Source organism: Streptomyces sp. NPDC085524 (assembly GCF_044541755.1).
Taxonomy (GTDB): Bacteria; Actinomycetota; Actinomycetes; order Streptomycetales; family Streptomycetaceae; genus Streptomyces.
Genome location: NZ_JBITTH010000011.1, coordinates 227384 through 273943, shown reverse-complemented (window position 1 = coordinate 273943; position 46560 = coordinate 227384). Strand labels below are relative to the sequence as shown.

Annotated in this window: 46 protein-coding genes and 4 pseudogenes (1 of these 50 running past the window's edge); 23 read left to right on the top strand and 27 right to left on the bottom strand. The window is 71.4% G+C overall.

What is annotated here, in order from left to right; genetic code table 11:
- Window positions 1–119 (bottom strand): annotated as a pseudogene (locus ACIGFK_RS19730) (TetR family transcriptional regulator); the annotation flags it as partial.
- 356 nt (window positions 120–475) lie between these two features.
- Between ACIGFK_RS19730 and ACIGFK_RS19725 the strand changes: the two are divergent.
- The 3 genes from ACIGFK_RS19725 to ACIGFK_RS19715 all read left to right on the top strand — a co-directional run bounded on the left by ACIGFK_RS19725 (window position 476) and on the right by ACIGFK_RS19715 (window position 4410).
- Window positions 476–958: a DedA family protein gene (locus tag ACIGFK_RS19725; RefSeq protein ID WP_376658742.1), complete on the top strand. Its 483-nt coding sequence runs from the start codon at window positions 476–478 to the stop codon at window positions 956–958.
- Between the two features lie 1143 nt (window positions 959–2101).
- The gene (locus tag ACIGFK_RS19720; protein WP_400052882.1) at window positions 2102–2914 is read left to right on the top strand and encodes a polyprenol monophosphomannose synthase; all 813 of its coding nucleotides are present in this window, start codon (window positions 2102–2104) and stop codon (window positions 2912–2914) included.
- Window positions 2911–4410, top strand: a complete 1500-nt coding sequence (locus tag ACIGFK_RS19715) for a glycosyltransferase family 39 protein (protein WP_400052870.1) — start codon at window positions 2911–2913, stop codon at window positions 4408–4410. Before ACIGFK_RS19720 ends, ACIGFK_RS19715 begins: the two co-directional genes overlap by 4 nt.
- Window positions 4411–4617: 207 nt before the next feature.
- On the opposite strand, the gene ACIGFK_RS19710 is transcribed toward ACIGFK_RS19715, so the two are convergent.
- The 3 genes from ACIGFK_RS19710 to ACIGFK_RS19700 form a co-directional block, all read right to left on the bottom strand.
- Window positions 4618–5058, bottom strand: coding sequence for a hypothetical protein (locus ACIGFK_RS19710; RefSeq protein WP_386472769.1), 441 nt, complete (start codon window positions 5056–5058; stop codon window positions 4618–4620).
- A 347-nt stretch (window positions 5059–5405) separates the two neighbouring features.
- Window positions 5406–6575, bottom strand: coding sequence for a hypothetical protein (locus tag ACIGFK_RS19705; RefSeq protein ID WP_400052868.1), 1170 nt, complete (start codon window positions 6573–6575; stop codon window positions 5406–5408).
- Between the two features lie 9 nt (window positions 6576–6584).
- The gene (locus ACIGFK_RS19700) at window positions 6585–6920 is read right to left on the bottom strand and encodes a hypothetical protein (RefSeq protein ID WP_400052866.1); all 336 of its coding nucleotides are present in this window, start codon (window positions 6918–6920) and stop codon (window positions 6585–6587) included.
- Between the two features lie 326 nt (window positions 6921–7246).
- On the opposite strand from ACIGFK_RS19700, the gene ACIGFK_RS19695 reads away from it, so the two are divergent.
- Window positions 7247–7720, top strand: coding sequence for a hypothetical protein (locus ACIGFK_RS19695; RefSeq protein WP_386472757.1), 474 nt, complete (start codon window positions 7247–7249; stop codon window positions 7718–7720).
- A 211-nt stretch (window positions 7721–7931) separates the two neighbouring features.
- Entirely contained in the window at window positions 7932–8900 is a 969-nt protein-coding gene (locus tag ACIGFK_RS19690; RefSeq protein WP_400052864.1) for a hypothetical protein, read from the top strand.
- Window positions 8901–9184: 284 nt separating this feature from the next.
- Here the strand turns inward: ACIGFK_RS19690 and ACIGFK_RS19685 are convergent, their stop codons facing one another.
- A complete protein-coding gene (locus ACIGFK_RS19685) occupies window positions 9185–9517 on the bottom strand; it encodes a hypothetical protein (RefSeq protein WP_400052862.1) in 333 nt (110 codons plus the stop codon).
- 461 nt (window positions 9518–9978) lie between these two features.
- Between ACIGFK_RS19685 and ACIGFK_RS19680 the strand changes: the two are divergent.
- Window positions 9979–10914, top strand: a pseudogene (locus ACIGFK_RS19680) (MerR family transcriptional regulator).
- Window positions 10911–11243: a hypothetical protein gene (locus tag ACIGFK_RS19675; RefSeq protein WP_400052860.1), complete on the top strand. Its 333-nt coding sequence runs from the start codon at window positions 10911–10913 to the stop codon at window positions 11241–11243. Before ACIGFK_RS19680 ends, ACIGFK_RS19675 begins: the two are co-directional and overlap by 4 nt.
- 161 nt (window positions 11244–11404) lie before the next feature.
- Here the strand turns inward: ACIGFK_RS19675 and ACIGFK_RS19670 are convergent, their stop codons facing one another.
- Together ACIGFK_RS19670 and ACIGFK_RS19665 are read right to left on the bottom strand one after the other, a co-directional pair.
- Window positions 11405–11941 (bottom strand): S1 RNA-binding domain-containing protein, encoded by a 537-nt coding sequence (locus ACIGFK_RS19670; RefSeq protein ID WP_400052858.1) that lies wholly within the window; start codon window positions 11939–11941, stop codon window positions 11405–11407.
- A gap of 163 nt (window positions 11942–12104) precedes the next feature.
- Complete coding sequence (locus ACIGFK_RS19665) at window positions 12105–12938, bottom strand: PIG-L family deacetylase (RefSeq protein WP_376658733.1); 834 nt, start codon at window positions 12936–12938, stop codon at window positions 12105–12107.
- Window positions 12939–13299: 361 nt separating this feature from the next.
- Between ACIGFK_RS19665 and ACIGFK_RS19660 the strand changes: the two genes are divergently transcribed.
- A complete protein-coding gene (locus ACIGFK_RS19660; protein WP_376658732.1) occupies window positions 13300–14751 on the top strand; it encodes an amidase in 1452 nt (483 codons plus the stop codon).
- Window positions 14752–14843: 92 nt separating this feature from the next.
- Here the strand turns inward: ACIGFK_RS19660 and ACIGFK_RS19655 are convergent, their stop codons facing one another.
- Entirely contained in the window at window positions 14844–15440 is a 597-nt protein-coding gene (locus tag ACIGFK_RS19655) for a DinB family protein (RefSeq protein WP_376658731.1), read from the bottom strand.
- 363 nt (window positions 15441–15803) lie between these two features.
- Between ACIGFK_RS19655 and ACIGFK_RS19650 the strand changes: the two genes are divergently transcribed.
- Window positions 15804–17024: a beta-ketoacyl-[acyl-carrier-protein] synthase family protein gene (locus tag ACIGFK_RS19650; protein WP_400052855.1), complete on the top strand. Its 1221-nt coding sequence runs from the start codon at window positions 15804–15806 to the stop codon at window positions 17022–17024.
- Window positions 17025–17173: 149 nt separating this feature from the next.
- Here the strand turns inward: ACIGFK_RS19650 and ACIGFK_RS19645 are convergent, their stop codons facing one another.
- A complete protein-coding gene (locus ACIGFK_RS19645) occupies window positions 17174–17302 on the bottom strand; it encodes a hypothetical protein (RefSeq protein WP_376658729.1) in 129 nt (42 codons plus the stop codon).
- A 344-nt stretch (window positions 17303–17646) separates the two neighbouring features.
- Between ACIGFK_RS19645 and ACIGFK_RS19640 the strand changes: the two genes are divergently transcribed.
- Window positions 17647–17844, top strand: a complete 198-nt coding sequence (locus ACIGFK_RS19640) for a hypothetical protein (RefSeq protein WP_376658728.1) — start codon at window positions 17647–17649, stop codon at window positions 17842–17844.
- A 189-nt stretch (window positions 17845–18033) separates the two neighbouring features.
- Here ACIGFK_RS19640 and ACIGFK_RS19635 read toward each other — a convergent pair whose 3' ends face one another.
- Together ACIGFK_RS19635 and ACIGFK_RS19630 are read right to left on the bottom strand one after the other, a co-directional pair.
- Window positions 18034–18576 (bottom strand): hypothetical protein, encoded by a 543-nt coding sequence (locus tag ACIGFK_RS19635; protein ID WP_376658745.1) that lies wholly within the window; start codon window positions 18574–18576, stop codon window positions 18034–18036.
- A pseudogene (locus tag ACIGFK_RS19630) lies at window positions 18577–18756 on the bottom strand (helix-turn-helix domain-containing protein); the annotation flags it as partial.
- 196 nt (window positions 18757–18952) lie between these two features.
- Here ACIGFK_RS19630 and ACIGFK_RS19625 point away from each other — a divergent pair.
- The 3 genes from ACIGFK_RS19625 to ACIGFK_RS19615 are packed head-to-tail and all read left to right on the top strand — an operon-like array spanning window position 18953 to window position 21733.
- Window positions 18953–19942: a TauD/TfdA family dioxygenase gene (locus ACIGFK_RS19625; RefSeq protein WP_376658727.1), complete on the top strand. Its 990-nt coding sequence runs from the start codon at window positions 18953–18955 to the stop codon at window positions 19940–19942.
- A gap of 56 nt (window positions 19943–19998) precedes the next feature.
- A complete protein-coding gene (locus ACIGFK_RS19620; RefSeq protein ID WP_386472738.1) occupies window positions 19999–20766 on the top strand; it encodes a TSUP family transporter in 768 nt (255 codons plus the stop codon).
- A gap of 7 nt (window positions 20767–20773) precedes the next feature.
- Window positions 20774–21733, top strand: a complete 960-nt coding sequence (locus tag ACIGFK_RS19615) for an aspartyl/asparaginyl beta-hydroxylase domain-containing protein (protein WP_376658725.1) — start codon at window positions 20774–20776, stop codon at window positions 21731–21733.
- Here the strand turns inward: ACIGFK_RS19615 and ACIGFK_RS19610 are convergent.
- From ACIGFK_RS19610 to ACIGFK_RS19595, 4 genes are all read right to left on the bottom strand, one after another.
- Window positions 21728–24544, bottom strand: a complete 2817-nt coding sequence (locus ACIGFK_RS19610) for a BTAD domain-containing putative transcriptional regulator (RefSeq protein ID WP_400052880.1) — start codon at window positions 24542–24544, stop codon at window positions 21728–21730. The genes ACIGFK_RS19615 and ACIGFK_RS19610 overlap by 6 nt on opposite strands.
- A 636-nt stretch (window positions 24545–25180) precedes the next feature.
- Window positions 25181–25363, bottom strand: a complete 183-nt coding sequence (locus tag ACIGFK_RS19605; protein ID WP_400052851.1) for a hypothetical protein — start codon at window positions 25361–25363, stop codon at window positions 25181–25183.
- 71 nt (window positions 25364–25434) lie between these two features.
- Window positions 25435–26604, bottom strand: a complete 1170-nt coding sequence (locus tag ACIGFK_RS19600; RefSeq protein WP_400052849.1) for a glycosyltransferase family 4 protein — start codon at window positions 26602–26604, stop codon at window positions 25435–25437.
- Window positions 26601–27764, bottom strand: a complete 1164-nt coding sequence (locus ACIGFK_RS19595; RefSeq protein ID WP_400052847.1) for a hypothetical protein — start codon at window positions 27762–27764, stop codon at window positions 26601–26603. Before ACIGFK_RS19595 ends, ACIGFK_RS19600 begins: the two co-directional genes overlap by 4 nt.
- Before the next feature lie 142 nt (window positions 27765–27906).
- Between ACIGFK_RS19595 and ACIGFK_RS19590 the strand changes: the two genes are divergently transcribed.
- The 4 genes from ACIGFK_RS19590 to ACIGFK_RS19575 all read left to right on the top strand — a co-directional run bounded on the left by ACIGFK_RS19590 (window position 27907) and on the right by ACIGFK_RS19575 (window position 30694).
- The gene (locus tag ACIGFK_RS19590; protein ID WP_400052846.1) at window positions 27907–29151 is read left to right on the top strand and encodes a sensor histidine kinase; all 1245 of its coding nucleotides are present in this window, start codon (window positions 27907–27909) and stop codon (window positions 29149–29151) included.
- A gap of 23 nt (window positions 29152–29174) precedes the next feature.
- On the top strand, window positions 29175–29849 hold the full coding sequence (locus ACIGFK_RS19585) for a response regulator (protein WP_376658720.1): 675 nt from the start codon (window positions 29175–29177) through the stop codon (window positions 29847–29849).
- A 117-nt stretch (window positions 29850–29966) separates the two neighbouring features.
- On the top strand, window positions 29967–30281 hold the full coding sequence (locus ACIGFK_RS19580) for an ArsR/SmtB family transcription factor (RefSeq protein WP_376658719.1): 315 nt from the start codon (window positions 29967–29969) through the stop codon (window positions 30279–30281).
- A complete protein-coding gene (locus ACIGFK_RS19575; RefSeq protein ID WP_376658718.1) occupies window positions 30278–30694 on the top strand; it encodes an SRPBCC domain-containing protein in 417 nt (138 codons plus the stop codon). The genes ACIGFK_RS19580 and ACIGFK_RS19575 overlap by 4 nt, the downstream gene beginning before the upstream one ends.
- Window positions 30695–30870: 176 nt before the next feature.
- Here ACIGFK_RS19575 and ACIGFK_RS19570 read toward each other — a convergent pair whose 3' ends face one another.
- The 6 genes from ACIGFK_RS19570 to ACIGFK_RS19545 form a co-directional block, all read right to left on the bottom strand.
- On the bottom strand, window positions 30871–31764 hold the full coding sequence (locus ACIGFK_RS19570; RefSeq protein WP_386472723.1) for a hypothetical protein: 894 nt from the start codon (window positions 31762–31764) through the stop codon (window positions 30871–30873).
- A gap of 87 nt (window positions 31765–31851) precedes the next feature.
- Entirely contained in the window at window positions 31852–32715 is an 864-nt protein-coding gene (locus ACIGFK_RS19565; RefSeq protein WP_376658716.1) for an alpha/beta fold hydrolase, read from the bottom strand.
- A 290-nt stretch (window positions 32716–33005) separates the two neighbouring features.
- Entirely contained in the window at window positions 33006–33533 is a 528-nt protein-coding gene (locus ACIGFK_RS19560) for a hypothetical protein (RefSeq protein WP_400052842.1), read from the bottom strand.
- 155 nt (window positions 33534–33688) lie between these two features.
- The gene (locus tag ACIGFK_RS19555; RefSeq protein ID WP_400052840.1) at window positions 33689–34504 is read right to left on the bottom strand and encodes a DUF4232 domain-containing protein; all 816 of its coding nucleotides are present in this window, start codon (window positions 34502–34504) and stop codon (window positions 33689–33691) included.
- Entirely contained in the window at window positions 34494–35021 is a 528-nt protein-coding gene (locus ACIGFK_RS19550) for a SigE family RNA polymerase sigma factor (protein WP_376662524.1), read from the bottom strand. Before ACIGFK_RS19550 ends, ACIGFK_RS19555 begins: the two co-directional genes overlap by 11 nt.
- Window positions 35022–35067: 46 nt before the next feature.
- Complete coding sequence (locus tag ACIGFK_RS19545; RefSeq protein ID WP_400052838.1) at window positions 35068–35427, bottom strand: hypothetical protein; 360 nt, start codon at window positions 35425–35427, stop codon at window positions 35068–35070.
- On the opposite strand from ACIGFK_RS19545, the gene ACIGFK_RS19540 reads away from it, so the two are divergent.
- The gene (locus tag ACIGFK_RS19540) at window positions 35402–35818 is read left to right on the top strand and encodes a DUF4232 domain-containing protein (RefSeq protein WP_400052836.1); all 417 of its coding nucleotides are present in this window, start codon (window positions 35402–35404) and stop codon (window positions 35816–35818) included. The two genes, ACIGFK_RS19545 and ACIGFK_RS19540, sit on opposite strands and share 26 nt — an antisense overlap.
- 168 nt (window positions 35819–35986) lie before the next feature.
- Here the strand turns inward: ACIGFK_RS19540 and ACIGFK_RS19535 are convergent, their stop codons facing one another.
- The 3 genes from ACIGFK_RS19535 to ACIGFK_RS19525 all read right to left on the bottom strand — a co-directional run bounded on the left by ACIGFK_RS19535 (window position 35987) and on the right by ACIGFK_RS19525 (window position 38862).
- Window positions 35987–36883, bottom strand: a complete 897-nt coding sequence (locus tag ACIGFK_RS19535) for a hypothetical protein (RefSeq protein WP_400052834.1) — start codon at window positions 36881–36883, stop codon at window positions 35987–35989.
- Window positions 36880–37893 (bottom strand): SPFH domain-containing protein, encoded by a 1014-nt coding sequence (locus tag ACIGFK_RS19530; protein ID WP_376657332.1) that lies wholly within the window; start codon window positions 37891–37893, stop codon window positions 36880–36882. Before ACIGFK_RS19530 ends, ACIGFK_RS19535 begins: the two co-directional genes overlap by 4 nt.
- Window positions 37894–38004: 111 nt before the next feature.
- The gene (locus ACIGFK_RS19525) at window positions 38005–38862 is read right to left on the bottom strand and encodes a hypothetical protein (protein WP_376657331.1); all 858 of its coding nucleotides are present in this window, start codon (window positions 38860–38862) and stop codon (window positions 38005–38007) included.
- A gap of 286 nt (window positions 38863–39148) precedes the next feature.
- On the opposite strand from ACIGFK_RS19525, the gene ACIGFK_RS19520 reads away from it, so the two are divergent.
- The 3 genes and pseudogenes from ACIGFK_RS19520 to ACIGFK_RS19510 all read left to right on the top strand — a co-directional run bounded on the left by ACIGFK_RS19520 (window position 39149) and on the right by ACIGFK_RS19510 (window position 40694).
- On the top strand, window positions 39149–39376 hold the full coding sequence (locus ACIGFK_RS19520) for a hypothetical protein (protein ID WP_386465764.1): 228 nt from the start codon (window positions 39149–39151) through the stop codon (window positions 39374–39376).
- Between the two features lie 209 nt (window positions 39377–39585).
- Window positions 39586–39735 (top strand): annotated as a pseudogene (locus ACIGFK_RS19515) (RNA-binding protein); the annotation flags it as partial.
- A gap of 701 nt (window positions 39736–40436) precedes the next feature.
- The gene (locus ACIGFK_RS19510) at window positions 40437–40694 is read left to right on the top strand and encodes a hypothetical protein (RefSeq protein WP_376657329.1); all 258 of its coding nucleotides are present in this window, start codon (window positions 40437–40439) and stop codon (window positions 40692–40694) included.
- A gap of 48 nt (window positions 40695–40742) precedes the next feature.
- Here the strand turns inward: ACIGFK_RS19510 and ACIGFK_RS19505 are convergent, their stop codons facing one another.
- Entirely contained in the window at window positions 40743–41144 is a 402-nt protein-coding gene (locus ACIGFK_RS19505; RefSeq protein ID WP_400052832.1) for a hypothetical protein, read from the bottom strand.
- A 174-nt stretch (window positions 41145–41318) separates the two neighbouring features.
- Between ACIGFK_RS19505 and ACIGFK_RS19500 the strand changes: the two genes are divergently transcribed.
- A complete protein-coding gene (locus tag ACIGFK_RS19500) occupies window positions 41319–42869 on the top strand; it encodes a GMC family oxidoreductase (RefSeq protein WP_400052830.1) in 1551 nt (516 codons plus the stop codon).
- A gap of 475 nt (window positions 42870–43344) precedes the next feature.
- On the opposite strand, the gene ACIGFK_RS19495 is transcribed toward ACIGFK_RS19500, so the two are convergent.
- Window positions 43345–43686 (bottom strand): HopJ type III effector protein, encoded by a 342-nt coding sequence (locus ACIGFK_RS19495; RefSeq protein WP_376657326.1) that lies wholly within the window; start codon window positions 43684–43686, stop codon window positions 43345–43347.
- Between the two features lie 305 nt (window positions 43687–43991).
- On the opposite strand from ACIGFK_RS19495, the gene ligA reads away from it, so the two are divergent.
- Entirely contained in the window at window positions 43992–46061 is a 2070-nt protein-coding gene (gene ligA / locus ACIGFK_RS19490; RefSeq protein WP_400052828.1) for an NAD-dependent DNA ligase LigA, read from the top strand.
- Between the two features lie 63 nt (window positions 46062–46124).
- On the opposite strand, the gene ACIGFK_RS19485 is transcribed toward ligA, so the two are convergent.
- On the bottom strand, window positions 46125–46560 hold the 3' portion of the coding sequence (locus tag ACIGFK_RS19485; protein ID WP_376657324.1) for an MFS transporter. Its footprint extends 884 nt past the window's final position; only the last 436 of its 1320 coding nucleotides appear in the window; its start codon lies off the right edge, out of view; the stop codon is at window positions 46125–46127.

Here is a 46560-nt window from a genome sequence, read left to right as displayed (position 1 = left end):
GCGAGCCGACGGGTGGTGACCGCGTCCCAGCCCTGCTGCTCGGCGAGTTCGCGGGCCGTGGTCACGATGAGGCGCTCGCGCTCCGCCCGCTCGCGCGCCTTGCGTTCCTGTACCGACATGATGTGGATCCTAGCACCGCTAGACAGTCAAGCGGCAGCAATGCTAGCGCTGACTGCATCATCTAGCGTCGCTAGATGATTGGTCGGATCCACCGACCGGCCTGTCGTGTCTCCGGAGGTCCGGCACCCTGTACCCCGCATGCGCGTTCGGTTAGGCTTACCTTGCCTGACGTGCGGGCGGGTAGGTTCGGTTCCGGCGCAGCGGGCGGCGGACCAGAGGACGGGAACGGGCAGGGGGAGGGTGCAGGTGAGAGACGGTGACCGGGCTTGTGCGCGTCATGCGCCCGCTGGGGCGGGACACCCGTGCGGTTGGACCGGCGTCCCGGGTCCCGGTCCGGAGCTCGGGATGAGGCGTCGTGGATAGGATCGCGCTCACGGCCGGAGCCCTGTACGCCATCGTCCTGCTCCGCGCGGGAGGGACGTTCGCCGTCGGGTGGCTCGCCGGTGCCGGTGCCCGCCGCAGCAGGTTCGCCGAGCGGATCTCCTCGGCGAAGTTCCTGCGCGCCGAGCGGGCGATCCAGCGGTGGGGCGCACCGGTGGTGGCCGTCTCCTTCCTGACCGTCGGTCTGCAGACCGCCGCCAACTTCCTCGCGGGCAGCATGCGCATGCCGCTGCCGCGCTACCTTCCCGCGCTGTTCGTGGGCGGAGCCGCCTGGGCGCTGATATACGCGACCGCGGGCCTCGGTGTTCTCGAGGTGCTGGGAAGGCTCTTCGCCGAGCGGACGGCCCTCGGCGTGGCCGCCGTGGCCGTGCTCCTCCTCGCGGTGTGCGGGGTGGTGCTGTACCGCAGAAGACGGGCGGCGCCGTCCTTCGGTGACGCCGTGGCCGAGGAGTCCTGAGCCTGCCCGCGTTCCAGTGCGGGGCCGTTGGCGCGTACGTCGCCGGCCCACTCGCCTGAACCTCGCCCGCGACTACGACGCGCTTCAGACCGCCGCCGACGGCATGTCCGCCGAGCACGGTGCGACGTCGCCGCAGGTGACGCGGGCAGGGAGGGGGCGGGGCCGGAACCCGCCGTGTGCGTGCGATGCGCGGCCGTCGTGCACGCGTCGCACACCGAGGGGCGTACCCCGTGTGATGTAATCGAGCGTCGTCGCGTGAAGAAACGATCTGTCAGCCCCAGGCCCACAAGTCCAGGTGGCTGGGGGAGAGACCCTTGTCGTCGACGGCCGCACCGCGTGTGCTCCTGACACCGCTGCCACCACCGTGAACCCGTCCGGAGGCAGAGGGCCGGCTCGGGCACCCGCACAGGGCGTCGACCGGCCGTACCCGGATCGACCTCGTCATTCGTTCGTGGGGGATCGTCGTGCGTATCGCACGTGTGGGGGGTTTGGCTCATCGCCTTCGTGATGGCGCCACCGGCAGGGGGACCCGTCCGTCAGCCGGGCCGAGAAGCCGTGCAGCGGGCCACCGCTCAGGCGGCACCGGGCCGGCCGGAGCCGGGGCGCACCGGGCCCGGGCGCAGGGAGCCCGTGCGAACCACCGCGCCGGCAACGGAGGTCGCCCGCGCTGCCGACGGGTGCGACGTGCCCGCGACCCGCAGCGCCGGCCCGACCCCCTGACGGGGCGCATCCCTCCGTACCCTCCTCCGCCTGAAGGCGCGGGGTTCCCGGCCCATGCCCGCTGCGGACCAGCGTCCGTCGGCTCGTACATGATCAACACCACCCGGGTCCAAACCAACCCGGGTCCGAACCGCACACGTTGGAGGTAGTCCTCGTGTTTGCTTCTCGCAACGCGCCGTCGCAGGCGCGTGGTTCTCGCGACGCAGGCAGCACACCCCGTCCGGGCATGCGGATGGTCCTCGGCCTTGACGGCGAAGGGCCGCACCCCGCACTGCTGCGCACGAGCCCCGTCCCCCTCCAGCCTGAAGGCCGCGGCCTCCTGGGAGAACACAAGTGATAGTCGAGCACAACCTCCGTGGCGCAACCGATGTCCTGCCCGGATCCCTTCCCGAGGGCTGGGCCCGTACCCCTCTGGTCGTGGTCATGCCCACGTACAACGAGGCCGGCAACGTACCGGGCATGGTCGAGCTTCTGATGAACCTGGACCTGCCCGGCCTGCGCCTGCTCATCGTCGACGACTCGTCCCCGGACGGCACCGGAAAGATCGCGGAAGAGCTCGCGGAGAAGTTCCGGGCCGAGGACGGCAGCCCCCGCATATCCGTGATGCACCGCGTCACCAAGGACGGCCTCGGCCGCGCGTACGCCGCCGGCATGAGCAAGGCGGTCGAGGACGGCGCGCAGTACGTGCTCCAGATGGACGCCGACGGCTCGCACCCGGCGGACAAGATCGCCGGAATGCTCGGTGTGGCCCTCTCCACCGGCTCCGGCCTGGTCGTCGGCAGCCGGTACGTCCCCGGCGGCACCCTGTCCGAAGCCTGGGGTGCACACCGCAAGCTGCTCTCGCGCTGGGCCAACGCCTACGCGAGCACCGTCCTGGGCACCCGCCTGCGCGACATCACCGGCGGATTCAACATGTGGAGCGCCGAGGCCCTGCGCGTGATCGATCTCGCGTCGGTCGGCAGTGCCGGCTACAGCTTCCAGGTGGAGATGAAGTACACGGCCCTGCGTCGCGGCGTGCAGGCGATGGAGGTTCCGATCCACTTCGAGGACCGCACCATCGGCGAGTCCAAGATGAGCCTGGCGGTGCAGCTGGAGTCGGCCGTCATGCCGTGGAAGCTCCGGCGGTCCGCCGCCCGCCCGCGGCCGGGTGCGCCGGCGCAGCCCTCCGGCAACGCCCCGGACGGGACTCCGGGCACCTGCCGTCCGGAGGACCGAGTTCCTGGACCCCGCAGGTGAAAACTGCTGCGCCAACCCGACCGCAGACTGGCGGGAGCCGGGCATCCGAGGGCCTCACCGCCCGGGCGGGCAGGCTGCCCGCCCGGTTCGACCCGCTCTGGGCTGTTCTGCTGACGTTCGCAGTCACCTGCACGCGCATCGGTACCGCCCAGCCCTGGCGTGACGAACTCGCCAGCTGGAGGGCCGCCGACCGCAGCACCGGCGAACTCGTCGACATGCTCCACAACGTCGACGCCGTGTCCGGCGCCTACTACCTGCTGCTGCAGGCGTGGATCTCCGTCTTCGGCGACTCCCCGGCCATGCTGCGGATGCCCTCGGCGCTGGCGATGGCCGGTGCGGCCGGGTTCGTCGTGCTCACCGCGCGCAGGCTCTTCGACCGCCGGACCGCGGTCTTCGCCGGGGTGCTGTTCGCCCTGGCGCCCGCCGTATCCAAGTACGGCCAGGAGGCCCGTTCCTACGCCTTGGTGGTGCTGGCCGCCACGGCCGCGACCTGGCTGCTGCTGCGGGCGCTGGAACGGCCGACGGTGCTGCGCTGGCTGCCGTACGCAGTGGCCGTCACCGCCTCCGGGCTCTTCCACATGATCTCGCTGCTCTTCCTGGTGCCGCACGGCGTCGTCGTGCTCGGGCGTTGGTGGGGCACGCGTTTCTGGCGGCTGCCGGTGTCCTACGCCGTCACCGTCGTGGCCGCGCTGCTGCCGCTGACTCCGCTGGTCCTGCTCGGGCAGCGCCAGGTGGCCCGGCAGCTCGGCTGGGTCCCCGTCCCGCACCTGCGTGACCTGGGCGGCCTGTGGGTCGGCCTCATCGCCTCCCCGCTGGTCTCCCTGGCCCTGTTCGCAGCTGCTGCGCTGCCGCTCGCCTGGCCCCGGGGCCGCCGGCCGGCCGTGGAACTCGGCCTGGTGGCCGTGGTACCGATCCCGCTGGCCTGGATCGTCTCGCAGGGCTCGTCCTCGTACTTCATCGACCGCTACCTGCTCTTCACCCTGCCCGCCTGGGTGATCCTGGCCGCTGCCGGCCTCGGCGCGCTGCGCCCGCGGCGGATCGGCGTGGCCGGCCTGGTGCTCCTGGTGGCGCTCGGCGCCGCAGACCAGCGGCAGCTGCGCACCGAGCACGCCAAGGGAGGCACCGACGGCAAGCGGGTCGCCGCCGTCATCGCCGAGCAGTACAAGCCCGGCGACGGCCTCGTGATGGGCAGCAGCCGGGTCTACATGGTCGACCTGATGGTCGAGTACTACCTGCCGGAACGCGCGAAGCTGAAGGACGTCTTCGCCGAGCGCTCGGCGGTGGCCAACGACGACCTCTTCCCGGTGGAGTGCAGCCGGCCGGTGCAGTGCCTGGAGGGGACCCGGAGGGTCTGGGTGGTCACCTCGAGCGGAACCCAGAACCCGTACAACCAGCTCCCGCCCGACCGGGAGAAGGCGCTGAAGGACCACTACAAGCCGGTCGCGACCACCGTGGTCGGAGACCTCCAGGTCACCCTGGTCGAACGCGCCCACTGACCCACTGACCCACTGACCCACTGACCCCTGATCCACCGAGACCCGGCCCCCGCGCACGCCCATGGCGAGCACGGGGGCCGAGTCGTACCGGCAAACGCGCCGTGCCGTGGCTCGCGGCGGGGGAGCGCGAGGCGGTGGCCATCAGTACCGATCCGGTTCCGGGCGGACGATGGCCCGCCCTGTTCCTCGGCAGTCGCCGATGCCCCACTACCCGGCCCAGTACGCGGCCCGCACCTCCCCTTCCGCGAAGTCCCGGCGCGGCAGGCGCAGGCCGAGGGACTCCTCCAGGGCGTGGAAGTACAGCTCGAACGTGTCGGTCAGTTCCGGGTGGTCCGGCGCGCCCCAGCCGTCGTCGACGCGGTGATCGTCCCTCATGTAGTCGAAGGTGTACATGGCCTTCGCGGAGGTGGGGCGCTTGCCGGCCGCGACCTGTGAGGGATCGGCCCCGTACAGCAGGGCCAGCTGCTCGGCGTCGACGGCTTGCCCGGGCGCAGCACGGAAGAAGGCAAAGGTCGTGTACGGGTCCTGCCCGCGCCAGGACCCCGCTGTCCAGGCGAGCCCCTCCAGCGGGTCGCACCCGCAGGCCCCGACCGTCCCCGCATCGTCCAGACCGCCGCTGCGGAACCGTCTGCCGCGAGTGAGACCCACCGACAACCGGCCTGCCCTCGCAGCCGGTCAGGGCAGGCTGACAAGTCACCAGGAGGAACAGCACACTGAGCACATGCAATATGAGGAGAGAGTCGAACTCGCGGCCGTGAGGGCCTTGTCCCGGTGGCCATCCTCGTCTGCTCACCCTTGCTGCTGGTGGCAGGAGCGCCGATCCGCCGCCGCTACCTCCGCTTCGTCAACCGGGAGCGGCAGTAGCCGAGGTCACCTTGAGCGACTACGGCAAGTGGCGCTGAAGCCGCATCCGGGGCAGCCGTGCAGGACCGCCCTGGCTTCCCTGCCGGCCGAGCAGCATCAGGAGAGGTCAGCCAACGGCTGGTGGGCGGCGGTCACCAGTCACGGCTGGAATCCACGCCTTCGATCAACGCCGCGCGAGCGGCCGACAGGTTGCGGCCGGTGGCTGTCTGCGCTTCGTCCGCCAGGAAGTCCAGAGCGTCGAACAGCTGCTCACGCTCCAGGGTCGCGATGAAGCGCGAGCGGCTGTCGAGTGCGTTGAAGGCGGCTGCGAAGGCGCGCCCGATTTCCGCGATGACGCCGTGCTGCTGGCCGCCTCCACCTCCGCCTCCCCCTCCGACCTCGGCGAGGAAGGCGTCCCGGGTGGCCTCGTACTGGGCAACGGCTTTGCGGTAGGTGGTGCGCGGTATGTGCTCGAGGCCGTCCCATTCCCGGAGCGGGTTGGTGGCGTTGGCAGCGAACCATTCCGGTGTGCGGGCGCCGCGGACGTCGAGCTGGATTCCGTGCCGCACGTGGGGCCGCCAGGTCTTGCGCATCGCCGTCGCGTAGCCGACGGGAATGTCGTCGAGCGATACCTCTTCCACCTCCGGGACGTGGCGCGGCAGCAGGCAGTCGGATGCGTCCATCCCGAACAGCTCCCGGATCGTGAGCGCCTGCAGTTGTGGCAACTGGTTCAGGGCGGCCGCCGAGGTGAGCGTGCCCAGGTTCCCCGACAGCGACAGGCGGGTCAGATCCGGGAAGCCAGCGACGAGGCGGGCGCAGTCGAGCCGGGTGATCCCGTGGACGGTGAGGTGCTTGACGCCCGCACGCACGGCGCCGAGGGTTCGGTCGGCGGCAAGTTCCTCGGCCGTGCACGTCAGGGCATAGGGGGCGTTCCAGTCCTCACGGCCGCCGCTGTTCCAGTGCCGCTGCCGGGCCAGTTGTTCGCCCCGCCCCCACCCCGAGGAGTAGGAGTACGAGGGTTCGGTCACGAGCGGGGGCAGGGAGCCGATCACCGTGAAGCTTCTCGGAAGGACCCACTCGTAGTTGCAGTGGGAGGGCTCGCCGCCCCAGTTGTGGTGTGTGAGCAGGAGCGGCTGTACGTCGCCCAGGTCGGCCACGGCCGAGGGCTTCTGTCCGGACCAGTCCAGTTCGAGAACCGCAGCCCTCTGTGCCGCGGTGTCGATGCCGGTGACCTGCGAGGCGGTCCAGGCGCCGAGCGCATCGGAGTACACCGCAACGACATCGCCGACGGCGATCGGCCTCGGTGGTTGACTTCGTCTCATGCCCATCGCCTACCTACCTGCGTCCGAGTTGCTGCGGCTGAGGTCCAGGACGAGCCCGCGGAGCTCCGTGGCGGAATCGGCCGCGAGCCGGTAGATCCCCTGAAGGCTCACCGACCGGACCAGCCGTCCTTCCTCGACGTACTTGAGCGTGCGCTCACCCCTGCGCGAGGTGAAGGTCAGGCGCTCCAGAAGGTCGGGAGGGGCGACCGTGCTGAACGTCAGGGGAGTGCCGGGCGGACCGAGCAGCACCTCGGTCACACAGCCCGCCTTCAGCGGCCGCCAGTCCAGAAGCTTCGTGTAGTCGTCGTCGTGGAGCTCCGACCCGGCGTCCTGATAAGGGATCATCCTGGACACCTCCATCGCGCCCAGCACATGGAGGCGGGTGCGGAAGACCCGGACGGGATAGACCGTGTCACCGGGTCGGACGCCTGCGCGCTGGAAACTCGGCAACGACTGGTGCGGGCCGCCGAACATCATCGTCAGACGCCGGCCGGCGTAGCCGGATCGCTCAAGTTCTCGGCACAGATCATTGGTCCACAGAGTCGTGTAGGAGTTCGGCACAACAGAACCGTAGACACCCCTACTGACAATCGGCTCTGCGGTCGGTGCGGGCTGCATCGCCCCGCAGGCCGCCTCGGCTGACTCCCCCCTTCGCGACCGGGGGCGGTACCTTGTCCGCGCAGGAGGTCGGGGCGGCCAAAACCGCCAATGACGACCGCAACGACAAGTCCAAGGACGGCAGGGGAGGCGGAACCGCCGCCGCCGAACTCAATTCGAAGGACGCGTACCTACATGGCGGCCCACAAGGCGAAGACCTTGACTTCCGCAACCATCAACATGCTCGCGAACACCCACCAGGGCCAGCGGTGTATGACAACCGCTGTGGGCCCCTCACCCGCGTGATGGGCTTGGGCATGCGCGGAAGCTGGAACTGCGACGATCAGACCCACGCCCGCTGGACCGGGATCACGCCGAACAACGACGGGACCGGCGTGGACGCGGTGGGCGCACAGTTGGACGACGAGGCGGGCAGGGCGGCCCACCTGGACTCGGCGACCACCGTGTGGTCCAGCGTGCCTTTACGGAGCGGAATACCCAACAGCCCCCTCCTGACGATCGTGGGTGGCCGTGGCGACAACTGGTAGGGGACTGCTGATCGCAGCGATAGGCGTGGCGCTGGCGAGCACCTTCGGGTGCTCGTCGGCACCACGCACCTCCCCGGCGACAGCGGAGTCTCCTACCCCGAGCAGCGCAGCACCCTCCCAGCCGTCCGCTTCCGCGCCCCCGGCCGATTCCGGCAAGCCGTTCTGCAAGGTGGACACCCCAGGCGCCTGGAAGCAGGCCCAGACCGCGGGGATGCTCCAGGCGGAGCAGGGCGAGTCTTTGAACCCGCTGGCCGTGGCGCCCGACGGCTCCTCGGTGATGGCCGCCAGCCAGCGAGATGACCGTGTGCCCCTGGTCTGGCTACGTGACCAGGGTCGCAAGCGCACCACGATCTACACCGACGACAACGACGGCAAGGGTGGCCTCGGCCTGGCTGACTTCGACGGCCGTTGGCTGGTCTTCAACACCCTTGACTCGAACGATGTCGCCTCCAAGTGGAAGCTGTTCGCCTGGGACTCCCAGGCCGGCGGAGCCCCCAAGAGCATCGCCAAGACCCAAGCCGACGCCAACGGGAACGCGGTGCCCGGGCCGTTCCTGATCCCGTGGGTCAGCAACGGCAAGGCGACGTGGGTCCAGGGAGTCAGCGACGGGACGAAGAACCAGAAACTCACCGACGTCCAGCGGCAGGTCCATCTCTACGATCTCGCCTCGGCGACCGACGAGATCGTTCACACCGGGCACATGGCGCCCTCGTTCTTCGCCGGAGACACAGTGGTCTGGCCGGAGGCCTTCGCCATCGACACCCCGACGAAGCTCACCGCGGTCACCGCACAGGGCACGCCGGTCAGCCTCCCCGCGGCGCTGGCCGCCGCTGACGGCTCACCGGCTTCGGCGAGCGACGGAACCACCTGGGCGTGGACCGGAGTGGGCAACAAGAATCTGTACGCCTGGAGGGCAGGATGGCCGACGCCGGTCATGGTGCACGAGGGGGCGCCCATCGACTGGGTCCATGTCGCCGGAGACGTGATCACCTGGACCGATTCCACTGCGACGTGGGCCGCCGACCTCCGCGGACGCGCCTACACACAAATGACACCGCAGTACGGTGGAACGAGCAGCCACGGGACCGCCGTCGTCGTCTCCTATCCGGGACCGGACAGACGATCAGTCAGCTACGTGTTCACCAGCGCAGGCCTCGCCCCGCTTGCCTGCCCGCAATGAGGGCATCTGCCTCATCGGCAGGTTCCAGCAACGGCCTCCGGGGGACGGCAACCCGAGCCAGGACTGTGGCACCGGCCCGCAGTCCTGGCTCGCTGGGCACGGGGCAACGCCGTCGGAGCCTGGTGGTGTTCCCAGCGCCGGCAGCGCCCCCTGACCCGCTTGGCCTGCGCGAACGGAGAACAGGGACGGCCCCCAGTAGCTCACGCGCTGGCCCAATGGGCCCGATCGCGGACATGATTGGAGCGGAGGCGACCCGGCTGGCTGGCCGGGCTCCTGTCCGGTGATCACCAGCTGAGTGTGGCCATCGTTTCGGTGGCCGGATTACTGACTTTGACCGTTCCGTGGTCCTTGTACTCGCTGGTGTGCCAGTCGGCAAAGGCCTCGGCGAGCTTGTCTGCCTTGGCCACGTCGGGTGAGCCGGAGTCGCGGAGTTCCGGGTCCAGGTTGGTGATGATCCGGATGGAAAGAGCTGGACCGGTGTGCTCGGTCATCACGTGCATGGAGATGGCCAGGAGGCCTGCGCTTGCTTCGCCCTCAGCAAGATGCTTGCGGAAGGCTTCTGTATCGGGGTCGCCGTTGCCTGGCCAGTTCGATGGCCGGGAGGAAGTGGCGGGCACGGCTTCAGGAGTGGTGTCGTCGCGATCACTACAGGCCAACGCGGTGCTGGCTAAGAGAACCGCGGCTGCGGTACCGAGCCTTAACAGGCGGGGGCTACCGCCGTGGTGGGGTTACTGGTCGGCAGCACGTCGGGAGGCAGAGCCGTTCTCGCCACTGAGATTCATACGCTTCCGTTCCTTGACGGCTCTCCTGCATGAAGAGACGTGATGTTCCGCCCACAGGTTCCCCGGCCTGTCGGCGCGATGCCGTACCCGTCGGCCGGCCGGGTGAGCCCAGTCCTTGTTCCGCGGTACCAGCCGATGTACGACGCGCCCGACGATCCGTTCACGGAGCTGTCGAGTCCCGCCTGACGGGCAGGTGACGTTGCCTCTCGAGTTCGGGCCGCTGACCCAGGTGCCACAGTTCCCCTGTCCCGCACCCGGTTGAGTCTCCCGTTGGGGGAGACGGCAAGGTGAGGGGCATGGACAGCGAAACGCTCTACTCCATCGGGGAGTTGTCCCGTCGGACCGGGCTGACGGTGAAGACGATCCGGTTCTACTCCGATCAGGGGATCGTCCCGCCGACCGACCGGAGTCCGGCGGGCTACCGGCTCTACGGGCCCGACGCGCGCGCCCGCCTCGATCTGGCCCGCACGCTGCGGGACCTCGGGATCGACCTGGCGACCGTACGCAGAGTGCTGGACCGGGAGTTGTCCCTGTCGGAGGTCACGCAAGCCCACGCAGACGCCCTCGACGTACAGATCTGAACCCTCCGGCTGCGCCGCGCGCTCCTCCGCGCGCTCGCCGGTCGCAGCCGCCCCACCAGCTTGGAGATCGACCTCGTGCACCGACTCGCCACGCTCTCCCGCACCGAACGCCGCCGCCTCGTCGCCGACTTCATCGACGAGGCCTTCAGGGGCTTCGAAACCAACCCCGAGTTCGTTGCTCTGATGTGGTCCGCCCTGCCCGAACTCCCCGAAGACCCCACGTCCGGACAGGTCGACGCCTGGGTGGAACTCGCCGGTCTCTGCGAGACCGCCGACTTCCGCGCGGCGATCCGCCGGACTGCTGAGGACCAGGCGGAAGAGCTCTCCCGGAAGGACGCCGTCGTACTGCAAGAGGCCTTCGGCCGGGCGATGCGCCAACTGATCGACGAGGCCTGTACCGCCGGCCTGATGCTGATGCCCGCCGCCGACCCGGAGGCCTCCCCTGCCGACGCGCTGGCCGAGCTCTACGCCCGTGCTTACGAGGATGCCGGGGCGACGAGCGATCTGCGCCGCTGGCTCCTCGCCCGCCTGCGGACGGGGGACGATCCGCTCGTGGAGCGCTACTGGCGGCTCCTGGCGACGGTCAATGGATGGCCCCCGTCATCCACGCTTGCTCCCGTCCACTCCTGGTTCACGGGGGCGGCGGCATGAGGACGCGCGAGCTGGCCTTCGGTCTGTACGCGGACGAGGAGGGGCTGGCCTGGGTCAGGACGTGCATCGAGGACGCCGTGGGTGCGCGCAGCGCCCGGATCACCAATGTGACCGAGACGCCGACCGGAGACGCGGACGACTTCCTGGCGGACCAATGGGCCGTGGAACACCCCGGCCTGAGCAGCGGTGCCAGGCAGCCGGTCATGCTGCAGGTGCGCGTGGTGTGCTCCCTGCGGACGCGCAGGTCCCTCCGCAAGGCGGTGATCGCCGCCCTGTGCCCGGAGGGGGAGGCACCCCACATCTGCCGTGTTCCGTGGTCGGCCTTCTGAAGCCGGGCTTTGCCTGGTACGGCCGGATGTTCCACCTCGCTGAACGGCACGGCCGTGACCGGCGGAAGGTGGGCAGGGTCTGCAGGCGGCCGCGCGCTTCTGATCACATCGGGGACGCGCAGAGGCGGCTGGGCGGTACCGCTCAATGCAGTGTCCGTGAGTTACGGGAGGGGGCAGGCCAAGAGGATCTGCCTCCGCTCACGGTCGACCGAGACGATCTGCACGGACATCTCGTGCCCCTGGCGGAAGGACTCCGCAGGCGCAGGCAACCGGGTGAGCGGAACGAGTCCCTCGACGCAGTCGGCGAGGCGTACGAAGACGCCGATGGACGCGATCTTCGTGACGCGTCCACCGACAACCTGACCGACGCGAAAGCGCGGGAGCAGGTCTTCGTGCTCGGTCCACTCTCCGAGCACGACCCCCACCTGATGATTGTGGTCGGCGTGCCAGACGACCTCGCCGGTAACGCGCTGCCCCACGGTCGGCAGCTCCATGCAGCTGGGCATCCTGTCGATCCTGGCCAGACCCACGGCGCGGGGGCAGTCGTCGAAGGCGAGGAAGACTCCGAATGGCCGTCGGCCGACGACCTCGCCGACAACGCGAGTACCGACAGGCAGCGCGCGGACCGTCTCGGACCAAGCCGAAGCCGCGTCGGGCACGTGCCTGCCGTTCTCTCCAGGCCAGGAGTACTCACTCACTCGCAGATCATGGCATCACCGGTCGCTGCTCGAAAGGTGATGCCGGAACGGGATCCTGGAGTGCCGGTGCTTCGAGCGTCGCCTCGATCTCCGCGTCCTGCAGCCCCAGGGCATCCAGTGACGAGGGGGCCAAGGACACCCGCAGCACCGGCCCGCAGGCGGATCAGCGCAGTCCGGCGAAGAGGTCGTTCTCGGGCACGGCCGCGCCGGTGGCGTCCTTGACCCGCACGAAGGTCTCCGTGCCCATCAACTCGCCGAACCTCTCCTTGCCCATCCGCAGGAAGAAGATGTTCTCGCCCTGACTCGCGTGCGCAGCCAGTGCATCGAACTTCTGGCCGCTGAACGCGGTGGTGTCCACCCACGTGGTGATCTCGTCGTCGGGCAGGCCGATCTTGGCCATCGCCGCGGCCTCGGCAGGATCCGGCTCCGGCATGTCCGGGTGGAACTCGCGCATGATCTCGCCGAACCGCTGCATCCCCGAGCGGGGCATCGTCGTCCAGTACACCTTCGGCGTCAGCTCGGTCATCTCCAGCGCCGCCATCGTGATGCGGTGGGCCTGGATGTGGTCGGGGTGGCCGTAGAAGCCGTTCTCGTCGTACGTGACGACCACATCGGGCCGGTAGTGCCGCATGAGTTCCGCGAGCCGGGCGGCGCCCTCCTCCACGGGGGTCTGCCAGAAGGACCCGGGGGCGTCGTTGCTCGGCCAGCCCATCATCCCGGAGTCGGCATAGTCCAGCATCTCCAGGTCGCCGACCTTCAGGACGTCACAGCTCGCCTCGAGTTCTTGACGCCGCATCAAGGCGACGGCCGCCGGATCGTGCCCGGGATCGCCCGGCTTGGTGCCCCCCGGTCCGTCACCGCAACCGCCGTCGGTACACGTCACGAGCACGGTGCGGATGCCTTCCGCCGCGTACCGTGCGAGGACCCCTCCCGTGCCGGTGGCTTCGTCGTCGGGATGGGCGTGCACGGCCATGAGCGTCAAAGGCCGGTCAGTCATGCAGTCCTCCTGCTGAAATACGTCTTGGTACGGGTGAACGGCGGCTGCACCGCGATCCAGGGGCCCGGATCCCGGAGGGGCGGACACCCCGGTGGTCTCCATGTTCCCTGCTCATGCGGCGACGCCGGTCCCTCGGTCGGTGCAACCTCCCGGCCGGGCCGGCTGTTCCCGGCGAGGCCGCGCGTCGCCGCCGCCGCGAGGCCGCGCGGCCATGGCGCCGCGCGTCGCCGTGGTCGATGGTCGGGCGTCAGGGGCGGGTGAATTCCCATGGCCGGAAAGCAACATGACGAGTTGAGCCATCCAACCCGTTGTGCAAATCGGTATTTTATGGCCTCTCCCGGAGGTCAGTACGGTCCGATTCATGGAGTGGAACTTTCAGACTGCAGAAGAACTCGCGGCCGCCCTGCGCACCGGTGAAGTGACGTCGGTGGAGCTGACCGACGAGGCAATCGCCCGGATCGAGCGGGACGACGCCGTCATCAACGCGATCTGCGTGCCGGACTTCGACCGTGCGCGGGCCGCCGCGCACGCTGCCGACCAGGCGCGTGCACGCGGCGAGGACCGGCCACTGCTCGGTATTCCGGTGACGGTCAAGGAGTCCTACGACGTCGCCGGGTTGCCCACGACCTGGGGCATGCCGACGTACCGGGACTTCGTGCCGGCCGAGGACGCGGTACAGGTGTCGCGGCTCCGGGCCGCAGGCGCGGTGGTGCTCGGCAAGACCAATGTGCCCTTGGGGCTGCAGGACCTGCAGAGCTTCAACGAGATCTACGGCACCACCAACAACCCGTGGGACCACGCTCGCACGGCCGGCGGATCGTCCGGCGGCTCGGCGGCAGCCCTGGCGGCCGGCTTCGGCGCGTTGTCCATCGGCTCCGACATCGGCGGTTCGCTGCGCACCCCGGCGCACTTCTGCGGGGTCTACGCACACAAGCCGACGCTCGGGCTGGTGGCGAACCGAGGCATGGTCCCGCCGACCATGCCGGCATTGCCGGTCGACCTCGACCTCGCCGTCGTCGGCCCGATGGCGCGCACCGCCCGCGACCTCACGCTCCTGCTCGACGTCATGGCCGGGCCGGACCCGCTGACGTTCGGCGTGGCGCACGGCCTGACGCTGCCGCTCGCACGTCACGAGCGGCTGAGCGACTTCCGGGTCCTGGTCCTCGACGAGCACCCGTTCATTCCGACCGGATCCGCTGTGCGGGCGGGCGTGAACCGGGTCGCCGACGCACTTGTCGACGGCGGCGCCCGCGTCGAACGGCACACGCCGCTGCTTCCCGACCTGGCCGAAGCCGCGACGCTCTACATGCAGTTGCTGTTCTCGGGCTCCGGTGCACGATTGCCCGTCGAAGCGTACGAGCAGATGCGGACCCGCGCCGCCGGACTGAGCGCGAACGACCCCAGTCTCGACGCGGCGCGGCTGCGCGGGCTGGTGTTCAGCCACCGCGACTGGATCGGGGCGAACGACCGTCGCGAGCTCCACCGTCACGGCTGGCGGCAGTTCTTCGCCGAGTTCGACGCCGTGGTGTGCCCGATCGCGCCGACTGCCGCGTTCCCGCACGACCACGACCCCGATCTGCTGGCGCGCCGGATCGACATCGATGGCGCTGAGCTCCCGTACCTCGACCAGCTCGTCTGGGCCGGTCTGGCCACCATGCCCGGACTGCCGGCCACCGCCGTACCGACGGGTCTGTCCCCCGACGGCCTGCCGGTGGGAGTGCAACTCATCGGCCCGATGTTCGAGGACCGCACCCCGCTGCGGCTGGCCGAACTGCTCGAGCAGCGGATCGGCGGCTTCCAGGTACCGAAGTAGGGCTTCCTGCCAGGTGCACGCTGTGACGAGGTGCGGATGACGAAAGAACGGGGGTTGGTCACGGCCGGACCGGTGTCGGCAGCCGGGCGTGATCAGCCCTCGGCCTCCCGCGCGGCGCGCTCCAGCCGCTCCCGGTGGGCCGCCCACCACGCCTGGTCCTCCGGGGGCATGTCGTCCTTGCCCGGCAGATATCCGGCGGAGCCGTCCATGAGCTCGCGCAGGATGTCGGCGTGGCCGGCGTGGCGGTGCGTGTCGGAGATCACGCGCACCAGGATGTGGTGCAGTGTCACCTCCCGCCGCTCCTCCGGCCACCACGGGACGTGACCCACCGCGTCGAGCGCCAGCGACGCGATCGTGCTGTCGGAGTGCTCCCACGCCTGTCGGTACAGGCCGACGATCTGTTCCCGTGACTCGTCCGCCGTGGCCCACATGTCCGCGTTGGATTCCGGCTCCTCGGTGTGCCACCAGACAGGCGGCTCCTTGCCGAAGAACGGCCGTCCGAACGTGTCGCCGAAGTACCCCAGCTCCACGCCGGCGACATGCTTGACCAGCCCCAACAGGTTCGTGCCCGTGGGGGTCAGAGGGCGGCGGACGTCGTACTCCGAGAGCCCGTCGAGCTTCCACACCAGGGCGTCCCGCGCCTCTTGCAGGTATCGCAGGAGGTCCGCTTTCGGATTCGGTTCGGTCATGTCGCCAGTCTTCCACCCGGCACTGACATGGGTGCCGGTCGTGGTGCGCACGGCGGCCGGGGGCCGCCACCACGACACGTCTGCCCGGCTGTTCGCCCCCTGTCGTGAACCGGACCGGGCCGGGCCGCCGCCCCTCCTGGACCCCGGAGTGGAGACGGGCGCGGTGGCGGAGCTGCCCGGGTGCCGGAGACGGTTGCGCCTCGGGAGGGCGTGGTCCTGCCGGGCCGATCGTCATGGCCGAACCATACAAATTCGTGATCATGAATCGATTGATCATCCTGCTCATGAGGCGGTCTGCGGCTTGGCACAGTGGTGACACGGGCAGTCCGATCGACTGTGAGATCACCACAAGGGGGAACCGTCATGGGTACGGGCATCACCGGAGTTGCCGTCACCGGCCTGGGGGCCACCACTCCGCTCGGCGGCGACGCGGAAGCCACCTGGCAGGCGATGCTGCGCGGCGAGAACGGCATCCGCGCCATCGAGGAGGAGTGGGCCGCGTCCCTCCCCGTACGCATCGCCGGGCGGGTGCGCCAGGATCCGGCCGAGGTACTGGACCGGGTGCAGGCGCGGCGCCTGGACCGCTGCGAGCAACTCGCGCTGGTGGCCGCCCGCGAGGCGTGGGCGGATGCGGGGCGGCCGCAGGTGGAGCCGGAGCGGCTCGCCGTGGTCGTCGGCACCGGGACCGGCGGGGCGCTGACCCTGCTCGGGCAGGACGACGTCCTGGAGGCCTCCGGGGTGCGCAAGGTCTCCCCGCACACCGTTCCGATGCTCATGGCCAACGGCCCGGCGGCCTGGGTGTCCATCGAGCTCGGCGCGCGCAGCGGCGCGCACACCCCGGTCAGCGCCTGCGCTTCCGGCGGGGAAGCCCTGTCGCTGGCCCTCGACCTGATCCGGCTCGGACGGGCCGACGTGGTGGTGGCCGGCGGTACGGAGGCCTGCGTGCACCCGCTGCCGCTGGCCGGGTTCGCGCAGGCCAAGGCCCACTCGACGCGCAACGACGAACCGGCGGCGGCGTCCCGCCCCTTCGACACCGGCCGCGACGGCTTCGTCATCGGCGAGGGCGCGGGCCTGGTGGTCCTGGAGCGGGCGGAGTTCGCGGCCGCGCGCGGGGCGCGGGTGTACGCGCGGCTGGCGGGGGCGGGGGTGACCTCGGACGCCCACCACATCACCGCCGCCCACGCGCCGGGGCAGGTACGCGCGATACGGACGGCGCTGGCCTCGGCCGGGCTCGCCCCCGCCGATGTCGCGCTCGTGCACGCGCATGCGACGTCGACGCAGGCGGGCGACCTGGTGGAGGCGCGGTCGATCGCCGAGGCGGTCGGCACGCACGCCGCGGTGACGGCCACCAAATCGATGACGGGGCACCTGTTCGGGGCGGCGGGCGCGGTGGGGGCCATCGCGGCGGTGCGCGCGGTGTACGAGGGGGTGGTCCCGGCGACCCGCAACCTGGAGTCCCCGGACCCGGAGGTCGGTCTGGACGTGGTCGCGGGCGGCCCCCGCCGGATGCCGGTGCCCGCCGCTCTGGCGAACGCCTTCGGCTTCGGCGGCCACAACTCCGCCCTGCTCTTCACGTCCGCCTGACGGTATCCCCGTCCGGGCCCGTCCGGGCCCGCCCGGGGGCCTGGCCCGGGAGCCGCCACACGGAGCTGACGGCCCGTGGGCCGGGGCCGTCGGCGTCATGACGCCTGTGCCGGGGCGGCTGCTGCCCCGGCACGGGCTCGGGAGGCGGGCTACTTCGAGTGGTCGATGACGTTGCCGTCGGAGCAGTTGTCGGCGTGGGCCGGAGCAGCGAGGGCAAGGCCGGCGAGGACCAGCGCGGCGGCAGTGGTGGTCTTCTTCATGCCCTGGAAACGACCCACTTGCACGGACGATACGGCCGGCTGACCGTCTCGTAGCGGAAGAAACAGGAACAAGGGCAGGCTTGCCCGCCCCTTTGAGTCATCCGGTGACCCTTTCGTTGATCTTCGTTGTCCGCCGCTCGACCGGCCGCTTGAATGGCGGCAGAAAAGAGAAACAGCTCCGACATGACACGAGGAATTAAATGAAGACGATCCAGGGCATTGCGAAGAAGTCGCTTTTCGGCCTGACGGCCGCAGTGGCTTTCAGCGCGCTCCCCGTATTCGTTTCGACGGCCTCCGCGGACCCCAGCTGCATAACCAGCGCGAACGCCACCGTTTCCGGTGGGGACACGGTGAACGTCAGGGTGAGCAGCAACCCCTGCGGCCGTCAGGTGCGCGCCTGGGCGGAGTGTGTGACCGAGAACGGCTGGACCTCGCAGAAGACCGGTTCGTCCATCAGCGGAACGGGGTCGGTCAGCGTCAGCTGCGGCACTGCCTACGTGAACCGCAAGGGCCACGAGGTGTACGTCCCGGGCCAGGGCTGGGCGCGGTACGTCTACTAGAGCGTCTCCTCCGGCCCCCTCGCCGCCGCCCTGCCCAAGGCGGCGGCGAGGGGGCCGAGTACTGCAAGAGCCGCCGCTTCGGCGCCGATGGGGGCAACACCGACGCCATCGGCGCCTGCGGCGTCACCCCTGCCTGCTCACCTCGCTATCGCGGGCCTCGCGCCCCGCGCAGGTCCGGGTGTCACCGCACTAGGCGCACGAACGGCCGGCGCCTCTCTGCAGCAGCCCGGCCGCGCGCTTCAACGCCCGCACCCCGGCAGGGACTCCGGATGATGGCATGGTGTCCGCCGGTGCCGTGAGGCTCACGGCGCCGACCGGAACCCCGAAGCGGAGGATGGGCACGGCGACCATCTGCGACCCGGACACCGGCCCGGACGAGGCGGCCCAGCCGCGGAGGCGGACCGCTGCGCGCTCACCCGGCCTCGGGTGCGGCAGGTCGAGATAGGCCAGAATGGCCTGCCCGGCGGCGTCTTCTCCAAGGCGCCGCGGTATCCCGAGGGAGGCCTCCTGCGGGATGCCGCCGGGGTTGTCCACGCAGCCCACGCAGACCTGGACCGGTACGTCGGTCAGCACGGCCGCGTGCAGGCCGGCGGTGTGCCCGGACTCCTCCGCCACGATGCCCATGGCGCGCAGCGCGGTCCCGGAGGCCGGAATCCACTGGCGGGGGGAGAACCCCGCCTCGTCCCGGTTCCCGGCCAGGGCGTAATAGCCGTGCCGGGGCTGCCGGATCACGCCGTTCCTCATTCCCGATTGAATGAGCCGCTGCACGGTGGAACGGCTCAGTCCGCTCCGGCTGACAATCGACCGCAGTGCATGCGGGCCGGCCCCCATGTCGCGCAGGACCCCGAGGACCTTGAAAGCGCGATCCGAAACGCGCTCGCGACTGCTTTCACCGTGGAGCAGGGCGCCCAAAAAGATGTCTCCTTCATCAGGCGGAGTTCACCGCATCAGCCACCTGAAAGCTAGGAGCGCCGTGATTCGAATGTCAAGGACACCGGGGAACATGCGGATGACAGGATTTCGGCAGAGCTTCGACATGTCCTCTTCCTAGGGTGAATGCAGCGAGCGGGGCCGTGGGGACCCGCTGCACTCACTAAGGAGCCTTGTGATGGAACTGGCGGCGTTGGAGCAGTCCGAGGTCCGGCTGTCGGAAGCGGACAGCCGGCGGATGTGGGAGCTTTCCGTGAGCGCAGCCGCTCTCCTGGGCGCTCCGGCCACCCGGCTCGCAGACCTGCTGCTCGACATACCCTCCGATGTGCGCGGCGCCCTGCTCGGCTTCGCCGAAGGGACCTCGCGCACCGGGTACCTGCTGCTGCGGGGGCTGCAGGTCGGGGAGCTGCCCCCGACGCCCACGACCCATGGCTCGCGCCTCCTGGACGAGCACGGCACGTCCGGGACGATGGCCCTCGTGGCCGACGTGGTCGGATCGCTCATCGGCTACCGGGACGAGAAGGACGGTGCGCTGGTCCACGACGTCCACCCCGTGCGCGGCGAGGAGACCCGCATCGAGAACAGCGGCTCGGTGGCGTTCGACTTCCACACCGAGAACGTCCACCACCCCCTGCGCCCCGACTTCCTCGGCCTGATCTGCCTGCGCCAGGACCACGACGCGATCGCGGCCACCCGCGTGGCCTCCATCCGTGAGGCGGAGGCCCTCCTCGACGAAGAGCAGCGCAGCATCCTGCGCTCCCCGCGCTTCCACAGCGCCTACCCGACCTCCTTCGCGCGCAACATCCCCGGCCCGCGACCCACGGCGGGCCCGCACCCCGTGCTGTTCGGACGTGAGGGGCAGTCGTTCATGCGGTTCAACTCGCACAACACCACTGCCGGGGACGCCAAGGGCAAGGCCGCACTCGAGGCGCTGTCCGCAGCCCTCGAAACCGTCTGCCGCGACATCGTCCTGGAGCCGGGGGACCTCGTCCTCGTCGACAACCACATCGCGGCCCACGGACGCTCCTCCTTCACTCCGCGCTACGACGGCGCCGACCGCTGGCTGCGCCGGTGCTATTCGCTGCGCGCGACCCCCCGCTGGGCCGAGCAGATGATGGACTCCCGGCGCGTGGTCCCCGACCTGGCCCAGATCTCCGGCGTCTTCTGAGCCGGCCTCCCTGACACCAGACGCAACCGAGGCCGAATCAGAAAGAAGTCGTGGACGTGGACGTTATAGATGTCGGCGGCCTCCTGGCCGTCGCCGCCGGAGCGGGGTGGGTCGACGCCGTCGTGGGAGGCGGTGGGCTGATCCTGATCCCCGCCCTGCTCCTGGCCTTCCCCCAGTTGCCGCCGGCCGTGGCCCTGGGCACGAACAAGGCGACGGCCATCGCGGGGACGACCGTCGCCGCCGTCACGTACGCCCGCCGTACGAAACTGCCTCGCTCGGTGGCGTTGCCCGCCGCACTGCTCGCCGTTCCCGCCGCCGGATTCGGCGCGCTGTCGGCGTCCATGGTCCCCAAGGACTGGTTCCGGCCCGTGGTCATGGCCCTGCTCGTCGGCGTCGCCGTCTTCGTGGCGATGCGCCCGCGGTTCGGCGCGGTCGAAGGCGAGGGGATGGTCGGCCGGCGCAGGCGCATCCTCGTGATCGCCTTCGCCGGATGCGGGATCGGCTTCTACGACGGGGTGTTCGGGCCCGGAACGGGAACCTTCCTGATCCTCACGTTCACCGGCCTCCTCTCCCTCGAATTCCTGCAGAGCTCGGCGCTGGCCAAGGTCGTGAACGTGGGGACCAACCTCGGGGCGCTGTGCGTCTTCGCGGCTCAGGGCCAGGTGCTGTGGACCCTCGCTGCGGGCATGGCCGTCTGCAACATCGCCGGTGCCGCCCTCGGCGCCAGGACCGCCCTGACCCGCGGGTCCGGGTTCGTACGGGCCGTCCTGCTCGTGGCGGTGGCCGGAATGGTCGTCAAGCTCGCCTTCGACCAGTTCGGCTGAGCCGGTGATGTCCGAGCGGTCCTTCGACCCCCAGGGCGCGCGGCTTCCCAATGCCGTGCAGCTGGAAGCCCGGTACGACGCCGCACGCATGCGCGCGGAGCTCGCCGCGTTCGCGGCCGGCTCCGGCGATGCGTTCGGTGCCGCCGGCGGCCGCCGGGTCCTGCCCCTGCGCAGCCCCGGCGGGGACCCGCGGCGGACGGACGCCGGCGGTCCGAACCTCTACGGCTTCCGCGCGACACCCTGGCTGCGCCGGCTGCCCTACTTCGGCGAGATCATCGACAGCCTGCCCGGGCCCGTGAGGGGGGCCCGGCTGTGGGCGGCGGCGCCCGGTGTGCGCGCCCCGGACATGCGGGCGCCGAAGGTCGGCCCGTCGTGGGGGCTGTGCCGGCTGCACCTCCCGGTCGCCGGCGGTCCGCAGGCCCGGTCCGTCTTCGTCGGGGAGCACCAGCACTGGGCGCCCGGGAGCCTCTGGTTCGCGGCGTCGTGGCGCAGCCACGTCATCGTGAACGCCGACACCACGGACCTCGTCCACCTCATCGTGGACCTCTTCCACACGCCGGAGGTGGAAGCGCTCTTCCCCGCCGCGCTGCGCCGGGCCCTGGCGGGCCCGGCCGCGCTGCGACGCCGCCCGGAAGTGCCGCTGTGCCCGCCGGACGCGGAGCGGCTGGGCTGCCGTTTCCAGCTGCCGGAGCTGTTCGCGAACTGGGAGTACCCGGGCCACCTCATGCACCGCGGGACGAGCCGGGCCGACATCGAGGCGTCGATCGGGCTCCGGGCAGGCGCTCCGGTCCTGTTCCTGGCGGGCCAACCGTTCTGCGGCCTGGAACACGTGGGCGACGGCGAGTTCCGCCTGCGCGGCTGGAGCGACGAGAGGACCGTCCAGATCGCGGCCGGACCCCGCCGCGAGGCCGTCCTGCGGATGAGGGAGGGCACGAACACGTACGTGGTCCGGCGGCCGCTCTCATGACGAGAGCGTGCCCGCCGGGCTACCCCGACGACCCGGCCGGCCCAGCTGGGCGAGCGCGGCCGTGAACAGGTCGAGACGGGCCGGTGCCTCCATCACCCGGCACAGCTCCGCCCCCTCCTCCAGGACGGCAACCGCTCGTTGGAGGTCGCCGCTGCGCCGCGCGACCTCGGCCAGCGCGAGCATGATGTGCGCCTCCATCAAAGGGTCGTGGATGTCGCCGGCGAGCGAGAGGGCCTCGCGGAGCCGCTCGTCGGCCTGCGTCACCCGCCCGCTCATCAGATCCGTCCAGCCCAGCCCCCACAGGGCGTAGCAGCGGCCGCTGAGGTCTCCGTTGTCCTGCGTCATCTCCAGCCCGCGGGCGAAATCCGCGGCCGCGCCCGGGAGATCGGCCCGCGCCAGACGGAGGTCGCCCAGACTGAGCCGTACCTGCGCCGCGCTGCGCCCGGTGAATCCGTCCACCACCTCCTCGGCCCGGAAGAGGAACGGAACGGCCTCATCCGGCCTGCCCCATTCGAGCAGGGTCTGCCCGGTCCACCGGAGCACCTGTGCCTGGGACTCCACGTCGCCCTGCGCCCGCAGGACCGTCAGCGCCGCCTCCCAGCCGGCCAGCGCCTCCTCGAACCGCCCCTGGACGCGGTCCGCGCAGGCGGTCTTGCGCAGGGCCAGGGCGAGGCCGTACTCGTCCCCCGCCTTCTCGAACAGCTGCTGCGATCTGGTCAGGAGGGGGATGGCCTGGTCGTAACGCCGCTTGGTGAGGTGGAGATCCCCGAGCCCCAGCAGCATCGCTGCCGTGCCCCTGCCATTCCCATTGCGCTCTGCGGCCGCGAGGGCGGCCTCGTGCGTGGCCTTCCAGTCGTCGAAGTGGAACCGGAGGCTGAACAGGCACCGGCTCGTCGCCGCGAGATCCCAGGCGAGCTCGTCGTGGCCCTCGTCCGCGAGCTTCTGGCACAGCGCCGTGAGCAGGGACCGGTCCGCCTCGTACCAGCCGAGCCAGTCGCGCCCGACCGTCTCCAGTACGTCGGACGGGGCGCACCCCCTGTCGGCGAGGCCGTGGACGGTGGCGAAGTCCCCGCCGCACACGCGCTGGTGCGCCTGGTCCGCCAGGGCCAGCGTGGCCGTCCCCAGCCGGAGCAGGGCAGCGGTCCGCTCCTCGCCCGGCTCCATCTCCTCGACCAGGGTGACCGCGAACAGGCGGACCAGATCGTGCATCCGGTACCGCGGCCGTGCCGAGCCGGCCGGAGTGGTCACATCCAGCAGGCGGGCGTCCAGCAGCTCCTCCAGCAGGTCCTCCGCGTCGGCGAGAGGCGCCGCGACGAGAGGGGCGCAGATCCACTCGGAGAAGTCCGACGCACCGGCCAGCGAGAGCCTGCGGAAGAGGACCCGCGCCCGCGGGCTGATGCCCTGGTAGGACAGCTCCAGGCAGGCCCTCACCTCGAGGTTCTCGTGCGCCAGCTCGTCCAGCCGTCGCCGCTCGTCGGCCAGCCGCGAGGCCGCCTTGCCCAGCGGCCAGTGCGGCCGGGCGGCCAGTTTGGCCCCCACGATGCGCAGCGCCAGCGGCAGCGTCCCGCAGTACTCCACGATCTGCAGCGCCACTTCCGGCTCGGCCGCGACCCTCGCCGCCCCCACGAGACCGGACAGCAGCTCCAGCGCCTGGGCCCGGTCCAGCACCTTCAGCTCGACCGTGCACGTCACGGGAACCGTCGCCAGCCGCATCCGGCTGGTCACCACGACCGCGCAACTCTCCGTACCGGGGAGCAGCGGCAGCACCTGCCGCGCGTCTCCCGCGTCGTCGAGGACGATGAGCATCCGCTTGTCGGCGACCAGGCTTCGGAACATCGCGGCCCGCTCGTCCAGCGACTCCGGGATGGTCCCCTGCAGCCCGAGCTCGCGCAGGAACCGGGCCAGCGCCTCCTCCGGAGCCAGCGGGGCGTCGCTCATGCCGTGCAGGTTCACGTACAGCTGTCCCGCGTCGAAGACGGACCGCAGCTTGTGGGCGGTGTGCACGGCCAGCGCCGTCTTCCCCGTCCCTCCCGCTCCGACCAGCGAGACGACGGGCACCGATGCCGAGCCCCTGGTCAGGGCCGCCTCGACGGTGAGCTGCTCCCCGGTGCGGCCGGTGAACTCGGCCAGGTCCCCGGGCAACTGGCACGGTCCCGTCGGCGCGCTCTGCGGGGCTGCGTGCGGGGCAGGCTGTGGGGCCGGGGACCGCGCCGGGGCCGGTGCCGGGGGCGGCGTCGGCACCGCAGGCGAAGCGACCGCAGGCGGTGACGCCGTCTGCCCGAGGAGCACCTGCTGGTGGATCGCCTGCAACTCGGGGCCTGGTACGACCCCCAGCTCCTCCCTCAGCAGATCGGCGGTACTGCGGAACAACCGCAGGGCGTCGGCCTGCCGGCCCGACCGCGCCAGGGCCTGCATGAGCACGCCGCGCGGCTTCTCCAGCAGAGGATGCTGCCTGATGAAGGCGGACAGCTCCGAGACCAGTTCCTCGTGGTGGCCGAGGTCGAGCTGCAGTTCGGAGCAGGCCAGGCGGATCGCGGCGTACTCCTCCTCCCAGCGGTGCACGTCCGGCTGCCAGACGCGTCGGCTCACCCCGGACAGGACCGGCCCCCGCCACAGGGAGAGCGCTTCCTTCAGGCAGGAGAGCGCCGTCTCCGTGTCCCCGTCGGCCAGGCGCTGCTGCGCATCGGCTCGCAGCTCGCGCACGACATGGGTGTCCAGCCGAACGCCGGCCAGTGGAAAGCGGTAGCCGGGGGGCTGAGTGACGACCACCTCGCCTCGTGCCCCGGCACGTCTGAAGTGCCGCCGCAGCATGGACATGCACGCTGCGACCTGATTGGCCGGATCGGTCGGCGGTTCCCCCTCCCAGATGGCCTCGGCCAGTTGCTGGGTGGGAACGACGTTGTCGGCGCTAAGGAGCAAAGATCCGAGAGCGGCTTGCAGTCGGGGCGCGGTAATGGGTACCGACGCCCCCTTGACTCTGACGTCCAGTGGCCCCAGCAGGCGCACTTCCACGATTTCTTCTGTGATTCCCCGTAACACCAAAACCCCCCGATCCATTCTTATCAGACGGTACATCAGTGCAGGTCACAGCTTTACGATCGAGTGATCACGCTCACAGCCCGGGCCCCGCCGACACGTCGACAACCAGCCATGCGCCCCCCGCCCGACATGATCGATTCTCGGCCGCTCCACGTAGGCCGAATCCGGATGCTTCGCCACGGCAGGGCGCCCGCAGGGGCTTTGATACGGCAATGCAAACAGGGAAACCGCGATTCGCGGCCTTGCGGTGGGTTCTTCTCGCCTACCCGGCCAGTCGTCCGGGGGAACCGGCGATGGCGCGGAATCGCCTGGGGCGTGACCCTGTTCCGCAGAGGCCGGGGACCACGCTCGCGGCCGGCGCAGCCACAGCCGCTGCGCCGGCCAGGTCCAGTCCGGTTCCCACTGCTCTCACGGCAGTTCGCCCGGCCGGTCCCGGCCCTTGATCACGCACTGGTCGGTCGACAGCATGCGGTCCGGATCGGCCTCGAAGCCGGGATCCCAGTCGTCCGGGGCAATGGCCGGGTCGTTCAAGGCCAGCTCTGGGCGGTGCTCGCCGCAGCACGTACGAGTGAAGCCGAGATCGTCGGACATGGCGCGAGCCTGGTGACCGCCCCGCCGGGGACCTGGCCACCCCTGCCGACGCCGGTACGACCCACGCTCCCTCACTCGGCTGCTCCCGCGGTGCCGAGCAGCCCCGCCAGCGTCGCGTAGGAGCGGTCCCAGGTCCATTCGGTCTCGACCCAGTGGCGGCCCTCCTCGCCCATCCGGCGGGCGAGGCCGGGGTTGCGGAGGAGTCTGGTCAGGCGGTCCGCCGTTGCCGCCACCGAGCGGCCGTCGACGACGTAGCCGGTCTCGCCCTCGCGCACCGCGTCCGGGGCGCCCCCCGAGTCGCCGGCCAGGACGGGGAGTCCGGATGCCGCAGCCTCCAGGTAGACGATGCCCAGCCCTTCCAACTCCAGGCCGCGCCTTCGGGTGCGGCAGGGCATCGCGAAGGCGTCGGCGGCGGCGTAGAAGGAGGGCAGGGTGTGGTGGGGGTGGCCGCCTGCGAAGACGACCGAGTCCACGACGCCTTCGGCCAGGGCGAGTCGGTGTAGTTCGGAGGCGTACGGGCCCTCACCGACCAGCAGGAGCATCGCGTCCGGGAGCGCCCTGCGGATCCAGGGCAGTGCCCTGATCAGGGTGTCCTGGCCCTTGCGCGGGACCAGTCGTGCCGCACACAGGATCACCGGGCGGCGGCCCAGACCGTAGCGGGCGCGCACCGGGCCGCCGTCCAGGAAGGGGTGGAAGGCCGCGGTGTCGACCCCGGGGACGAGGCGTGCGGTGCGGGTTCCGGGGGCGAGGGCAGACTCGATCGGCCGGCGGGTGCTCGTGCCCAGCCAGGTGAGGGCGTCGACCTCGGTCCCGATGCGGCGCAGCAGAGCCCTGGCGCCGGGGGTGCGGGCCCACCACACCTCGTGGCCGTGCGTGGTGGCGACGGCGGTGCGGATGTCCGTGGTCCGCCGCAGCCGGTCCGCCATCAGGCCGAGCGGTGCCGCGGCGCCGAACCACACCCGGTCGCAGCCGTACCGGCGGGCCACGGAGGCGGCGTGCGCGGTGGCCCGGGGGGTGGGCAGGAGGGTGCGTGCCCGGTGACGGATCACCGGGTACGGAAGGGACTCGTCGGGTGCCGGCCCGGCTGTGGTCGGATTCGGCGCCGAGGTGAAGACGACCACCTCGTCGGGCGGGAAGCGGTCGGCCAGTTCACGGACGAACGTCTCGATGCCGCCCTGCCTGGGCGGGAAGTCATTGGTGACGATCAGGGTACGAGGGCGAGGGCTGGAGTTGTGCGTCATGCGGCGGCCTCCGCCTTCGAAGGGGAGACCGGGGCGACGGCAGGGGCAGAGGCGCTGCCGCGCTGCCGCATCCGGTACGCCAGCGCCCCGAGCACCAGCGGGTAGACCAGGTAGCCGAATCGGGTCGAGGGCATCAGGGCCATCGCCAGGCCCAGACCGAGCGCGAGCCGGATGGCCGCCGCCCGCGCCGTCCCCGGCGGGCGCACCACCAGCGACACCGCGATCAGCAGCGCGCTCACCGCGAGGAGCGCGAGCGCGACCACCCTGCCGCCGGGGGCGTACGTCGCGAGCAGATGGCCCGGCAGCGGACTCGCGGCCGGCGAGGTGGTGCCGCTGAGGCCCAGGGGGAAGGCGACGACGCTGAGGTAGAAGCCGGAAGGGTTGGCGAGCGCGAAGGGCAGCACCGCCGCCGTCGCCGTGGTCAGGGACACCGCGGCGAACCGCACTGCGGGACGGCCGCCCCTGCCTGCCGCGATCAGCGCCAGCGCCACGGGCAGCGCGGGCCACGCCGTCCACTTGAGCGCGGCGGCGGCGCCGAGGGCCAGCCCCGCGCGGCCCGCCCGCCCCCGCCCGGCGAGGGCGATGCCGAGGCACATCAGGCCGGCGATCGGGAGGTCGGTCCCGCTCACCGCGAAGGGCAGTGCGACCAGAGGGCAGGCGAGCAGCCGGGCCCGGCACAGGCCGGCCGCAGTGAGGGCCGCCACGAAGGCGCCGTCCAGCCACCAGCGGGGATCCCCGGGCAGCACGCCGAAGAGCGCCGTCCCGGGCAGGTACGGGTTGAAGTCGGCGACGGCCGTGGGGTCGGCGACGTACGGGCTGCCCGTCGTGAGCAGCAGCCGCCCCGACCGCTCGATGACGGCGACCTCCGACTGCCCGAGTCCGGCCGCCACCGACCAGAGGAGCGGCATCACGGCGGCCCCCGCCACCGCGATCACCCTGGCGGCGGGCCGGCTGCGCTCGCCGCAGGCCAGGAGCGCCGCGACGGCGTAACCCGCTCCCGCCACCACCCCCCACAGCCGGTGCGGCCCGAGCCCCGAGGCCGACGCGAACCCCAGCGCGACCAGCGCGCAGCCCGCCCATGCATGCCGCTCGTACCGTATGCACCGCAAATGCCGCAGGTGCGGCACGCGCCGCACGTGCCGTTCAACGTTCTTCGTCATGCCCACCGACGGTAGGAATCCACGGGCCGGAGGGCGTCAACCGAGGCTCCGGACCCGGGACTCAACCCGTGGCATGACGTCCGGCAGCAGACTCAACCCGTACGGCGACGCGCGCACCCGCTCCGGCACGGACCATGGATGCATGAGTACGTCCCTCCAACAGCGGTTCCACGCCTGGATCGCCGCACCCGCCTACCCCTGGCTCACCGGCGGGGCCCTGACCGCCGGTGCCGTGGCGGAGCTGATCGCCTTCCCCGGATCCACGACCACCACGATCGGGGTCCTGGTCTCCTCCGCCTCGCTGATGTGGCGGCGGTCGTTCCCGCCCGTCGCCGTCCTCACGGTCGCCGCCGGGCTGATCGGTTTCGCCGGTGACGTCAGCCTGTACGTCTCGATCATGGTGAGCGGGCTGATCGGCTGCTACGCCCTGGGCCGCAGCCGGGTGCTGCACCCCGCGCTGACCGTGGCGGGCGCCGCGCTCGGGGCCCTGTGCGTGAACCTGGTGCACATCAACACGTGGTCGCGGATGGACCTGCCGGTGCCGGCCCTCTGGGAGAAGGGCTCGCTCAGCCTGTTCGCCGAGGCGTTCCTGCTGACCGTGGTCATCTTCGCGGCGGTCATGATGGGCGACGCGGTACGTTCCCGGGAGGAGACCCGCACCGAACGGAACGAGGCCCAGGCCCGGTTGATCGCCATGGAGCGGCAGCAGGCCGCCGAGGCCGAACGGGCGGCCATCGCCCGTGAGCTGCACGACATCGTCTCGCATTCGGTGTCGATGATCGCCGTGCAGGCCGAGAGCGCCACGTACACCACCTCCGGACTGACCCCCCAGGCCCGGGACGCCTTCCAGCAGATCGCCGGCACCGCCCGCTCGTCGATGGCCGAACTGCGCCGCCTCCTCGGTGTCCTGCGCACGCCCCAAAGCCAGGGGGAGGCGGCCCTCACCGCCCCGCAGCCGACCCTCGACCACCTCGCCGAACTGGTCGAGCAGCACCGGACGGTGGGCGGCGAGGCCGAGTTGAGGGTGACGGGGGAGCGGGTTCCACTGCCCGCCGCGTGGGAGCTGTCCGCGTACCGCATCACGCAGGAGGCGCTGACCAACGCACGCAAGCACGCTCCCGGGGCCCGTACCGTTGTGGAGATCGACTACGGCACCGACCTGCTGCTCACGCTGCGCATCCGCGACGACGGCCCGGGCCCAAGCCCCGGCCCCGGCCCTGGCCCCGGCTCTGGCCCCGGCTCCGGCTCCGGACCAGGCTCCGGCGCGGGCCACGGCCTGACCGGGATGCGGGAACGGGCGGCCCTGGTCGGCGGCCGGCTCAGCGCGGGCGCGGGCCCGGACGGAGGATTCCTGGTGGAGGCGGAGCTCCCCTGGGGGACCAGGTGATCGGCAGGGGGAAGGAATTGAGTGTGATCAGGGCAGTGGTCGCCGACGACCAGGCGGTCGTCCGCACCGGCTTCGCCAATCTCCTCGCCACCCAGGAGGACATCGAGATCGTGGGCGAGGCCGAGGACGGCGTGCAGGCGGTGCGCATCGTCACCGCGACGCGGCCCGACATCGTGCTCCTCGACATCCGCATGCCGCACAAGAACGGCATCGAGGCGGCCCGCGAGATCCTGGCCCGGCCCGAGAACACGACCAGGGTCCTGATCCTGACGACCTTCGGCCTCGACGAGTACGTGTACGACGCGCTCGCGGCCGGCGCGAGCGGCTTCCTCCTCAAGGACGCCACCTTTCCCGAACTGCTCCACGCAGTACGGGTGGTGGCGGCCGGGAACGCGCTGCTCTCACCCGAGATCACCAAGCGGGTGATCGGTGAGTTCGTCCGTGCACGGGCACCTCGGCTACCGGTGCACGCCGTGGGGGAGCTCACCGCACGTGAGGCGGAGGTGCTCGCCTTGATCGCGCGGGGGCTGTCCAATGCGGAGATCGCGCACCGGCTCACGATCACGGATCACACCGTGAAGACCCACATCAACCGGCTGTTCACCAAGCTGGAGCTGAGGGACCGGGCGCAGGCCGTGATCGCGGCCTACGAGCTGGGGCTGGCGCGGGTGGGCGGCAGGGAAGGCAGAACCGGCTGAGCGATCCTTCCCCCGCCTGCGTCGCCGGGGCGCCGCAGGGTCGGGGCCGGCCGCGCGACCCCGTAAATGCGTCGGAAATAATTGACGCGTCGGAGATTCCCGACGCATACTGTCGTCATGCCTACGGATGTGTTCGGCGTGCTGGCCAATCCGGTGCGCCGCAGACTGCTCGAAAGCCTGCGTGAGGGGCCTCGCTCCACCGGGGAGCTCGCCGGGATGTTCGAGCTCGGACGGCCCGCCGTATCCGAGCACCTGGCGGTGCTCCGCGCCGCGGGACTGGTACGGGAGGAACCCCGCGGCCGACACCGCTTCTACCACCTCGAGCCCGCCAGGCTGGCCGAGGTGAGCGAGTGGCTGCATCCGTTCGAGCACTACTGGAAGCAGCGCCTGGATGCGCTGTCCGATCTCCTGGACGAGGAAAACGGATCATGACGACCGAGAACGACACGATCACCTGCGAGAAGTTCCTGACCCACCCCCCGGCCACGGTGTGGAGGGCCCTGACCGACCCCGAGCTGCACGCCCGCTGGTGGGCCGCCGGCGACGTCAAGCCCGTCGTCGGGCACCGGTTCACCCTCGACATGGGCAACAACTTCGGCCTTCAGCCCTGCGAGGTGACCGAGGTGGACGAGGAGCGCCTCCTGGCCTACCGGTTCGCCGAGGGCACCCTCGACACCACCATCACCTGGACCCTCCACCCGGAAGGCGACGGCACCCGCCTCGTCCTCAGCCACGCAGGCTTCGACCTCGACTCCCCGATGGGGCGACAGGCCTTCGCGGGCATGGGCAAGGGCTGGCCCCACGTCCTGGACAACCTCGACACGGCCCTGGCCGGGACCGCCTGACGAGCGCCACCCAGAACAGCACCTGCGGGACGAGCCGATCGGACCACGGCACGGCCACGATGACCACGGCGGTGAGCGTGCCCCACGCCGACTGCCCGACGATGAGCCGTGCCCAGCCGACCTGCCGGACCAGGGGGGTGCCGCGCAGCATCCGGAACACCGTACGGCGCCGAGTCTCAGTCCTCGTCCGCCCAGTCGAGGCCGAGTGTTGCGGCGAGCCGGTCCAGCGCCTCCTCGGTACGTCCGTAGGCGACGATCGGGAAGTCGCCCTGTCCGGTGTTGTACGCGACGATGACATCGAGCCCGCCGAAGTACTCGGTGTGGGCGCCGAGTTCGCGCCACGGGAGGAAGCCCATCGGTCGCAGGTGGGTCCGGAGCCGGGTCACCACCCCGGGGTCGGCCTCGTCCTCCTCGACGACGTACCCGTAGTCGGCGGGCAGCCGGGTGACGGCCAGTTGGAGGAGGAACTCGGAGACCGAGTGGCTCTGGAGCACCCAGACCGGTTCGTACTCCTCGTCGACTCCGCTGACGAGCACCTGGGGGTCGGCGAGATGGGCGTGGGCCGCGGGGTAGCCCCACTCGTTGCAGTACTGGTTCTCGGCCATGAACACGCAGACGCGCCGGTCGTCCCCCGGTCCGACGAACGGGTTGCCGCCGGGCAGCCCGTCGGAGCTGCCGTAGCCGCTGGGGTCAGGGCGGATGGTGGGCGGCCAGACCGGGTTGGTCTCGTAGGCCTCCCAGCGGTCCGCAAGGGAGTTGAACGGCAGGTCCCACCACTCGGCCAGTGCGGCGGGCACGGCGAGCGAGCGGTCGACGTCATCCGGCTCGTCATCCGGCTCGTCATCCGCCGGCCCGGCCGAGGCCGCGGCCTTCAGGTTGGCGACGTACTGCTTGTGCTCGTCCGGCGCGTCCGGCTGCCGGCGCCCACCGGGGGCGGGCCGGTAGCCCCACTCCTCCTGGAACCGGCGCAGCAGCTCCCACCTCGCGTCGGAACCCGCAGGATCCGTCGCCGCGGCGCTGCGCGCCTGCTCCAGCAGTTCGTGGAAGCGTCCGTAATCGATCCCTGTCACGGACGAAGATCCTACAATCGGGCACGCCCTGCTCTCCGTCGCCGTGGCACCACCCCTCTGCCGGTCGCCGGAGGCCCGTCCGGGTGGTCACCGAGCAGCCGGTCCGTGGGCCGGCGTCTCTCCCGGCGGAGCCGTCCGCAGGTCCCGCGCCCGGTTCAGGACCAGGCCGACCGTGGAAGTGACCAGGTCGGGGTCGCGGAGCTGTACGTAGTGGTCGCTCCCCGTGGCCAGAACGTGCGGGGTATGCGGTCCGAGCGCCACCAGGCTGTCCTGCAGGCGCGGCCAGGCCGCCTCGACCGCCTTCATGAGCGCGGTCGGCGTGCCCGGGGCCACCTCGAAGGGCGCGGTCTTGCTGATGACCGCCATGGGAACGGAGGGCAGGCGCGGCCCCTTCTCCACCGCCGCCATCGCGCCGTCGAGGTCGATCGTCTCGAAGCCCGGATCCCTTTCCAGGGGCACCCCAGGCCGGTTGACCAGGCGGGCGTAGGCCGGCCAGTCGGCTCCCAGCCCGTCCCGGATCTCGGGCCCGAAGGCGTCGACGAACACCAGGCCGGCCGTCCGTTCGGGGTGGGTCTGCGCGTACAGCCGGGTGATCATCCCGCCGAAGGAATGACCGACGAGAAGGTAGGGGCCCTTCTCCCCGGCGGCCGTCAGCGTCTGGTCCAACTCGCTCACCAGGGCCGGCAGGCTGCGCGGCATGGCCACGGGGCTGCTCCGGCCGGTCAGGGTGGGCGGTGTCGTGTAGCGGATCGTGCCGGGCCGGTCGTACGTGCACACGCGCGCGCCGCGCGCGATGCCCGGCAGCGTGGCCGGCGAAGCGGGCACGGGCGGCTCGGTCCGGGTCAGGCTCCAGACGTCGGAGGAGTCGTGGATGCCGGACTCCAGGACCACGGTGGGGGAGCCGCGCCCCCGGCAGTCCACGTAGATCAGCCGCCCATCGGGCAGGGTCACCTGCCGGCCGCCGTCCACGGGACCGGAGGCCGGCGGAGGGGTCGGGGGAGGAGTCGGCGGAGGGGGACCAGCCGGGGCACCGACACCCGAGGGACCGAGCAGCAGTACGCCGAGTGCCACGGCCGCCGGTCCGCGCGGCCCTCGCACCAGGTGCCCGCATCCCATGCGTCCAGTATTGCCCCGCGCCGCAGGCCCCTCCACCTGACGGGCCCCGACCGGCGGCCCGTCACGGGCAGGTCGGACCGACCCGTACGGCGGAGCCCGGTCTCGGCACCCCCCACCCGGCGGGCTCAGTAGCGCAGGGCCGTTCCGACGTTCGCCTGCACGTCACCGGAGAGGCTGCGCGTGCTGCGGGCGGTGCCCTGCCCCGTGGCTCCGGGGGCGACGTCGGAGATGGTCACGACGACCGTGTCGAGAAGGTTGCCTCCGGTGTCGCGGAAGTTGACCTGGACTGCGAACGACTTCGCGTTCGTGGCGGTGTTGGACACCGTGACCGGCACGGTGCTGTGCCCGTCGGAGTCCTTGGACGGTGTTCCGAGGCGGACCTCGGACTTCGCGTCCGCTCCGCCCTTCACACCGTCGAGCTTCTTCTTGGCCTCGGCCGCCGCAGCCTCGAGCTGCGCACCGGCCGACTGCACGGCGGAGGCCGCCTTCGATGCGACGTCGGACGGTGTGCTGTCGCCCGAGCATCCCGTGGTGCCCACGGCGACGGCTGCCAGAACAGCGACCACAAACAAGGTGCGTGTCCACGCGGAGTGCATGCGGGCCTCCTCGGGGCTCCCCGCGCCGACCCGCACGTATGCCTCGTACGTCGACACGCCGGAGCCCAGCCGTCTACGGATGCCGACGGTCCGTCAGCAGCCCGATCATGCCGCCTGTACTTCTCAGGCGGCCGGTTGCCGCCCCCGATCGCGCCGAGCGTCCAGTCGATTGCAGCAGTGCGGGAGCGTGGAGGGGTTGTGGTCGTGGTGGGTCAGGACGACATGATGAAGCGCAGGGCGAGGCCGGAGGCCGTTGTCCAGTAGGTGACACGGGCACCGTCGTCGAACGCGACCTGGCCGGGCAGGCTGATGTCGACCGGTCCGCTCATCTTGCCGTCGGGGTCGGGGCCCTGGAGGCTGAGGGGAATGGTGTTCGTGTCGTAGGTGTCCATGCGGCCGCCGGTGCCGAGCAGAGCCGCGTGGGCCTTCTCGCCCGGTGCGAGGGTGGGGGGCGCGTCCTTGCTGTCCTTGATCACCGTGATCGCTTCCCTGGCATTCGGGAACTTCAGGTACGGGTACTCGTAGAGCCTGCACTTCTTCTTGCCGGTGTTGGTGACGGTGAGGAGGAGGTGCCGGACGGGCTTGCCCTTCTCGTCCTCACTCGTGGCAGAGAACGCGAGATCACCCACGACACACGCACCAACGGCGGCGGGCGCAGTGGAGGACGGCGCACCGGCGTTGGGTGCAGTGGGGGTGGGCGTAGGAGGAGAGGGCTCAGTGGACGACGGCGCACTGGCGCTGGGCGCACCGGCAGTGGGCGTGGTGGGGGACGGCGCATCGGCGGTGGGCGCGGTGAGGGAGGCGGCGGGTGGTGGTGCGGGGTGCCGGTGGGACTCCGGGCCGCCGAGGGCCGTGGTCAGGCCGAACGCGAGGGCTGCGACCAGCACGGCGGTGCCGCCGGCGAGGGCGGAGTGCCGGCGGCGCCGACGGACGGCGGCCCGGCGCCGGACCTCCGCGCCCGTCGTCGGGGCGGGGCCGGCGGCGCTGTGGGCCAGCTCGCGCAGGGCGGAGGACAGGTCATCGGCCACGGTCTTCCTCCTTCTCCTCGCCACTCCCGCCCACTGCACCGACCTCGCTCGCCGGCAGCAGCTTGGCGAGAGTTGCCCGGCCGCGTGACAGGCGGGCCTTGACCGTACCGGTCGGGGCGCCGGTCTCGGAGGCTACCTGCTCCACACTGAGGTCACACAGGTGGTGCAGAACGATCGCCAGGCGCTGAGCCTCCGGGAGCTGTCGCAGCGCCGCGACAAGGGCGACGTGCTCGGGGCCGGGTCCAGGGGCGTGATCGGGCAGCGGGGTGCGGCGTACCAGCTCCAGCCACCGCCGGGCCCGCCGCCAGTGGCTGACCGCGAGGCGCATCGCGACGGTGCGGATCCAGGCTTCGGGGGCCTCGGTGGCGAGGAAGTCACTGCGCCGGTCCCAGGCACGTACGAAGGCCTCCTGGACAACGTCCTGGGCCTGGCCGTGATCACCGGTGAAGGAGTACACCTGGCCGACGACCCGTGGGAACGCCGAGGCGTAGAACGCGTCGAACTCGTCCTCCGTCATACCGCCCCCGTCGGCCCGAAACTTTTCCGATCCGCATGCAACCCGCCTACTCCCGGCGTGCGTACAGGTCGTGCAAAGCGAAGAACACCACACAGGGGGCTCTGTTGACCAGGGGAAACAAGGCAATCAGGAAGACGGCGGCCGCGGCCGTCCTCGGCGCGCTGCTGCTCGCGTCCACGGCATGCGGGCCGAGCGGGGCCGATGGCCCGGGTGACTCCAAGCCCTCGGACGCGCCGAGCGCGACGAGCTTGCCGACGGCCGGCGGGACGGCTGCGCCGAAGGCGAGCGGGACGGCTTCGGCGAAGCCCGGCGGCAGTTCGGCGACGCCCGGCGGCGAGACGGCAAATGGAGGAGGCGGCGCCGCCGTTGGTGCGTGTGCCGTGGGTGACCTCGCGTTCTCTGCCACGAGTGAGGACGAGAAGGGCAAGCCCGTCCGGCACCTCCTCCTCACCGTCACCAACACCGGCAAGAAGAAGTGCAGGCTCTACGAGTACCCGTACCTGAAGTTCCCGAATGCCAGGGAAGCGATCACGGTGATCAAGGACAGCAAGGACGCGCCCCCCACCCTCGCACCGGGTGAGAAGGCCCACGCGGCTCTGCTCGGCACCGGCGGCCGCATGGACACCTACGACACGAACACCATTCCCCTCAGCCTCCAGGGCCCCGACCCCGACGGCAAGATGAGCGGACCGGTCGACATCAGCCTGCCCGGCCAGGTCGCGTTCGACGACGGTGCCCGTGTCACCTACTGGACAACGGCCTCCGGCCTCGCCCTGCGCTTCATCATGTCGTCCTGACCCACCACCACGTTCGGGGCGTTGCGGCCCGGGTTGTCCGCCCGAGGCCGCAGCGCCCCGTCTTGCTTCGAGTACGCCGCACCGTTCGAGGAGCGGATTCACCGTCGCCGCAGAGATCCGGGCCCCCGGAAGCCCCACCGCGGCGCAGTGGGCGCCCGGACGGGGCGCTCACGTCAGCAGGCGCAGCGAGGTGTCGGCGATGCCCAGGCGTACGCTCTGGCCCCAGGTCAGCTGCAGGGCATCGGCCTCCATGCCGTCGCCGAAGACCACGATCCGGTCCGACTCCACGGTCAGTCGCAGCCCCTCCTGCTGTTCCAGTTGGCCGGAGACCCTCGACGTTCCGGTCGCGGGCGACGGCCAGGCCTCGCGGACGAACCACAGGAGCCGGCGGTCGCACGGTGCGGGCAGCGGTGCGGTGCTGCCGCGTTCCAGCCACAAGGAGCGCAGCCAGCCGGTGGCGCCGGTGCCGGTGCCGACGAGTACGCCGGAGGACGCCTGGGCCTCGCCCGGGCCCTTCTCGCCGTCGGGGCCCAGACGGTAACGGGCCGTCTGGTGGCTGGGCGGGCCCAGGTAGATCTCGTTCAGTGCGAGAAGGCGCTGGGTGTCGTCGGCGACGGCCTCGACCATGGTCAGGTCCTCCGTCCGCCCCCCGGCGCTCGCGGCACGCAGGAGGGCGGCCGTGTCGGTGCAGCGGTGACGGACCAGAACGCCGGGGTTGCGTCCCGGGTCGGTGTCGATGCCGACCACCGGTTGCCCGGAGAGGTACTTCGCGGTGTTGGCGACCAGGCCGTCCTGCCCGACCACGACCACCACGTCCTCCGGCGCGAACAGGAAGCGGTCCAGGTCCGCCCGTTCGACCTGGGAACTGCGCCAGGTGAGCGGCACGGCCGCCGCCACCTCCCGCAGCGCCTGCCGGGTCCGTTGGTGGCGCTCCACCACCTCGTCGATCGACCGGCCCCGGCTGGAGAGGAAGAACGCGGCCTGCCCGTGCGTCCCGTGCCGGTCGATCAGTTCCTCGTACTCGGTCCTGCGGTGGACGAGCACCGCCCGAGGGGCCAGGGTCACGCGTCCGCCCCGGGGTCCGGACGCCCGAGCTTGCTGAGGAGGCCGGTGAGGACGTCCGGGGTGAGCGTGATGCTCTCGACCCGCGGCAGGTTCTCCGCCAGCCGGGTCGCCGCCAGGGCGTACAGCGTGCCCGGGCCGGCCTCGCCGTGCACCTGCAACCAGGCAGCCTGGGCCTCGGCTTGCGCCGACCCCGTCTCGCGCGCCGCCGCGGCATCCGCACGGGCCAGGCGGACCTTGCGGGCCGCCTCGGCCTCGGTCCGTACGCTGTCGGCCGCCGCCTTCTCCTCGGCCTCGCGACGCGAGTTGATACCCCGCTGCTCGACCAACTGCTCCTCGCGCCGGGCCAGTTCGATCTGACTGGCCAGTTCGTTCTCGGCGATCGCGCGCTCGCGCTCGACGGCGACGGCCCGCCGTTCGTAGGTGGCCCGGTCCGCCTCCTGCTGGATCTGCTCGCGGGCCGGTGTGCGCAGGGCGCGCTCCACCTCGGCCTCGGGCCGGATCGCGACGACGCGCACGGCCACCACCTCGATGCCGGTGGCCGGGAGCCGGGGCTCGGCGGCGAGCCCGGCGCCGACGCTCTGTCGTACGGAGGCGACGCCGTCCACCAGGGCGACGGCCAGCGGGGTCCGGGCCAGCACGTCCAGCGTGTGCTGCTGCGCGGTCTCGGTGAGGAGGGTGGCGATCTGCTCCAGGGGCGCGCCGCGCCAGCTGCCGGTGTCCGGGTCCACGGAGAAGTCGAGCCGGTCCGCCGCCTCGGCCGGGTCGCTGATCCGGTAGGTGACGGTGGCCTGCACGGTGACGTCCTGGAAGTCGGCCGTACGGGCGTGGAACGCCATGGCCAACTCCCGGTCGTCGACGGGTACTTCGGACAGCGCCGCCGACAGCGACCGGTACCAGAAACTCAGCCCCCGGCCGTCGTGGACGAGCCGGCCGCGCTTGTGGTGGCGGATGTGGGTGGTGGGCGCGGAACGCAGATGGCGCCAGCCGAAGCGCCGGGTGATGTCGGCCATGATGGACCCCCTCGATTTCGTCACCCTGACGATAACCGTCAGGCTTCATATCGTCAAGGGGACGAAAAGGAGGGTGTGCGAACGCCACGCCCGTTGAGGTCGATTCGCAGATCAGACCCGTGTCACGGACAGCAGGAGTGGTGAGTGGACCCCCAGGCGGCCCGCGCAGTCGGCCACCGTCTCGGCCAGCCAGCCGACGGCTTCGCAGGACCACTCGGCGAGGTCGCCGCGGAGCGTGATGCCGTGCCGGGGCGGACCGTTCCAGAAGCTGTCGTCGAAGGGCGGCGGGGTGGCATCGTCCGGACCGGCTGGCTCACCGGACCGGGTGACGAAGACATCCTGGTCCAAGTGGCGGATGCTGTCGGTGAGTTGCTCTGCGACCGCAGGAACCGAAGGGACGCGGCCGCTGTTGATGCCCACCTTCACCGAAGTCCGCGACCGAGGGTCGCGTGCGCCGAACCAGTGCACCGTCCCCAACGACGGCACGAGCGCCTGCGGCGGGCGCGACGCAACATCGAGCCCCTGAAGTGGCAGGAGGACCTGCACTTCGGCGAGCCGGACGGAACCGATCCGCGCGACCGTGTCCTCGGCGCAGCGCAGGAACGGCTGTACGGGCAGCGGCCGGTCACCCGCGACGGGGCCGGCCTCCACCTGGAACCAGGCGATCAGGTCCGGTGCCGAGGCGGCCGACGGGTGACTCCATCCGGCATCGTTCATGGCCCACAGGCCCGTGGCGCCGCTTCCCGCGAGGACTCCGGAGGTGTCCCCGCCCGCGGGGTACGCCGCCCGGTCATCGAGCCAGCCCATGGCCAGCGACCGCTGGTGGAAGAGCTGGTAGGCGTCGTGTTCGGAGCCGGGATCGTGCCACGGGTGCGGGAGCAACTCCCCGTAGAGGGCGGCGAACATGGTCCCGGCAGTGCGACGGACCGAGGGCGCAATGCCCGGCCGTGCGGTGACGTCCTCTGGCATGGGGTTCCCCGTTCACCGTGACAAGCACCTCCCGGGCCGGACAGGTGGCCGCACCAGCTTCGGGTGGCGAGCTTGCGCGGAATGAGAAGCGGCAGCGAAGGTCCGCCCAACGAGTGAACCGCATGGCCGAACGGAGCATCCGGCAGAGGCAGATGCGACCCATGCGCGTTCGTCCACGGCGGGGAGCTGCGCCGGTGCGTTCCTCGAGCGACTGCATCCTTTGGCCTACTGCGTTTTCGGCCCTGTGGAGGACGATCTTGCCGCATCGCCGCGAGAGGATTGATCCGTGCGAACAACCATCGGATACACCATCGAAAGCATCGGCTATGTCGTAGGAGCCCAGGGGCTGATCAGCTTCGCTTCGCAGACCTTCTTCGGAACGGAGTGGGGCTGGATGCACAAGATCGTAGACCTTCCGTCCTCCGCATACCTCGGCGTCGTCGCCCTGGGACTGCTGCTCATCCTTGGCGGCGTCAAGACGCGGAAGACGCCCGCCCGCCAGGAGGCCGGCTGACCGGCGGGCCATTTCGGTTCCGTCCGCCCCTGCCGGCGCTCCGTGCTGGGGGGGGGCACGGTTCGTGGGGACCGGGCTGTGGGCGGACCGGTCCGGCACTACCGGGACACCCGATACCGTGTGGCCACGCGAGCACTGGCCTGGGAACACCGGCTCCCGAACGAGACCGCGTACCACCGGACACCGGGCCCAGGCGGCCCGGGCGGCCTGTGTCGCCGGCCTTCGTCCACAGGATCACCAAGTACGACCCCGCGGACCGCGACGAGCGCGGCCACTACACCGGTGCCGAGGACACGGTCAGCGACCACGGACCGGTCGAAGCGGCATACCTGGAGGCCGTTGCCGCCTTCGGGCGGGCCGGCCGGGGCTGCCGCCGCTGCGCCTCTGTGAAATCCCCTACGAGCCATAGCCGACGAATCGCTGCGTGGTACGGGCGTCGTCAGGACCTGCGATGCCACCACGCCGACTCCGGGTCTGCCGACGGCTCGTGATGCGTTCGCCTGAGGAGGACCACGTCCAGCCGCTCCACCTGCACCCGGAGTTCCCCGGCGGCCCGTGGCGGAAGCATGAACAGAGCGTCTTGCAGTTTGTCCCGGGCCCAGCCTTCGCCGCAGCACGGACAGGTGAACTCGGCCTCCCAGGGCCTCCACCGGCGCTTGACGCCGTGGACGCGCACGGACCACACGCTCAGTGCCACCGCGACGATGCCGGGAGACCACCGCTCCCGTTCGAGCACACGGACGGCGGCATTCGCCGCTCCGGACAGCCCTGGGACGTCGCGGTACCGCACCCAGGGGCTGGCCCAGCCGCGTTCCCGCGACCGAAGTGAAGCCGGTGTTCTACGAGGCACGGCCCCTTCGCATGCACGTCATGGACGGCATCCTCCCACATCCCAAGATCGGCCGGCCGGAACCCCGTTCGCAGGCAGCAGCCGCCACAGTTCATCCGGGACTTGATCAGTACGGGCGCCGTGCTCGGGCCGGGGATGTCAGACCCGCCTCGTACCGTCGAAGGCAAGGGTCCGGATCGGACGGACCGCTGAGGAGGAGAGGAGCAGGCCATGGGCGAGATCAGCGTCGGCAGGCAGCACCTTGACCGGTTGCTGGCCGACAGCACGGGCACGTACGGAGCGCCCTACCAGCGGGCCTTCGCAGAGCTCGCGGCGGCGCGCCGCGGCCGCCCCGTCGCCGAGATACTTCCGCTTCTCAGGCGCGCTGCCGACGACGCGCTGCTGGGCTTCACGGACGCGGACCTGCAGGAACAGGCGCGGGCCATCAGTGCGGGCGAGTCGTACGTCCTGCGTGTCAGGGTCACCTGAGCTGGCCCGCCGCGGGAGCGCCCGTCCTGGCGGGTTGCGGAGAGGTAGCTAAGCGGGCAGGGAGCGCCTGATCAGGCGCCCGTCGAGGACGACCTCCAGCCAGGTGTAGCAGTCACCGGTCCACAGCCCGACCGCCGCTCCACACCCCGCGCAGGCCAGATTCGGCCCGTCGAGCCCGCCCGGCCCGCAGCAGCCGCTCCAGCGGCTCAGGATCTTCGTGGTGCCGACCAGGTCGCCCGGGCTCAGCAGCAGGTCCGTCCCCGGACCGCGCCCCGCCTTGGACTTCCCGAAGCGTCTGGGCAGCGGGCCCCAGGCGATGCGGCCCGGCTGCGGCTCTCGGGCGAAGGTGCCGGGTGCCATCCTGGGCGGGCAGGGCTCCACAGGGGAGTCGAGGGGCGTCCATGTCTCGTCCTCCGCGGGCGGGTGCACCTCGCGTACCGGTGCGGTCAACCGGGCGCTGCACACGGCGCAAGTCAAGATCTCGGCTTCGGCCATCCCCATGAGCTCCCCCCGCCCTTCGGTGCCGACGAAGCTACCCCACGTCCCCGCGTCCCCTTCGGCGGGAGTCGGGGCGGTTCGGATGCCGGGCTACCCGCTCACGCGGCGTAGGCGTACGGTCGGAATATGGCGGTCGGGTACGACCTGGTGATCGTGGGCGGCGGGGCTGCCGGATGCGTGCTGGCGGCGCGGCTCAGCCAGGACTCCTCGATGCGGGTGCTCCTGTTGGAGGCCGGGCCGGACTACGTGGAACTCCCCGCCGAGCTGCGGGACGGCTCCGGACCGCACACCGCCTCGCACGACTGGGGTCTGTCGAGCGAGCCCGGCCCGGCCGGGCAGGCGATCGCCCTGCCGCGCGGGAAGGTGATCGGCGGCTCCTCGACCACCAATGCGGCCTTCGCCCTGCGCGGTTCGCCGTACGACTTCGATGCCTGGGCGGCACGGGGGAGTCCCGGCTGGGGCTGGGACGACGTACTGCCCTGGTTCGTCGCGCTGGAGAACGACCTCGACTTCGGCCACGAGCCGTATCACGGCGGCCACGGCCCGATTCCCGTCCGCCGGTATGCGGGCGGGGGACGCAGCGACATCGCCTCGGCCGGGCAGGAAGCGATCGCGTCGACCGGCGTGCCGGAGATCGCTGATCACAACGCTCCGGGCGCGGTGGGAGTCGGCCCGCTTCCGGTCAACGAGGTCGCAGGGGAGCGTCTGGGCGCGGCGTCGACGTACCTGGCGGCGGCCCGGGCACGGAGCAATCTCACCGTACGGGGCGGGGCGCCGGTCGACCGCGTGGTCCTCGACCGCGGGGGCGCGGCCGGGGTGCGGCTGGCGGACGGGGAGATCGTGCACGCCGATCGCGTGATCGTTTCGGCCGGCACCTATTGCAGCCCGGCCGTCCTGCTGCGGTCGGGGATCGGCCCGGCCGACGAGCTGCGTTCGCTGGGCATCGAGCCGACGCTGGACCTGCCGGGCGTCGGCCGCAACCTCGCCGATCACCCCGCGGTGTCCGTCGATGCCGCCTACGCGGGGGACGAGCGCCCGCGGCGCCGCTTCCAGCTCGTCGCCACCTTGCACAGCGCGCAGGCCGACGAACACCGCGAGCCGCCGGACCTGCAGCTGATCGTCGGAGGCCCGTTCGACACTGCGGGTGCCGCGACCGGCGGCACGTTCTTCGTCGGCGGTGCACTGCTCAAGCCGCGGTCGCGGGGCCGGGTCTGGCTGCGCTCACCGGACCCGCTCGAGGCGCCACGGGTCGACCTCGCCTACTTCTCGCACCCCGCCGACCTGCCGCGGCTGGTGGAGGGGGTACGCCGTGCGTGGCGGGTGGCACGGGAGGGGCCGCTGGGCACCCTCTCCGCTGGAGTGGTGAGCGCGCCGGACGAGGACAGCGACGTGGCGATCGGACGGTTCGTCCGCGCGAAGGTGTGGACCTACCACCATCCGGTCGGCACCTGCGCGATGGGCCCTGGCCCGGCAGCCGGGGCGGTCGTCGATCCGGCCGGCCGGGTGCACGGACTGGAGGACCTGTGGGTGGTCGATGCGTCGATCATGCCGGACGTGCCGTCGGCGAACACCCACGTGCCGACGCTCATGCTTGCCGAACACATTGCGGCGTTGCTGCGGGCCGAGACGGAGCCCTCGGGTGCCCAGTCGCCCTTGCCGTCATCGGCGAGGTCGTAGAGGAGCCCGGCGTCGCTCGTGATCTGCTGCGGCAGCGGCAGCGGAACCTGTCCTGACAGATCATCGCGGGTCTGACGGCGGCGCACCCGCATCTGGCTCTGGCGGGGGGTCCCGCCCCGCAGCCCGCGTTGGCGGGATGTGAGGAGGCCGCCCGGCCGGCGCTGCACGGTGGCACGGAGGGTGTCCCGGCCGTGCTGCGCGGCCTGGTTGATCCCGACGGTGCCGCGGCTGCGCAACAGGCGCTGGACTGGCTGGTGATGACGGGACCGATGCACATCAGCCTGGTGATGCCGGAGGTCCTGCCCTTCCTGCTCCGGCTCGCGGCCGACCCTGCAGTGCCCCGCCGGGACAAGCTCTTCGACCTCGTCCTCGTGGCGGCAGCCCCGTCCGAGCCGGTCGATCCCGATAGTTCTCGGGACCTGGCCATCAGCGGACCCGAACACGAACACCCCGAGCGCGGTCCTGATTGCGCGGTTCAGCTCTTGCGGGCCAGCGGCTGGCCGGCGAAGCTCACCCCTGCCAGGCCGTGGGCCAGGAGGTTGCGAATGTTGCCGTGGTCCGTGTCGTTCGGCGTCGCCAGCACGCCGCGGTAGTACTCACCGAAGGCCTGCAGCGCCTCCTGGTCGCTCAGCCCTTCCAGCAGGGCCAGTCCCAGCGTCTTGCAGGAACCCTCGTTCTCCCCTGCGGCGTTTTCCAGCTCCCCGTTGCGGAACGCCTGCGGCTGGTACTCGTAGTGCTCGGCGACGAAGGCCAGGGTGTCGGCGAACGCGTGCTCACCGGACGCGAGGCTCACCCGCAGCGAGTTGAGGTCGGTCATGTCGGCTCCCTTGGGTTGAACAGACGATCCGGTTGCCGTCCGTGACCGGACGACGATACCCCCTCGTGGCCGGCTGGTACGGATCTCTCCACATGTCGGAACGAGGGGCATCTCCGCAGGTCCGAAGGTGCGCCTGGGCGATCCGCCGGAAGCCGGATCCGGTCCGGGTGATCGGCCGCGGGGGCGGTGCTGGTCAGCCTGCCGTCGCCGCTGCGGCCCCGTTCCGCGAGGTACCCCGGCCGCGTGCCGTGGCACAGCGGGGTCCGGCGGTGGCGTTGTCAGTGCCGGGCAGGATGATGACCTGCATGACCGAAAACAGTGCCCTGCTCTCTCCCGCCGCCTACGTCGAGGCCGTGACCACCGCCGTGGCGGCGTCGGCCGCGTACTACGGCGACGGGACCACCCCGCTCGGCGACGACGAGTACGACGGGTTGCTGCGCGCCATCGCGGCCTACGAGGAGGCCCACCCGGACGAGGTGCTCGCCGAGTCGCCGACCGGGAAGGTGGCGGGCGGGGCCGTGCAGGGTGACATCCCGCATTCGGTGCCGATGCTCTCCCTCGACAACGTCTTCGACGCCGACGAGCTCGCCGAGTGGGCCGCGGGGCTGGAACGGCGTCTCGGGCAGCCGGTGGCCGGGTGGTGCGTGGAGCCGAAGCTCGACGGCCTCGCGGTCGCCGCCCGCTACCGGGGTGGCCGTCTCGTGCAGGTCCTCACCCGCGGCGACGGCCTGGCCGGCGAGGACATCACCCACGCCGCCGACGCCGTCCTCGGTCTGCCGCCGGTCCTCACCGAGCCGATCGACGTCGAGTTGCGCGGCGAGGTGCTGCTGACGACCGCGCAGTTCGAGGAGGCCAACCGGATCCGGCTCGCACACGAGGCCCCGCCCTTCGCGCACCCGCGCAGCGGAGCGGCCGGCACCCTGCGGGCCAAGGACCGCCCCTACCGGATCGAGCTGACCTTCTTCGCCTACAGCGCGATCGGCCTGGACGAGGGCCTCGGCCACCTCGCTCTGCTGGAGTACCTGGCCGTGCTCGGCGCGCACACGGCTGCCAGCACGGCCGCGGCCCCGCTGCGATGCGAGACCGTGGCGCAGGTGCAGGAACGCATCGACGCGATCGCCGGCCTGCGCGGAGACCTGCCCTTCGGGATCGACGGTGTCGTCGTCAAGGCCGACACGGCCGAGGACCAGCGGCGGGCCGGCAACGGCTCGCGCGCCCCGAGGTGGGCGGTGGCCCGCAAACTGGCGGCGGAGCACAAGGTGACGCGCCTGCTGGCGGTGGAGTGGAACGTCGGCCGGACCGGGATCATCGCCCCGCGCGCCGTCCTGGAGCCCGTGGTCATCGACGGCGTGACGGTCACCTACGCCACGCTCCACAACCCGTCCGACATCACCCGTCGCGGGCTCATGATCGGCGACCAGGTGTTCGTGTACCGGGCCGGCGACGTGATCCCCCGGGTCGAGGCACCGCTGGTCGACCAGCGCACCGGTGCCGAGAGCCCGATCGTCTTCCCCGAGGCGTGCCCGCGATGCGGCGACGCGATCGACACCTCCGAGCAGCGGTGGCGCTGCGTGCGCGGCCGGAGCTGTCAGGCCGTGGCCTCGGTGATCTACGCGGCGGGCCGGGACCAGCTCGACATCGAAGGTCTCGGCGGCACGCGTGCGATCCAGCTGGTGGAGGCCGGTCTGGTCAAGGACGTCGCCGACCTGTTCACGCTGACCCGCGAGCAGCTCCTCGGCCTGGAGCGGATGGGTGAGACGAGCGCCACCAACCTCCTGGCCGCGATCGAGACCGCACGCGGGGCCGCACTGGGCCGCGTGTTCTGCGCCCTCGGTGTCCGCGGCACCGGGCGCACGATGTCCCGCCGGATCGCCGCGCACTTCGGGTCGATGGCCGCGATCCGGGCCGCCGACGCGGACACGCTGGCAGAGGTCGACGGCATCGGCACCGAGAAGGCCCGCGTCATCGCGGCCGAACTCGTCGAACTCGCCCCGCTCCTCGACAAGCTACGGGCCCAGCAGGTCGGCACGCAGGTCACGGAGCCGCAGAAGCGCGTGACCGACGCGACGGCCCAAGGCGGTGCGACCGGCACGACCGACGGCGAAGAGCCGGCGGGCGGCCCGCTGGCCGGACAGGCCGTCGTGGTGACCGGTTCCATGACCGGCCCCCTCGCCGTGCTGTCCCGCAACGAGATGAACGAGCTGATCGAGCGGGCCGGCGGAAAGGCGTCGTCGTCGGTGTCCAAGCGCACCACCCTGCTGGTGGCGGGCGAGAAGGCCGGTTCCAAGCGCACCAAGGCCGAGGAACTGGGCATCCGGATCCTCGGCCCCGAGGAGTTCGCCGTCCTCGTCGCCGGCCTCCTGCCCATCTCCTGACCATCACCGCCCGGCGGACAGGGCCCTCCCCATGGCCCCTGTCCGGCGCCGCCCTTTGGATCTTCAGCGTTCACGCGCGCACGCTACGGCGGGCCCGTCAGGAGCGTGACCGCTTCCCGCTCGGGATTCCGCGCGTTCTGGATCACCGGCGGGGGCGGCGGCACGCAGCGCCGCCTCGACCCGGCGGTTGCTGGTCATGGTCGACGTGACGGCGGTCATGGCGAGCAGGAGGCCGGCGGCGGTGTAGAGCGGAGTGCGTACGTCATAGGTGGTGGCCAGCCAGCCGCCGAGGAAGGCGCCGAACGGGGCGGCGCACATGGAGAGCATGCGGGAGGTGGAGGCGACGCGGCCCATCAGGTGGGCGGGGACGATCGCCTGCCGGAGGGAGGGGCCGAGCACCATCGTGGCGCCCATTCCCGCTCCGCAGACGGCGAGCGCGAGGCCGGCGACGTACGGGTTCGGGGCGGCGGCGAGGAGCAGGATGGCGAGTCCCTCGACC

Excerpts from the sequence above, each read along its gene's own strand:
- ACIGFK_RS19660 (WP_376658732.1), top strand. The coding sequence starts at position 13,300 with ATGGAGTGGAACTTTCAGACTGCAGAAGAACTCGCGGCCGCCCTGCGC.
- ACIGFK_RS19690 (WP_400052864.1), top strand. The coding sequence starts at position 7,932 with ATGCTCCAGGCGGAGCAGGGCGAGTCTTTGAACCCGCTGGCCGTGGCG.
- ACIGFK_RS19580 (WP_376658719.1), top strand. The coding sequence starts at position 29,967 with ATGCCTACGGATGTGTTCGGCGTGCTGGCCAATCCGGTGCGCCGCAGA.
- ACIGFK_RS19495 (WP_376657326.1), bottom strand. The coding sequence starts at position 43,686 with ATGACCGACCTCAACTCGCTGCGGGTGAGCCTCGCGTCCGGTGAGCAC.
- ACIGFK_RS19650 (WP_400052855.1), top strand. The coding sequence starts at position 15,804 with ATGGGTACGGGCATCACCGGAGTTGCCGTCACCGGCCTGGGGGCCACC.
- ACIGFK_RS19590 (WP_400052846.1), top strand. The coding sequence starts at position 27,907 with ATGAGTACGTCCCTCCAACAGCGGTTCCACGCCTGGATCGCCGCACCC.
- ACIGFK_RS19530 (WP_376657332.1), bottom strand. The coding sequence starts at position 37,893 with ATGGCCGACATCACCCGGCGCTTCGGCTGGCGCCATCTGCGTTCCGCG.
- ACIGFK_RS19675 (WP_400052860.1), top strand. The coding sequence starts at position 10,911 with ATGAGGACGCGCGAGCTGGCCTTCGGTCTGTACGCGGACGAGGAGGGG.
- ACIGFK_RS19655 (WP_376658731.1), bottom strand. The coding sequence starts at position 15,440 with ATGACCGAACCGAATCCGAAAGCGGACCTCCTGCGATACCTGCAAGAG.
- ACIGFK_RS19665 (WP_376658733.1), bottom strand. The coding sequence starts at position 12,938 with ATGACTGACCGGCCTTTGACGCTCATGGCCGTGCACGCCCATCCCGAC.
- ACIGFK_RS19575 (WP_376658718.1), top strand. The coding sequence starts at position 30,278 with ATGACGACCGAGAACGACACGATCACCTGCGAGAAGTTCCTGACCCAC.
- ACIGFK_RS19525 (WP_376657331.1), bottom strand. The coding sequence starts at position 38,862 with ATGCCAGAGGACGTCACCGCACGGCCGGGCATTGCGCCCTCGGTCCGT.
- ACIGFK_RS19550 (WP_376662524.1), bottom strand. The coding sequence starts at position 35,021 with ATGACGGAGGACGAGTTCGACGCGTTCTACGCCTCGGCGTTCCCACGG.
- ACIGFK_RS19500 (WP_400052830.1), top strand. The coding sequence starts at position 41,319 with ATGGCGGTCGGGTACGACCTGGTGATCGTGGGCGGCGGGGCTGCCGGA.
- ACIGFK_RS19510 (WP_376657329.1), top strand. The coding sequence starts at position 40,437 with ATGGGCGAGATCAGCGTCGGCAGGCAGCACCTTGACCGGTTGCTGGCC.
- ACIGFK_RS19700 (WP_400052866.1), bottom strand. The coding sequence starts at position 6,920 with ATGATCCCTTATCAGGACGCCGGGTCGGAGCTCCACGACGACGACTAC.
- ACIGFK_RS19605 (WP_400052851.1), bottom strand. The coding sequence starts at position 25,363 with ATGTCCGACGATCTCGGCTTCACTCGTACGTGCTGCGGCGAGCACCGC.
- ligA (WP_400052828.1), top strand. The coding sequence starts at position 43,992 with ATGACCGAAAACAGTGCCCTGCTCTCTCCCGCCGCCTACGTCGAGGCC.
- ACIGFK_RS19610 (WP_400052880.1), bottom strand. The coding sequence starts at position 24,544 with ATGCTGCGGCGGCACTTCAGACGTGCCGGGGCACGAGGCGAGGTGGTC.
- ACIGFK_RS19625 (WP_376658727.1), top strand. The coding sequence starts at position 18,953 with ATGGAACTGGCGGCGTTGGAGCAGTCCGAGGTCCGGCTGTCGGAAGCG.
- ACIGFK_RS19705 (WP_400052868.1), bottom strand. The coding sequence starts at position 6,575 with ATGAGACGAAGTCAACCACCGAGGCCGATCGCCGTCGGCGATGTCGTT.
- ACIGFK_RS19615 (WP_376658725.1), top strand. The coding sequence starts at position 20,774 with ATGTCCGAGCGGTCCTTCGACCCCCAGGGCGCGCGGCTTCCCAATGCC.
- ACIGFK_RS19600 (WP_400052849.1), bottom strand. The coding sequence starts at position 26,604 with ATGACGCACAACTCCAGCCCTCGCCCTCGTACCCTGATCGTCACCAAT.
- ACIGFK_RS19595 (WP_400052847.1), bottom strand. The coding sequence starts at position 27,764 with ATGACGAAGAACGTTGAACGGCACGTGCGGCGCGTGCCGCACCTGCGG.
- ACIGFK_RS19720 (WP_400052882.1), top strand. The coding sequence starts at position 2,102 with ATGCCCACGTACAACGAGGCCGGCAACGTACCGGGCATGGTCGAGCTT.